Raw genomic sequence first — 43,049 nt, forward strand, 5'->3', positions numbered from 1 at the left:
CCACCACCCACGCCGATAACCCCGCCCCCGGAGCTGAGGGTAACGTCGATCCCTCGACATTCTCAGTACGGAGAATGGGTAGTACTGCCATGGTGATCGTGTAGGTGAAGGGGATAGCCTAGGGGTGCAATAAATCTATCGTCCCAGAGGGAGTGAAAATCCATGAGGAATGAGGGTAGGAAAATAAATCATGTTGAGGTCCCTGTTCCGGGACCTCCTGCAGGGTGGACTCCCCCGCCGGAGCCAACTCCAGAAAAGTTGAGAGAAGATGCACTTGTGCATCTGTCCAGAATTGAGAGTCGGCGTGCAACCGAGAGTCTAATTCGTGATGGCTGGGATGATGAGCGTATTGCTGCGCATCAGGGTGTCCACGTTGGGGGCGTGAAGGCTGTTCGTGAGCGCATGAAGACGGAGGGAACTGCCTGTCCGGTCACCCCGAAGGAACTGGGGTGGCGTCGCGCGGCAGGGCAAATCAGTGACCAAGAGATGATGGAGCGTTTACGCTCGTGGCCTTATACGTTCAGTCGTCTGGTCGTTGATGCCATCGACTATGGTGACTGGGATGATGTGATATGGCTGCGAAATCATTCCTATATCTCCCGTGAGGAGTTCGGTGAACTAAAATCGATCACCGATGCGATGCCGAGGAGAGCCGATGTCTTCTGAGGATCGTCTGAATGCATCGTTGCCGGGTACATCCTCGGACTCAGCGCTGATGACGAGGGTCGGGGAGTCGGTCGAGAGCCTTGTTCAGCAGCTCGCCCGCGACCACACGCTGGCGCGAGTTCAAGAAGAAGGCTCTCTGTGGAGCTACCTCGGGAAATCGATTAGTGATGCCTACATGCGACGTGCGCAGACTGAAGGGGTGCGTGGTGGCAGGGCTATCGTTATGGCGGGCCCCCCGGGTGCGGGAAAAAGCCGTGGAGTAGAGTCCGTTCATGAGGCGCTAGGACCTGAGCGAAGTGTTGAGCTGGGGGTCGACGAATCCAACTTCATCACTGTGGACGCCGATGACATCAAACAGCTCCTTCTGGGGTTCCCGGTTGAAGGAATCGACGTGGATCCTGCATTGCTGGCCGGAGCGAAAGAACACTGGGATCACCTTATCTCTGTCGCTGCCCCGGATGCGCTGGAGGATGGAAGGCAGTTGCAGAGGGGTGAGCTATCCACTCTGGTTCATCCGCTGTCCACCGCACTTGCGGATGAGGTTCGTAGAGACTTGATCGAGACGCAGGTCGACATCAAGGTGGAAGGGACGCTGAGATGGATGGAGAGCCCCACAGTCGGCCAGGGCCCCACGCTGGTTCGCGAACTTGAAGGAGCTGGATACCGGCAGGTCTCCATTGTGGCTGTGGATACCCCGTCTGAGCTATGCCTCGAGGGTGCCAGAATGCGATGGGAGGTTCCTCGTTCTCAGGGTAATGCTGGTGCCCGGTACACTCCGCCGGGCGCGGTGCTGTCCTGCTTCGAAATAGGACCGGACGGTGGCGAGATCTCACAATGCGTGAAGAATGCGGATTCAACTCATCAACTTGCTTGTCAGAGTCAGGGGCTTGAGGAAGTCAATCTGTTCGTTGCTCATCGGAGTCCGCTGAGCCCGACAATCGTCGAGCACATTGATCGCTCGGGACACTCCGAACTTCTCTCCAAGGGAGCTCCGGAGATGCGAGTGGCGCCTGAAACTACTCCTCCAGACCTAGGGGTAACACCCCCCGGAAGTTCCGGACTTGAACGGGTCAACCAGGTTCTCAAAGGTGCGGTAAGTGGGCCTGAGCAGTCAAACCCGACCGTAACGGTGCGAGTCCCTGGCGTGGAGGGAAGTATCACTGTTGAACCCACCGGCGAAGGGGGAGCACTTACTTCTGAGGATATTACCGGCGCCTTGCGCCGTCTTGGTGTGAGGCCAACTCGAAACTCTCAGTCGAGAGGCTCCTCTAGGAAGGCTAAACCTCAGGAGGAAGATGTGTCTCGCACATCGGGGGTGAATCGTCGGAAGGCGAATCCCCGTCCCACTCAGTCTGAGAGCAGAGGTGGCAGAGGTGGCTATGGTCGCTCGCGCTGATGCTGTCAGCTGTCGGTTGATGACTAAGTCGGGGTCCCCTGAAGTGCCCTAGTTTTCTTCCAGGTAGATTTGGCGCTACGCTTGCCGCTGACTGCTTGAAAGGCCCTTCGTTGGACCATCGCGTCCACGCTTCGCCGGGGAAGGACTCTGTATGGACTCTGTTCAGCTCATGATGGCGGCACATCAGGCCGATGCGAACCTGGCTGCCCAGACAACTGACCAGGCGCTGCAGGCTGCGATCGCGCAGAGCCGGCCTGACCTGTGGGAGCCATTGTCAAGGAACCCCGCGGCCTATGCGGACCTGCTCGGATGGCTGGCCAGCACCGGGAACGAGGAGGTCCTCGCCAACCTCCGTGCACGTGGTTATCTCTCTCATGAGGCGGCAGCCGGTGCCTCAGGGGGCGGCGAGCCCACAGCTGTCCAGGAGGCTCCGACTGAGTCGTGGACCGGTAGCGACACGCAGGAACCTGCGGATGCGGCCGACGCTGAACCGACAGGGGAAGATACGCCGATTCCTGATCAGTCACCTGACCAGTCAAGTGAGCCGACACAGGATGATCAGGCGGACACGACCACGGACACGACTGCGGACAAGGTCTCGGAGGAGGTTGAGCCCCAGCAGGACGGCGAGGAACCTGTCGACGACGTCGAGGGCCGGGATCAGGAGGAGCAGTCCACGCAAGACCCCTCAAGCGATGAGTCGACTGGCGAGGAGCCGGCCGACGCCGTCGATGCTGCTGAGTCCGTCGACAACACGGCGTCGGGCAGTGACGTCGAAAGCTGCGAGTCTGAAGTCCCCGAGGCATCAGAGACCGACGTGCAGGACCCGGCCGCGCAGGCACCGTCCGACGCCCCTGAACCGGAGCGCCAGGAAATAGAACCAGACCACATAGCCGGCGAGACCCCGCCGTCGGATGAGGATGCCGGTCACCAGACCGAGGCCGCCGTGCTCCCCGCCGGTGTGCCGCAGCAGCCCCCGACCGACGCCACCGGAGTAACGGCATCGGCCCAGGTGGCTCCCGCCGCCCCTGCGGGCGCACAGACTCAGCCCGTCGCCCAGCCCTCGCTGGTCGCAGGCAGCGGCGCCTGGGCGGAGGCATTATCCTCCGGAGCGCCATCAGCCCAGGCTCCCGCTCCACTCCTGGGAACGGCGCCGGGAGCCTCCAATCTTCAGCCGCCACCACCTCAGAGAACGAAGACCTCCACATCGCGTCGCCCAATTCTGGTGGCGGTGCTGGTCGTCGTCGTCCTCGTTGCTGCAGGCGCGGGCGGAGTGTGGGCCGGCAACTACTTCGCCAACAAGGGCAAGGACGGGGGCTCCTCCGACACCTCCCAGGACAAGGCCGACAGCAACGGCGACAAGGGCGGCAAGCAGAACGGCCAGGCCGACGCCGCAGCAACGTCCACCGCGTCGGCCCTGCCCTCGGGCGCGGTCAAGGCCTGCTCCAGCATGCCAACCTTCACAGTCACCTCGGTGGAGGACGGCCAGGGCGAGCTCAAGGTCCAGGGCACCATGGCGACCTCCTGCGCCGAGGGCGACTTCCTGGCCGGATCGTCCAACCAGGTCCTCGTCTACAGCTCCACCAGTCCCACCGGCGGCGCTGATGTTGACTCCCTTGTCGCCTCGGGAACCTTCGATCTCTCCGGCGACCCGCTCATCATCCCCAAAGGCGGGCGGACGGTGACGCTGCGCTTCGCCGAGCAGCACTACTTCCGCACCGCCAAGGACCTCGACCTCAAGGGCCTGACGGTCAGGCCCTCCTTCGACCGCGGCTCCTCACCGAGCGTCACCTCGAAGAGCTCGACGAACTCCTCGACGACCCTCGCCTCCTCAGCGAGCTCCAACGCCAACCAGGAGGAGCAGGACGAGCAGGCCGCCGGAGACGCCATCCAGTGGCAGGTCAAGCACGACTACCCCACCGTCATGAACAGCATGCGGGGCAAGTGGACCCCGCAGCTGTCCTCCAAGCAGGTCGGCCTGGTGGCCGACGGGCAGACCTGGACCAACCGCTCGATCCTCGCGGAGTTCCTGAAGACTCGGCAGTCCAATCCGAAGGCCGTCATCATCGACACCAGCCAGTGGCCGGTCTACGACGTCGGCGGCTGGTGGGTGACCCTGTCCGGCGAGCTCTACGACGACGCCGACCAGGCCAACAGCTGGTGCGACGCCCAGGGCTACGACTCCGACCACTGCCTGGCCAAGCGCATCGAGTCCAACGGCTCGCCGCAGGGCACCACCAAGACCCGCTGAGGCGTGAGCCGACTCGCCTGAGAACGCGCATCGGCCCTCCTGAGCCGCCGGCTCGGGCGGGCCGATGCGATGCGCTTGCCGATGCTCTTATCGGCGCGCTTCAGGACTGCAGGCTCTTCTTCAGGTTCAGCACCCGCGTGGCCGACTCGTCCACCCGCGCCGCGAAGGCCGGGTCGGACTGGGCGGTGGCGATGAGGGCCTTGACCATGTCCGCGGCCACCGTCGGGTCCGCCGAGGCCAGCACGAGGTCGCATCCGGCCCGGATCGCCCGCACGGCCCGATCGCCCGCGCCCACGTCCTTGACCTGGACGGCGGCGGAGACGTCGTCGGTGATGACCACCCCGGAGAAGCCCATCTCCGTGCGCAGCATGTCGGTGACAATCTTCGAGGAGAAGACCGCCGGCGCCGAGGAGTCAATGAGCGAGTACGTCGCCGAGGAGACCATGATGACCTGCGCACCGGCGGCGATGGCGTTGGCGAAGACGCCGACGGCGGCGTCGGGCAGGCGGCTCGTGGTGGGGTCAACAACGCCCGCGGAGGTGTCCGTGTTGTCCTTCACCCGCCCCAGTCCCGGGAAGTGCTTGTAGGTGGGGATGACCTTCGAGGCCCGCATTCCCTCGGCGAAGGCGCCGGCCTGGGAGGAGACCGTGGCGGCGTCGTGACCGTACTCGCGCCCCCAGCGGCCGATGGGGTCGTTAGAGGTCGGCCGGGAGATGTCGACCAGGTCGACCACCGGGGCCAGGTTCATGTTGACCCCGACCCCGGCCAGCTCCTTGCCCCAGGTGCGCGCCGCCGCCACCAGCTGCTCGCGCGACTGTGCGGACTGCTCCAGCGCCGAGGGGATGTCGGAGAAGCCCGCACCGGACAGGACCTGGACCTCGCCGCCCTCCTGGTCAGTGGCCACGAGCATCGGGGTGGAGTGGGTCGTGCCCGGGCCGACCTTGCCGGTGAAGGAGGAGATGACCTTCTGGGTCGCCTGGCTGCCCGCCGTGGTGCGGCCGGCGATGAAGATGTTGCCGACGTGGTGGGTCTCGACGGCCTGGGCGGAGGACTGCGTGGGGGTGGTGGCGTCCACCCCGACCATCATGAGCTGGCCGACCTTCTCCTCCAGGCTCCAGCCCGCCAGCGCCCCGGCGGTGGCCGTCGCGGTGGCCGACGGCGTCGGGCTCGTGGCCGCGGTGGGCGAGGGAGCGGCGCTCGACGCAGCCGGCTTCGGGGTCGTCGGCCGCACGCTGGGGGAGGAGGAGCCGGCCGACGAGGAGCCGGGGAGCAGCGAGCATCCCGCCAGGGAGCCGGTGCCCAGGAAGGCTGCCAAGAGCACTGGCCGCCGACTCACGTGATGCGGCGAGGACTGGCTGGTGGCGCCAGGGGCGAGGGGCTTGCCGGCGTCGGAAGTGTCAGGCCGATAACGGTCGTTCATGCCGGCCACACTAAGGCAGGTCCCTGGGTGCTTGCGAGGTCATGACCCTGACGGTCTGCTCGCGAACTGTTCGCGGTGCTACTCCCAGCCCAGCTCGTGGAGGCGCTCGTCGGGGATGCCGAAGTGGTGGGCCACCTCGTGGATGACGGTCACGGTGATCTCCTCCTCGAGCTCCTCGCGACTGGAGCACCAGCGCTCCAGGGGCCCGCGGAAGATGAGGATGCGGTCGGGCAGCACCATGGACCAGCCCTCGTCGCGCTCAGTGAGCGGGACGCCGTCGTACAGCCCCAGGAGCGTGGGCAGGCCGGAGTCGTCATAGTCCTCCTCGGTGAGCATCTCCGGGTCGGGCTCGTCCTGGACGAGGACGACGACGTTGTCCATCACCTCGGCCAGGTCGGCGGGGATCCGGTCGAGGGCGTCACCGACGACGTCCTCGAACTCCTGCTGCGACATCCTGACCGGCTGCGTTTCCTGGGTGCGGTCAGGCTCCTGGTGGTGCTCGTGGCTCACGATCTCAGCCTGCCAGACCTCCCGGCTCCGCCCCGGGAGCCCTCGCGGGCCGGAATCCCGCCGAAAACCGAGCGGTGAGGAGGGTCACGCTCCCGGGATTTGCGCTGCGGAAGACTGTCCCCTTAGTGTTCATCCCGGTTCGAGGCGCGACGACGTCGAAGGCCCCTGGCCCCCATCGTCTAGCGGCCTAGGACCCCGCCCTTTCACGGCGGTAGCACGGGTTCGAATCCCGTTGGGGGTACGGATTCGCACAAGTGAATAACACAGTGAATTCACACTGGCCTCGTGGCGCAGTTGGTTAGCGCGCCGCCCTGTCACGGCGGAGGTCGCGGGTTCAAGTCCCGTCGAGGTCGCGGAAAGGTCGGTCCGGTCAGAAATGGTCGGGCCGATTCCATCCCAAGGCTCTGTAGCTCAGTTGGTAGAGCGTTCGACTGAAAATCGAAAGGTCACCGGATCGACGCCGGTCGGAGCCACTGCGAAAGGCCCGGAACCCACAAGGTTCCGGGCCTTCGCTCATGATCGGGTGAGCCCCGCGCCGAGGCGGAGGGACTCACTGACGATCGCGCCGGTAGCTGCGCACGGAGGCGAAGATGGCGAAGGCGACGGCGGCCACCGGCCAGAGGATCCAGGAGATGTCCCAGGCGTCGAAGATGAAGCTCCACAGCAGGTAGATGACCACTGTGGCCGGCCAGTAGATGCTGGCCACGAAGCCGACGAACGGATCCTCGTCCTCCTCACCGTCGGACCTGCGGGAGGAGTACTCGCCGGAGCCGCCGGGGTGGGTGAGAGTCGTGTAGGTGGAGGACGCCCATGTGGCGGGCAGGTAGATGCTCAGGCCCGTCGCGATGATGACCAGCGAGATCGCGACGCCGACACTGGAGAGCTCCGACTGGGGCCCATGATCGGGGGCGAGCATGCTGGTGGCCAGGATCGGCAGCGCGGAGACGATCCACAGGAAGACCGCGATCGTCAGCCGGCGGGTGCGAACCGTCTCATGGTTGAGGCGTTCGCGGACCGCCCAGGCGGTCACCACCGGGTCCGGGGTGAACTTGCCCTCGATGAGGTGATGGACGGAGGAGAAGGCTGCCCGGCGCTGCACCAGCAAGCCCACGCCCAGGCCCACGAGCAGCAGGGCGAAGGCGATGCCGATGAAGGAGGCCGTGTTGTCGCTGATGGCTAGCCGCCCGGCTTCGGTCAGGCTTGTCAGGACGATGAGCACGGTCGGGGCGCAGACGAAGAGGCTGACCGCATGGGCGAGGGTCGAGGCGGTGCTCCGCTTGGCCTGGGCCAGGGCCTGGGCCTCGGGCAGCGTCACCACCGGGTAGGCGGGCCGGCTGAGCCCGGTCGGGGCGCCGGCGGGGGCCGCCTGCGGGGCGCCGCCGGGTTGGATGTCCTGAGCGATGCCCAGGACCGGGGCCAGCTCGTGAAGGTTGCCGAAGTCGGTGATGACCTGCCCGACTGCCTCGTTGTGGGTCTTGCCCTGAGCGATGGCGTCGTTGTAGGCGTCCTCCATCATGGCGCGCAGCTCGGCGCGGGCCTCAGTTAGGCGAGGTGTGGTCGGGTAGGGGGCGAACATGTTGTCGAGGAAGGTCTCGATGGTGTCCATCAGCGGGCTCCTTTCGCGAAGCGGTCGACGAGGGTCTTGGTGTCCTCCCACTCGGCGACCTTGGCGGTCAGGTGGGTGGTGCCTTCGGAGGTGAGGCGGTAGTAGGTGCGGGACTTGCCGGAGTCGGACACTCCCGAGTAGGAGTCCGCCAGGCCGCTGGACTCCAGACGCTTGAGGGCCGTGTAGAGGGTGGTCTGCTTGATGGTGTACTCGCCGTCGGAGACCTCGGTGATGGTCTTGGCCAGGTCGTAGGCGTAGGACGGCTGCCGCTTGAGCAGGGACAGGACGATGAGGTCGATGTAGCCGCGAATGGCATCTGCGCTGATCATGTGAACCCTCCTTCCTTGGTTCGTGATGGCGGGGCCCTGAGGTCCTTGCGTGCATCTAACGTACTACGACACACGTAGTACGTCAAGCGGAAGTTGGGAGGGGTTGTTCCTACTGCCAGCCATACGTCACAGCCCAGGCACAGCGGGGCTGCTTAAGGTGGCGTCATGCTCGTCGCAGCCACCGCCCCTCCCGCGACCCCCAGCGCAGATCCCAGTGCGAGTCCCTCCGCCACCTCCGCTCTCACGCCCACCAGCACTTTCACCGGCATGCCCGAGGTCAACGTGCACCAGACCGTCAAAGTGGTGACCAAGACGACGAACGACCTGGTCACCATCGCCTGGCACGCTGGGCTGGGCGCCGTCATCGGCCTCGTCATCGCTTTCGTGGTGGTGGCGATCCTGACGTTCATGGGCAGGCGCCGCCTCCTGTACCACGAGGTCGTGGAGCTTGGGCGCCGGCCCGTCTTCGCCGTCGGCGCCATGACCGGGGCATTCCTGGGTTCCCAGCTGGCCCTGGCCGGGCTGCGGCTCGACAAGAGCGACTCCACAACGATGGTCGTCGTCGAACGCGGGCTCACCATCGCCCTCATCGGCTCGGTGACTTGGCTCGTCGTCGCCTTCGCCAAGTCCATCGAGTCCACCGTCGTCAAGGGGGCACAGGCCGGCGGGGACCAGGGGCGCGCCAACCGGGTGACCACCCAGAGCCAGGTCCTCCGACGCGTCGCCCAGGTCATCATCGTCATCGCCGGGCTCGTCAGCGCCATCATGACCTTCCCCAGCGTCCAGTTCGCCATGGGATCGCTGCTCGCCTCGGCCGGCCTGGCCTCCGTCATCGCCGGTATGGCTGCCCGCTCCATGCTCGGCAACGTCTTCGCCGGCCTCCAGCTAGCCACCACCGACGCCATCCGCGTGGGCGACATCGTCGTCGTCGACGATCAGCAGGGCACCATCGAGGAGATCACCCTGACCTACGTGGTCATGCGCACCTGGGACGACCGGCGCCTCATCCTGCCCTCGACCCACTTCACCGAGAACCCCTTCGCCAACTGGACGCGCGGAGGCTCCCAGGCCACCGGCTTCTTCACCCTCGACCTGGACTGGCGCGTGCCCATCGCCTCGCTGCGCGCCGAGCTTGCCCGCCTCGTGGCCGCCTCCCCGGCCTGGGACGGGCGCCAGGCCTCCCTCGAGGTCTTCGACGCCGTCGGCGGTCACGTCACCGTGCGCATCGTCCTGACCGGGGACAATCCCGGTGATGTCGGCGCCCTCAAGTCCTACGTGCGCGAGGAGCTGGTCACCTGGCTCCAGCGGGAGGCCCCCTACGCCCTGCCGCGCACGCGAGTGGAGGTCGAGCAGGTCGAGGTCACCCATGACCTCGACCCCGAGAAGGTGGCCCGCGCGGCGGCGGAGATCGTCGCCAAGCAGAAGGACGCTCCCGCCGACACCGCCCCGGACGCCACGGGAAGCGGGGACGATGCCGCCGTGACCACGGAGGCCGAGGGGGAGAGCGCGGCCCACGGTCTGGGAGCCCGGCGGGCCGTCACCCTGGGGCGGGCCATGGGCCGCTCCCTGCTGCACCGCGCCCGGCGCGGAGGACTGGGACCCAGGTGAGCCGGGCCGCCGCTACGCGGCCGACGCCCCAGCGGATGGGTGAGTTTTCGCTGCGTGAACGCATCTCGCCCGGCGCCGTCGGGCGGGTGACGATGAGCCCATGAGTACCAACGCGAGCAGCGAGCCCTCCGTGACATCCGCCTCCGTGCCCTCCGGCCCGACCCTCGACCTGGAGGCCGCCGCGCGCACCGACGCCCAGTGGCGCGCAGCCCTGAGCCCCATGGAGTACCACGTGCTGCGCGAGGCCGGCACCGAGCGCCCCTTCACCGGGGCCCTGCTCGACGAGCACCGCGAGGGTGTCTACCGCTGCCGCGGCTGCGGCGCCGAGCTGTTCCGCTCCACCACCAAGTTCGACTCCCACTGCGGCTGGCCCTCCTTCTACGACCCCTCCGACTCCGAGGCGGTCACCCTGAGCACCGACACCTCCCACGGCATGGTGCGCACCGAGGTCCGCTGCGCCACCTGCCACAGCCACCTGGGACACGTCTTCGACGACGCCCCCCAGACCCCCACCGGCCAGCGCTACTGTATGAACTCCGTGAGCCTGACCTTCGAGGAGGAGCAAGCATGATCCGGGTCCTGAGCCTCAACCTGCAGCACGGTCTGCCCGGCGCGGGGGCCGGGGACGGCAGCGCCTCCACCGGCTCGCTGGCCGGGGCCGACATCTCCGACCCCGCCACCGCCCGCGCCGTCATGCGGGCCACGGCCGAGCAGATTGCCGAGCTGGCCCCCGACATCGTTGCCCTCCAGGAGGTGGACCTGGGCCAGGCACGCTCCGGGCGCCTGGCCCAGGCCGCCTTCCTGGCTGAGGAGCTGGGCATGCCGACCTGCCGCTTCTGCGCCAGCTACGCCGGGCCGGTGGTGGGGCTGCGCCGTCGGCCCCTGCGCACCGCGCTGAGCTCGCCGACCGATGACGTCCTGGGGCTGCTGCGTGCCGCCGTCGGGTCCGGGCCGATCGGTTACGGCAATGCTCTCCTGTCCCGCTTCCCGGTCTCCGGCTGGCACGTCAAGCGTCTGGGGCGCGGGGCCTCCAGCGTGGAGAAGCGCGGTGAGCGGGCTTGGGACCCGCGCTCCTACCACGTGTCCACCGCCTCCCAGCGCATCATGGTGGCCGCCACCCTCGAGGTGCCCGAAGGCGCTGGCGGGCCGATCCGTCAGCTGTCGGTCGCCTCCACCCACCTGGCGACCCGCGAGTCCATGGCGGCGCGCCAGCTCGCCGCCGCCTGGGGGGCGCTCGCCGGCCTGCCCGGGCCGCACCTGCTCGTGGGCGACTACAACCTCTCCGCCGAGCAGGTCGAGGTCCTGGGGCTGGGGCGGACCGTGGGGGAGGGGTTCACCTTCCCGGCAGCCGGCCCCAAGCGGCGCATCGACCACGTGCTGACCGACCTGTGGCCAACCGGCCCCGACGGCCTGCCCCTGACCGATGAGGCGGCCGCGGCAGGCGGGAGCCCGCTGCTGCGCGCCGTGGAGTGGGGAACGACGTCCTTCATCATCTCCGACCACGTCGGCACCTGGGTGGACCTCGAACCGGTCGGCTAAGGCGTACCGCCGCGGCCTCGCCCGCGCGGTCGTAGGGTAGGCCGCGCGTTCGGGGGTTCAGGGTACGAACGCGAGGGCTACCCTACGAACTCGTCACACCGGGGCCTACGAGAGGGGGAGACCATGGCTGATGTGGTGGCGGGACTGGCCGTCTTCGGCGCGGTCATCGCCATCGGCTGGCTACTGGTGCGCACCCGGGCCGTACCCGCTGACGCCGACGGGGTCCTCACCCGCGTCTGCTTCTTCGCCGCCACCCCGGCCCTGCTCGTGACCACGCTGAGCCGCGCCGCCCTGACGGCGGTCCTCTCCCGCTCCACCGCCGTGGCCGTGGCCGCCGAGCTCGCGGCCATCGTCTCGGCCTGGTGCCTTCACCGCCTCGTGCTGCGCCGCCCCACCGCCGAGGCCACCATCGGTGCGCTCGCCTCCGGCTACGTCAACGCCGCGAACCTGGGGATCCCGGTGGCCGTCCTCGTGCTGGGGGATGCGGCCACCATTGCCCCGATCCTCCTGCTCCAGCTTCTCGTGCTCACCCCGGTCACCTTCACCGTGCTCGACGCCGTCACCCGCCGCGGCAACCCGTCTCGCCTGGCGACCTTGACCGTCCCGCTGCGCAACCCGCTCCTGTGGGGTGTTGTGGCCGGGACCGCGGCGAACCTGGGCGGCGTGGACCTCAAGGAATGGGGCGGCGGCTACCCGGCCCAGGGCCTGGAGATGCTCGGGCGCGTCGCGGTGCCGCTCATGATGCTGGCCCTGGGCATGAGCCTGGCCGGGGCGCCCCGTCCCCTGCGCAATCCCGCGCCGGAGGAGGCCGCCCCGCCCCCGCCGGGCTCGCCGGCCCGATCGGTGCAGTCGGTCCAGTCAGCCCGCCAGGGGCAGGATCCCCAGGTGGCGGAGGCAGGATCGGAGGCGCACGCGGCCGACACCACGGGAGGCCGACTGCCCCGGGAAGAGGGGGCGCCGGCGCTCGGGGCGAGGTCGTGGTCTCATCATGGTGCGGGCCGGCGCAGCGGCCTGTGGCTGGCGGTGGGCTGGAAGCTTGCCGTCATGCCGGGGCTGGCCGCCGCCGTCGGACTGGCAGCGGGACTCAGCGGAGCACAGCTGCTCGCCCCGGTCGTCACCGCCACCCTGCCCACGGCGCAGAACGTCTTCATGTACGCCTCGCGCTACGGGGTGGCCAAGGACCTGGCCCGCGACGCCGTCCTGCTGACGACGGCCGGATTCGTGCCCGTAGTCCTGCTGGCCGCCGCAATCCTGCGCTGAGTCCGCGCGATCGTACTGCCCGGCTCCGGCGCCAGCGTTGTCACTGTCGCGGCCCCTTACCGTGCGTTCGTAGGGTAAGCCGCGCGTTCGGGGGTTCAGGGTACGAACGCGAGGGCTACCCTACGAACGCGTCGCGCCGGGCCCCTCAGGGCAGCTCGTCGCGCGTGGGAGGATTGGCCCCGTCCCGTGAGACCGTGATGTCGGCGATGGCCGCGGCGTGGCGCATGATCCGCTCCAGGGTCGCGGCGTCCACGGCGCGCAGCGCCTCGCGCCGGTCCGCGCCCACGAGGTCCTCGCTCCACAGGGCGTCCTCCAGGCCGCCCATGAAGGAGTCGCCAGCGCCCACTGTGTCCGCCACCACGACGCTCGGGTCGGCGGGCACCTCCAGGCGCACCCCCGAGGCGGACAGGGCAAGAGCCCCCATTTTGCCGCGCGTGACGACCACAACGGCCACGCCCTTGTCCAACCAGGAGCGCAGCACCGTCTCCAGGTCCGCGTCCCGGCCGTAGAGCCAGGCGATGTCCTCATCGGAGCACTTGACCAGGTCGGACAGGCCCACGAGGCGCTCGACGATCTGGCGGGCGTCCTCCGGGTCACCCATGAGCTGGGGGCGGGCATTGGGATCATAAGCGATGGTGGAGGTGGCGCGGGTCTCACGCAGCACCTGCTCCACGGTGGCGGCGCCGGGGGCCAGGATCGCTGCGATCGAGCCGGTGTGCACCAGCAGCGGTGCCTTCCCGTCGGGCAGCGTCGGGCGCGGCGGGTTCCAGTCCAGGTCGAAGACGTAGCTGGCGGCGCGGTCCTCCCCGATGGTGGCCTGCGCCGTGGAGGTGCGCGTCGCGCCGTCTGCGCCCGGAGCCAGGCGGACCCCGGAGGCCTCCAGGTGGGAGCGCACGGCCTTGCCGCGCTCGTCGGTGCCGATCCAGCAGTGCAGCTCGACGTCGCGACCCAAACGCGCCAGCCCCAGGGCGACGTTGGCGGGTGCGCCGCCGGGGATGTCCACGGGCTCCTGCCCGGGGTGGATAACGACGTCAACCAGGGCCTCGCCGATGACGAGGGCGGATCCTGGGCGGCCGGGTGCGGTCATGGGTGACTCCTTCGTGCAGGACCGGGGTCCGGTGGCAGTGAACTGAGATGAGACGTGGGAGGGACGTGAAGACGGAACGAGGCGGTGAGAGGACTCGGGCGGATGAGGAACGCGGTGGTGCAACACTGCCCGGCAGTGGCCGGCGCGCTGGTCGATGCGCGGGGCCGAAGGGTGAATGCCCACAGACTACCGATCCGACGCCGCTCTCAGGGCCCGTCTCGCCCAAGAGTGTCCAAATCGGTGACAAAGGGCTTTCGACTCCCAGGCCACATGAACGAAAACCTTGAAATCATGCGGTTGTGTTCCATCCGGATGGGAGGGAGTCGAGCCTTTGTCTCCGATGCTGGACATCTACGGCTCCCCTCGGGCTTCTGCTGTGGTGCCCGGTGGCGCTCGATCAGTGCGCTACCGCCAGCCGGAACCCCGGTCAACTCGGTCAGTTCGCCGCGCAGGCGGGCACAAGCGCAGCTCCCAGGCCAATGGCAACGTCGCCAAGACGGTCGATTCGCTGCGCATGCGGGCACGTGCACGCAGCCTGGAGCCGCTGATCCAGGCGGGTCATACCCAGCCAGCCCCAGAGCGCGTCAGTCCTCAGGGTCCTCCTGCGCGACCGCGGCCAGGCGGGCGCGGGCCTCATCGAGCCAGGTCTGGCAGCGCTGGGCCAGAGCCTCGCCGCGCTCCCACAGCGCCAGGGAGTCCTCCAGGGGGACGGAGCCCGCCTCAAGACGCTGCACGACGGCCACCAGCTCCTCACGGGCCCGCTCATAGCTGAGCGAGGCGACATCCTCGTTGGCGCCGGAGGCCCCGCCGGCGCCAGGAGCTGATGACGCTGAAGACCCTGACGATGCTGAGGACGCCGAGTAGGGGCTGTTGTGGGGCGAGTACTCCTCTGGGTACTGGTCGGAGTACGGGCCGGGGTTCATCTCGGAGCTCACCCCCTGATTCTCGCACGGGCCGGCCCCGGGCAGGGCGGGCCGGACGGTCTGAGACAGCGTCCGCAGGGTAAAAGTGTCCAAGAGGGACGACTTTGACGGTGCCCCGTCTCAGTGGCGTTCGCATCTGTGCTGGTCAGAGCGTTTTAGTGCGGTATCGACTGGTTGTAAAGGCTCTAAAGTCGTCCCATATGGACAAAATCCGGGCCTGAGAGCCTTCCTGACTTTTGCTGGTTCCGGTCGAAGTGCACCGATACGTCAGACCACTTCTATCCTGCTGCGTCGTTGGAGGTCGTTTCACCGAGGTGTGTCAGCACTTCCGCCAAACCTGCCTGCGCCAGTGCCTCGCGGCCGGCCGCCCGGAGCGCGAGGACGCACCGTAAGCCTTGACCACTGCGCCCCAGGGGGCCGCCCGCACGCCCTATAGTGCGTCCTCGGGCCTCCAGCAGGCCGCGAGCGGGCACGGTCCCCGAGGCCTTGGCGGCGCCCAGTTGCTCTTCAGTCGATATCGGCGGGCCGGGGCTTGGTGGCGCCGACAACCTGGGCGACGAGCCGTCCCTGGGCCAGGACGCCCTCGATGAGGTCGCCCTTCTTGACGTCCTCGGCGCTGGTGATGACCTTGCCGCCGGGGGTGCGCAGAATCGTGTAGCCGCGGTCCAGGACCCCCTGCGGCGACAGTGCCGTCAGCCGGGCGTGGTCGGCGCGCAGGTCCGCGGCCGCCAGCGACAGCCGATGCTCCACGGCCCGGCGCATCCTGTCGCGGGCCTGACCCAGCTCGATCACCCGGTCGCGCACGATCGAGGTGGGGTCGGCCATGACCGGCCGGGCCCGCAGCTGGTCCAGTGCCGCCTGCTCGGCGTCCAGCCGCGAGGCGAGCACGCTGCGCAGGCGCTCGCGGGCCGAGTCCAGGCCCACGGTCTCCTGAGCGAGGTCGGGGACGATCCGGCGGGCGGCGTCGGTGGGGGTGGAGGCCCGGTAGTCGGCCACCAGGTCCAGCAGGGGGCAGTCGGTCTCGTGGCCGATCGCGGAGACCAGCGGTGTGCGGCAGACGGCCGCGGCGCGCACGAGGCCCTCGTCGGAGAAGGGCAGCAGGTCCTCGACAGCGCCGCCCCCGCGGGCCACGACGATGACGTCGATCTGCGCATCGGCGTCGAGCTCCTGGATGGCCCGGGTGATCTCGCCGACGGCGCGCGCCCCCTGGACGGCGACCTCCCGCACCTCGAAGGGCAGGCCGGGCCAGCGCAGGCGGGCGTTGACCAGCACGTCGTCCTTGGCCTTGGCCTGGCGCCCGCACACAAGACCCACCTTGCGTGGTAGGAAGGGCAGAGGCCGCTTGCGCTCGGCGTCGAACAGGCCCTCGGCGGCCAGGATGCGGCGCAGCTGCTCGATGCGGGCCAGCAGGTCGCCGACGCCGACGGGCCGGATGTCGTCGGCCTGCAGCTGGAGCGAGCCCCGCTTGGCCCAGAAGGTGGGCTTGGCGCGCACCACCACGCGGGCCCCCTCGCCGAGCTCGGCGCCGGTGCGCGCCAGGACGGCGTCGAGGACCCGGGCGTAGATGGACACCGACATGGAGATGTCGGCATCCGTGTCCCGCAGGGTGAGGAAGGCCATGCCGGCGCCGGGGCGGCGGTTGAGCTGGATGACCTGCCCCTCCACCCACACCTGGCTCATGCGGGCCACGTACTGGTCGATCTTGGAGGACAGCAGCCGCAGCGGCCACGGGTTCTCCGCGGTGGTGAGGTTCGCTCGCGGCGCCAGCTCCCGGGGGCCGCCGGGGTTGCCGGGGCTGGCGCCCGCGTCGGGGCGAGACGCGCGGCCGGCACCGGGGGAGGGCTGCGGGCTGGGTTGGGAGGGGCTCTGGCCTGTCACATGCACCACTGTGCCACGTCCACCACTGGGGACCTGGGTCCCCCTGTGGCACAGTGGTGACCGTGACGACCACCGAGCTCGCTAGTGAGCACACCGACGCCGCGGCCCCCTCTTCCAAAGGCGGCAAGCGGATCCTCATGGCCGCCCCGCGCGGCTACTGCGCCGGCGTGGACCGCGCTGTTGATGCCGTCGAGCAGGCCCTGGCCCACTACGGGGCGCCGATCTACGTGCGCAAGGAGATCGTCCACAACAAGTACGTCGTGGAGGCTCTCTCCAAGCGCGGCGCCATCTTCGTCTCGGAGACCGACGAGGTGCCGGTGGGGGCTCGCGTCGTCTTCTCTGCCCACGGCGTCTCCCCGGCGGTCCACGCCGAGGCCGCCGAGCGCCGGCTGGACACGATTGACGCGACCTGCCCGCTGGTGACCAAGGTGCACAAGCAGGCGGTGCGCTTCGCGGACAAGGACTACGACATCATCCTCGTGGGCCACACCGGCCACGAGGAGGTTGAGGGCACCCAGGGCGAGGCCCCCGACCACATCCAGGTCGTCAACGGCCCCCACGAGGTGGACCAGGTCGAGGTGCGCGACCCCGCCAAGGTGGTGTGGATCAGCCAGACCACCCTGAGCGTCGATGAGACCATGGAGACGGTGCGCCTGCTGCGCGAGCGCTTCCCAGAGATGATCGACCCTCCCGGCGAGGACATCTGCTACGCCACCCAGAACCGTCAGGCCGCGGTCAAGAAGATCGCCCCGAGGGTGGACCTCATGATCGTGGTCGGCTCCGGCAACTCCTCGAACTCGGTGCGCCTCAAGGAGGTGGCCCTCGAGGCCGGTGCGGGCGCCGCCCACCGGGTGGACTTCGCCAGCGAGATCGACCCGTCCTGGTTCGACGGCGTCGAGACGGTCGGCCTGACCTCGGGTGCCTCGGTGCCGGAGATCCTGGTGCGTGAGGTGGTGGAGCGCCTGGCCGAGCTCGGCTTCGACGACGTCGAGGAGGTGCGCACCACTACGGAGAAGATCTCCTTCTCCCTGCCCAAGAACCTGCGCGCCGACCTCATGGCGGCTCAGGGAGCCGCCTCGGCACACAAGCGTCGCGAGCCGGCCGCCGACCACACCTGCTGAGGCTGCGCTGCCCCCGGTTGCGGGGCCGGTCGTGAGCGTCTGCACAGGCCAGGGGCGTGAGACAGGCCGAAGGTGAACGCCGGGTTGCATGCTTGACGATTACCCTCGGTCGGGTGACACACTCCCATGACGAGTCGGCCCCCGGTGGCCCTGCCCCCGCCGCGTCGGGTGGGCGGCCCGCTGCCGGCGGCGCCGACAGTGCTGACAGTGCCGACAGTTCCGACAGTGCTGCCCCTGTGACCTCGCCAGATCCTGTCGGCGCGGTGGTCTCCGGCGTCTCCGGCCAGGTCTCCAACGAGGTCTTGGAGGAGGACGGCGGGCTGCACCGGAGCCTGACCAGCAGGCACATGCAGATGATCGCCATTGGCGGCGCCATCGGCACGGGGCTGTTCGTGGCCTCGGGTGCCACGGTCTCTACGGCCGGACCGGGCGGCGCCCTGGTGGCCTATGCGGCCATTGGCCTCATGGTGCTGCTGCTCATGCAGTCCCTGGGTGAGATGACGGCGCACATGCCGGTGGCCGGCTCCTTCCAGACCTACGCCACCCGGTTCGTCAGCCCCTCCTTCGGCTTCGCCATGGGCTGGAACTACTGGTTCAACTGGGCGATCACGGTGGCGGCCGAGCTGGTGGCCGCCGGAATCGTCATGCGCTACTGGCTGCCGGGGGTGCCCTCGTGGATCTGGGCGGCGCTGTTCCTGACCCTGTTGACGACGCTCAACGCCCTGTCGGCCCGCGCCTTCGGGGAGGGGGAGTTTTGGCTGTCGGCCATCAAGGTGGTGACGGTCATCGTCTTCCTCGTGGCGGGTCTGGCGATGATCGCCGGCATCATCGGTGGGAAGTCCCCGGGCTTCAGTAACTGGGTTGTCAAGGACGCGCCCTTCCACGGCGGGATGCTGGCGATCGTGTCAGTGTTCATGGTGGCCGGGTTCTCCTTCCAGGGCACCGAGCTGGTGGGTGTGGCGGCCGGTGAGGCCCGCAACCCGCGCCGGGACGTGCCCAGGGCGATCCACACGGTGTTCTGGCGGATCATGATCTTCTACATCGGGGCGATCACGGTCGTCGGCTTCCTCATCGCTTTCAACGACAGCCGGCTGTTGCACACTGAGACCGAGGATGTGGCCTACTCGCCCTTCACCCTGGTCTTCGAGCGGGCGGGGATCGGGGTCGCGGCGGCTCTCATGAACGCCGTCATCCTCACCGCGGTGCTCAGCGCCGGTAACTCGGGACTGTACGCCTCGACCCGCATGCTGCACTCGATGGCCTTGCAGGGGCAGGCGCCGGCCTGGTTCTCCTACGTCAACCGCCACGGGGTCCCGGTGCGGGCCCTGGGGGCGACGGCGCTGGTGGGGGCGGCCGGCTTCCTGACCGCGGTGGTGGGGCAGAACACCGCCTACGTCTGGCTGGTCAACGTCTCCGCCCTGTGCGGGTTCATCGTGTGGCTGGGGATCGCCGCGTGCCACTTCCGTTTCCGACGCGCCTACGTGCTCCAGGGTAACGACCCGGCTGACCTGCCCTACCAGGCGCCCTGGTTCCCGCTGGGGCCGATACTGGCCTTCGCCCTGTGCGCCCTGGTGGTTCTGGGCCAGAACTATGAGGCGGTCTTCAAGGGACAGCTGGTGGCGGTGCTCTCCTCCTACATCGGTCTGCCGGTCTTCGGGGCCATCTGGCTGGGGCACCGCCTGGTGACCGGGTCGCACATGGTGCGCCTGGAGGAGGCTGACGTCTCCGGCGCCGTTGTTGGCGAGCGCCGCTGAGTCCTGCTCAGACCAGCTGAGCCCGGCTGAGTTCCGCATTTGCCGGGATCATGTCCTGAACTCCATGACCGGCGTCGGGGCACCGATCATCTGACCGGTGCCCCGACGCCGCGTTCAGGGGGCGTTGCGCTCGCCGCAGAGTATTTTCATCTACTGTGACCCCCGACGCCGCGTTCAGGGGGCGTTGCACTCACTTGCGGCCGGTGACGCTCAGGTAGACGGAGATCGCGACGATGGCGGCGACGAGCGACAGACCCCAGCGAATCCAGTCGATCCCGTCGGTGTGGGCGACGCCGAAGAGACTGGCGACTGCGCCTCCGATGAGTGCGCCCACGGCGCCCAGCACGATGGTCCACAGGACCGAGATGTTCTGCTCGCCCCGCATGACGAGCCGGGCGAGGGCTCCGAGCACGGCGCCGGTGATGATCATTCCGATGAATGACAGCATGGTGTCTTCCTCCGAGAAGGGCCGATGGAGCGGAGATATCCGCCAATCGGATATTGAAACGTTCTGGCAGTGTGTCAACCAGTCATGAGATGGGAGACAGCGCTGCCCGACAGACGCCATGGAGGCGTCGATCGTCATGGGCCGAGAGTATGGCATGCGTTATGTCGTCGTGGAGGTGGGGTGCCCGTCAGCGGTGAGCTCGGGTGCGGTGAAAGTGCGCACCTGGGCGGCGTCGGCACTGATGAGCGTGGGGGAGTCCACCTGCTCCCCGAGGGTTTCCAGGGAGCGGGCGGTCACCAGGAGGCGGTTCTCCATGGAGCCGACCACCTTGTTGTAGACGGTGACGCTGCGCCGCAGTGCCCCGCCCAGTGCGTCAAGGTGACTGGCGACGGTCCCCAACCGCTCGTAGAGGGTGCGGCCGAGCTCCAGCAGCTCGCGGGCGTCGTCGTTGACAGCGGTGCGGGCCCAGGCTGTGGCGCAGGTGCGCAGCAGGGTCAGCAGCGACACGGGTGAGGCCAGGGCGACGCCGCGCCCCAGTGCGTGCTCCAGGAGCGCGGGGTCCGCCTCCAGGGCGGCTGAGAGCACCGCCTCCGCCGGGACGAAGAGGACCACGAGCTCGGGGGAGTCCCCCAGGGCCCGGTCATAGCGGCGCGCGGCGAGCTGGTCGACGTGTCCGCGTAGCGCCCTGGCGTGAGCCTCCAGAAGCTGCCTGCGCCGCTCCTCGTCCTCGTCGCCGGCGCCCTGGACGGCGGTGGCCGCCAGGTAGGAGTCCATGGGCGCCTTGGCGTCCACGGCGAGGTAGCCGTCCCCGGGCAGGTGGACGACGACGTCGGGCCGGGAGCGGCCGGCCGCCCCCTCACCGGCGGCCGAGGCGGTTGAGGCGGTTGAGGCCGCCGCGCCCGGTGAGCCCGGTGGGCCCGCCTGCCCGCGGCGTCGCTGGACCAGCGCCCCGATGGTGCGCTGCTCGGAGAAGTCCACGTGCCGCATCATCCCGGAGGCCTCCAGGACCCGGGCCAGCTCGACCTCACCCCACATGCCGCGCGCCGAGCGTGAGCGCAGCGCCCCCTCCAGACAGGCCGTGGAGCGGGCCAGGTCCTGCTCGCGCAGGGCTGTGGCTCGCAGCTGCTCGGCCAGGGCCGCGTGTTGCTCCGCCCGCTGCTTCTCCAAGGACTCCACCCGGGCCCCTACCTGCTCCAGCTGGCTGCGCACGGGGGCGAGCGCCCGCAGCACGGAGCCGTCCCGCTCGGCGCGCTCCTCGGCCACCTGGGTGCGTGAGGACAGCTCCTCGGCCCGGGCCTGCCACTGTGCGGCCTGCGCCCGCAGCTCGGCCACCTGATCGCCCTCCGACTGGTGCGCGGCGGTGCGCCGGGCGAGCGCGCCGAGGTAGCCGATGACCACCCCGATCACCAGGCCGACGAGGAGCAGCAGGATGGGAAGAAGGACCGCTGAGGAGCTCATGAACCGATGGTGCCCGTGAGGTGCGACATCTATTACGTACCCTTAATCCCCGCGGAGCCATGCCGCCGCAGGTCGCCCCGGCCGGCTGATTCGGCTCGCCCTCCCCACCCCGCCAAGCCGCTCCGCTGATCCGGCCCCACCCGCCTGGCCCGGCGGCGGCCCACCCGCCCTGACCTGGCCCTCCGCTCCGATCCGCCGACCTGGTCTGCTCCGGCGTCGTCGAGCACGTTTCTCTCAGGCACTTACCAAAACTGACCGATCGGACCTGGGGCAACAGTCCTGCGTCCCGCCCGAGGCTCCCTGTGGCGGAGGTGAGGAGACCAAGAGCACTGCCGTTCTGCTACCCCTGGATGATGGGGATTTGAGCAGGTGGTGCCATGCTTATCGGACGTGAGCCTCTTGCGCAGCATCCCGCTGACCAGCCTCCGAACGATCCTGGTCGTGCTGGTCCTCGCCGTTCTGACCACCGTCGTCGCGGCAGTCCTCCTGCCGCGAACTGCTCCGGCCGCCACGGGTGCCTCCAGCGCAGACAGGCCCACCCGACTCGCCCGTCCCGCGCTGCGCTCGGTGCTGCGGGCCGTAGGCCGCTACACGGCGCGCATCGTCATGGTGGGCGTGCCGGTGCTGCTCGTCATTGTGCTGGGCGGCCTGCTCATCAACCGGCCCATGCACTACGTGCGCACCGTCGGCGACCTCGCCAAGGCGGCCGCCCCTCGCGCTCAGGTCTCCTCGCGCATCGAGTCCCCACCGAAGTCCTTCGCTTACGGTGCCGCCCCGGCCTTGGCCTGGAAGGCATCCTTCCACGACGTCGGCGACGGCTCGCAGGAGGCCACCTGGACCGGCCCGGTCAGCGGTATCAAGCTGCCGGTGCGCGTCGTCCTGCCGGCGGGCTACCGGCCTGATGACGGCCGCACCTACAACGTCCTTGTGGGCCTGCACGGCTGGGTCGGCGACCCGCAGTCCCTGGTGACGGGCCTCGCCTCACCCAAGCGGCTCCAGGAGGCGATCGACGCCGGCCGTATCCCGCCGTCGATCCTGGTGTTCCCCTCGCTCAACGCGGACGGCGCCAGTCAGCCCGACTGCGTCAACATCAACGGCCGCCCGGCTGTGGGGACCTGGACCGCGCAGGAGATTCCCCGCATGATCCAGGCGACCTTCCCCAACGTCACCACCCAGCGGGCCGGCTGGATGATCATGGGGATCTCGGCGGGCGCCTACTGCGCGGCACGCACCGCCTATGACGTCCCGCAGCGCTTCGGCTCGGTGGGTGTCATGTCCTCCTACGACCTGCCCGGTGAGGGCTCGCTGGCGCACAGCGGTAGGGAGCTCCAGGCGCAGAACGGGCTGTCCAGCATGCTGGGAAAGCGCAAGCCCGACGGTATGCGCTTCTACGTCCTGGGGGCTCAGGACGACCCGTACAGCACGGCTCGAACCGCCTGGAGCATGGATGAGGCGGTGCGGAAACCGGACTCGGTGACGGTTGATACCCCGGCCAAGGGCGGGCACTCCTGGACCCTGTGGAACAACCACTTCCCGTCGCTGCTGGCGTGGTGGGGCTCGGACCCGGCCGTGTTCGCGGCGGCCGGCCTTCCTGCGCCTCAGAGCGATGCGAAGGCCAAGGCCACCGCTGCTGGCGTGAAGCCCCTGTCGGAGACGTCCAAGGACCAGCGCGCGGCGCGGCCGGCCTCGCCGGTGCGTGCCAAACCGTTCGAGGTCAACGGTCTGGGCACGATGATCGTGGCCGTGGTCGTCTCGCTGGGGGCACTGGGCGTTGTCTTGTTCTGGTCACCCCGCTGGGGCCGACGGCGCGACGGCGGCAAGCGGTCGGTGGCGCGCCTGGGCGGTGCGATCCTGGGGCGCGTCGTGGTGATCCTGGTGGCGGCGGGCCTGGTTACGGTGACGGTGGGGATCGGGGCCAACGCCGGCGGGGGCTTCTACACCTCGTGGAATGATCTGAGGGCCTCGGTCCGGACGAGCGGGAGCTCCGGGAAGTGAGTGGGGCTGCCGACGGCGTGACCCGGCCGGGCGCCGTCGGGGCGCACGGTGTCACAGGGGCCGTCTAAACTCTGCTGCGTGGCACTTACCATCGGAATCGTCGGACTGCCCAACGTCGGCAAGTCCACCCTGTTCAATGCTCTGACCCGCGCGACCGTCCTGGCCGCCAACTACCCGTTCGCGACCATCGAGCCGAACGTGGGGGTTGTGCCTCTGCCGGATGCGCGCCTGGACAAGCTCGCTGGGCTGTTCCACTCCGCGAAGGTGGTGCCGGCGACGGTCTCCTTCGTGGACATCGCCGGGATCGTGCGCGGCGCCAGCGAGGGCGAGGGGCTGGGCAACCAGTTCCTGGCCAACATCCGCGAGGCGGACGCCATCTGCATGGTGACGCGCGCCTTCGAGGACCCGGACGTGGTCCACGTGGATGGGAAGGTGGAGCCGGCCGGGGACATCGAGACGATCAGCACCGAGCTGGTGCTGGCGGACATGCAGACCCTGGAGAAGGCGATCCCGCGCCTGGAGAAGGAGGTGCGGGGCAAGAAGACGGAGCCGGTGGTGCTGGAGACGGCGCAGGCGGCCCTCAAGGTCCTGGAGGAGGGGACGCTGCTGTCCGCCGGGGCGCAGGCCGCCGGGATTGATACGGAGGTGCTCAAGACCTTCCAGCTCATGACCACCAAGCCGTTCATTTACGTGTTCAACATGGACGACGCCGGGATGAACGACGAGGCCCGCCAGGCCGAGCTGCGCGAGCTGGTGGCGCCGGCGGAGGCGATCTTCCTGGACGCCCAGTTCGAGGCCGAGCTCGTGGAGCTGGAGCCGGAGGAGGCGGCGGAGATGCTGCACGACAACGGGCAGGAGGAGTCCGGCTTGGACAAGCTGGCCAGGGTCGGGTTTGACACTCTGGGGCTGCAGACGTACCTGACGGCGGGGGAGAAGGAATCGCGTGCGTGGACGATCCGCAAGGGCGCGACGGCGCCCCAGGCGGCCGGTGTCATCCACACTGATTTTGAGCGAGGCTTTATCAAGGCCGAGATCGTGAGCTACGACGACCTGGTCCAGTACGGCAGCGTTGCCGAAGCCCGCGCTCACGGCCGAGTGCGCATGGAAGGAAAGGACTACGTCATGGCAGATGGGGACGTCGTGGAGTTTAGGTTTAATGTGTGACAGCAGAATGCTAACTGTTGGATTGGATTGAATCGTCCGTGACACCTCATTTCCGGCTTGCCTTTCATAGTGCTGTCTTTAAATATTCTGGGTTTGAGTGTATTGTGGAATAGAAATGCGTAGCAACTGTGTAGATAGTTGCGGCAATACAAATGGGCACGATCAATAGTTGTCGGACCTTCCTTGTGACCGTTGTGAGCATGCGAGTCTCGGGAAGCGGTTCTCTTTTGGGCGGCTCGTGATGCTATTATATTGTGATTCTGTCGGAGGCGGAGCGCCATCAGTGTACAGGCAAGCTGAGGGTGTAGTCGGGCTAGAGGCGATGTGTCGGTGGGTGTGGAGTCCTAAAACTGGACCCCGAAGGGTGTCGGATCGGGAGATGTGACAGCATTTAAGCCGTAGGTTTGTGGTCGAATGAACGCTATCCATATTCTATGGTATGTGGTGTCATCAATTCAAAGCGAATCCGATAAGGTTCCCCAAGCCTCCAAAGGGTGTGTGTCACCTTATGTGATGGTGCTCCAGCAATCTTGAATGTCCATAGTGAGTTGACTCCTAGGAGGCAAGCATGTTTCATTATGATCCGAATCGCGAATTGTACTTGGGTTTCAGGAAGATTGCTGAAAGGATGTCGGCGAGAGAGGTTGGAGATAGGGCGGAGGAGGTATCCTCATCAGGGGAGGTGTCCGCCGAAACTTCTAGAGCTGCACGCCTTATGCGAAACAAGGGACGTCGCACCAAGATTAGAATTGACGGAGCCACCTCAATGAACGTCCGAGACCACGCTCCCAGAGTAATTAAAAAACTAAGCAGAGGCGCGGTGGAACTAAGAGACATGTGTGATCCGCTGGTTGGGAGAATTGCCTCGTACTCTGGTTTTGGAATGATGGGGAGGAGGTGTCGAGAGGGGGATCAGTATAAGGATGATGCACAGGATATTCAGATATGGTATTCATGTTATCCAGATCCTGAGCGCGATGGATACTTTAGATTGCTGTTTTTGCATGGGTCCCGAAAAGGCAACTTCGTGCATAGTAGATCTGATTCTCTCCCGGTGATTCGCTCTGGCTCTGGTACATGTGAAGTGTTCGACTATATTCGATCGTGTAGTGACGGTGTTCTTGCAGACTTTGCTGGTCTTCTTGAAGATCCTTTGATGGTTGATCGAATCTTATGGATTCTTGACTCAAGGCATAGGGATGGTGAAGGATTCTCTGGGGAGGTCGACGAGTACCTTAATTTTGATTCGTTATTTCATATCGAAAGCGTCATCTCTGACAGTCAAGAGCGCGATCTCTTGGCGCCCCAAAATTTACTTTGTTCACCTAAAGATAAACTTCCGTTTCTGAGTAAGGTCGTGGTTGCAACTCCGTATGTTGTTCAGTCGTCTCGTAGAAGCTGGAAAACTAAGCGTCGAGAAATAATGAACATGTTGCGGCGCACTACGCGGCTTCGATGAATCTATAGGACCTGATTGCGTTCCTGAGCATTCTGGTGTTTTTAACGTGCCTCACTCTTGCTGTGTCGGTTAATTGCGAGGCCTGGGGAGGTGTTTATTTGTTGGGTGAGAGGGGGTGGCGCCAACGTGTCACCTGTGTATTGAATGCGAATGTAAATGTCGGTGAACTGAATCGTTGAGGAACTGTGCTGATTCCATGTCGAAAAATGAGTTGAGATTCTGACGTTAATCGGCCTCATCCAATGTTAGGGCATTGTGACGATCCTGTTCGATTCACAGTCCAGTTGAGCTGAATGCCTTCGCCGGCAGGAACTCATTCAGGTAGCCGCGAGTGTTGTTTATCCGGCGAATGGACAGAGCGAGGCGATTTGCAGCATACGTCGAAGGTGCTGTGACCTGCGTGGATGCCAGCGTCGGCTAGTCCTGTGAATTAACCTCAGTGAAACGCCAGAAGTCCACAACCTTTGTATTCGTCCCGGCTGTCACCTCTACGCCCTACAGCGGAATGAGGTTGGGGCTTGGGGTCGTGGGGAGTAGCCGTAGGTGCGTTGGGTCAACAGGGGAGAGTAGTCGCTAAGTCCGCAGGCCTGGGTGCGATGGCGGACAGCGCCGCCTGCTGTGAACAGTTCCGTTCTGTTACAGGTTGGTCGGTAGGGCGGGGGTAGGTGTCGAGTCTGCGTCAACGATACCTACTTGTTCGATCTCGTTCGATTGATTGTAGGAAATTCGATCGAAGTAATTAAAAGATGCATATTTGTGTCTTGGAGTACTGAGGCGTCGCTTGATAATGTCTGTTTCGAAGGAAGCTGGGTTCCCAGCGATCATTATTTTCAGTGAGGCGACATCATGAGCATGGAGATGGCTTCGGTGGCTACGTGGACCTTCTTGGCGGAGGTTCCGATCTCTCAGGACGTCTTGGGCGTTCTTGTTGAAGGGGAGCAGCCCTACGCTGCCTTCAAGACGATGCGCGACTCAGCTGTGTTCACCTCGAAGCGGTTGATCGTCCGCGATGCGCAAGGACTAACTGGCCGGAAAGTGGAGATCTACTCGCTGCCCTATAGCGCCATCAACATGTGGTCCACTGAAAACGCGGGAACATTCGATATGAACTCCGAAGTTGAGCTGTGGACGCGGGCAGGCCACATCAAGATCAAGCTTGGACCCCAGGTTGACGTCCGCAAAATTGATAGGCTCATCTCGGCTTGCGTTCTCATGTCCCACTGAGCGTTGACGCTCGGGAGATGGTGGGCGTGGGCGGTACAGAAGCCCTCCACTCGGTCTTGAAGCTGTAGGTTGGCAGATGCCGAATGGAGCACAAGACGCTACGAGGAGGTCGTCAGGGGGCAGACCGACTCGGTGATCCTCTAGTAGGTTCCCAATGTATTGGACTGCTGGGTGTATTTCGGACAGTGCTTGTTTTCTTGATTCAGGCTGCCTTCGTTAAGTCTAAAAGTTTGCGTTCGGCCTCGTTCGGGGGCGGTACCTCAGGGCTGGGTGAAGGCAAACATGATTGCATCTCAGTTCGATCCAAGAGGCAATATTCTTGATCGCTTTATCCTGGGTTGGGTACACCATCCGATGGGCCCTCTTATTCTTGAGCGTTGCGTTGAACGACTCCGCACAAGCGCCGTCCCAGCACACCCCCGTGCGTCCCACTGAGGGACGAATCCCATAAGCCTCTGAGTCTCAAGATAAGTGGAGGCCTCGACACCAATCGTGGTCCCATTCAGTGTCAGGGCATTGTAAGAATCCCACTTGACTCGCAGTCCGGCTAAGCCTATTGCCCCCGTCGCCAGGAACTCATCAAGGTAGCCGCGAGCATTGTTCATTCGGAGAATGGGTAGAGTGAAGCGCCAGAAGTCCACGACCGTCGCATCTGTTCCGGCCACCACCCTCTCATCTGACAAGGCATGAGTTTGGGGGCTCGGATCGGCGGAGGAGTGGTCATGGAGGCTTATTCACAGGACTAGCCGGCGCCGACATCTGCGCAGGTCACAGCACCTTCGGCGGACGCTGTGAATAAGCCTCATGGGCTCAGTGCCTCGACAGGAAGGCTGACCCGCTGTTACTGCGGGCAGCGAGCTATGGGGCGGAGGGCGTTGGTCGTCGGAAGGAAGTAGCGCCGGCTATACGTGGGGGTGGGAGGGATCCGCCTCCGACCCGTGGCCATGTGTTGCTCATCGCGTAGACTTGGCGCATGGAGACTCTAGATGTCGACCGATTGAGGCTGGACGCGCTGTGCCGTCGCTTCGGGATCGCGCGCCTCGACGTCTTCGGATCCGTCGCTCGTGGAGAGGGCGGCCCAGGAAGTGATGTCGATCTTCTCTACGAACTTGCTCAGGGGCGAGCGCTCGGCTGGGAGATTGAGGACCTATCGCAGGATCTTGCCGACCTATTCGGACGCCCCGTCGACTTAGTGTCACGGAAGGCACTGCACCCGCTGATCCGTGACCAGGTCCTTGCGGACGCGGAGCCATTTTATGTGGCGGCCTGAATATCTTTACCTGAGAGAGATGCGGGATGCGATATCCCGCATCGTCGCCCTCATTGACGGAGTCCAGCTCAGTGCTGACCTCGAGGACGACTGGGTGAAGGCTGATGCTCTGGCTTGGAACTTCACGATCCTTGGAGAGGCGGCGGCGAAGCTGCCGGAGGAATTTCGTACAGGTCACCCGGAAATCATCTGGCGTCGCCCCATCGGTTTGCGCAATCGAGTTGTGCACGGGTATTGGTCAATCGACGTCGATATCCTGGTGACGACGGCACGCAACGATCTTCCTGAACTCGGCCGGCAACTTGACGTCCTGCTATCCGGCATGGAACCGTAACGAAGCGCAAGCCCGGAGTTCAGCTGTCTGCTCCGTCGTCGTCGCCTCGCTCAGGACCAGGTCATTACCGGCTGGCGCTCGCTGGGCTGGACCACCACGAAGCCCGGGCCGTGGAAGGCCAGCTGGAAGGACTCGCCCGAGCCGGGCCCCATGAGGGAACCTAACGTGAGGCCGCTCTTGATCTGCGGATACAGGTTTTCTGGCCAGCAGATCTTCGCCTGCGGGTCAACGAAGGCCACCGCACCCTGCCGCTGAACCTCGAGGCTGAAACCCGCCGGCGAGCGGCCCAGGCGTCTGGGGAACGATCCCAGTCGCCTGAACCGTTGTCCACTCCAACCTTGCTGAACCATACGACTAGCAGCATCGCCACAACTCTCAGTTCGGGCTACCATGGTCGTCATAGTGAACGGAGGAACATGTCGGGCTACAGGATCAACCGTCAACTGACGGAGTTCGGAGAACACGTGCGCGGGTGGCGCATGGTGCTCGGCCTGACCGCGCAGCAGGTCTCCGAGCGAGCGGGCATCACCCGTGACACCCTGCGCAAGATCGAGTCGGGCAACCCCAACGTCAGCTTCAACAGTGTCACCCAGGTGCTGCGCGCCCTGGGCATCCTCGACCAGATTGTCGACGCGGCCGACCCCCTGGCCAGCGACATCGGCCGTCTCCGCGCCGGTCGCCTCACCAGAAAGCGCGCCCGATGACCACTATCGAGATCGTCTCCGATGTCAACAGCTCCCACCGCCTGGTCGGCCAAGCGCACTTCACCCGATCGCGCGGCCAGATCTCCACCACCTTTCTCTACGACCCCACCTACCTCGCCGACGGTGGGATGAACATCGACCCAACCCTGAGCCTCGTACCCGGCGCTCAGTACCAGTCTGGGCTCGTTGGAGCCTTTGCCGACAGCGCGCCTGACCGCTGGGGCCGCAACCTCCTCCGCAAGGCCGAACGATCACGAACCCGCGAAGAGGGACGCGTTCCCCGTCAGCTGGACGACCTCGACTTTCTCCTGAGCGTCAGCGACGACACCCGACAGGGCGCCCTGCGCTTCCGGACCCCCGGGAGCGGCGAGTTCCTGGGAGAGCCCTCGCGTGTCCCGCGGCTCGTCGCTCTGCCTGAGCTTCTGCACGCCAGCGACGAGCTGGCCTCCGACGATGACCCCTCCGACGCCGTCAAACGACTTCTCGACACAGGGACCACGGGCCTCGGCGGCGCGCGGCCCAAGGCCTCGGTCCGGCTCGACGACGGCGGCCTCGCCATTGCGAAGTTCCCTCACTCCAGCGACTCCTGGGACGTCATGGCCTGGGAGGCCACTGCTCTTGACCTGCTTGAGACGGCTGACGTTCGCACACCCCAGCACCAGCTCACCCAAGTGGGCAATCGAAGCATCCTGATCCTGCGGCGATTCGACAGAACCCGTGAGGGCGGACGTATCGGCTATATCAGTGCGATGACGGCCACTGGATCGTCCGACGGCGACCAGAAGGACTACGCCGACCTCGCCGAGGCGATTCGCGATCTCTCACGCTCGCCCGTCCAAGACCTCCATGAGTTCTACGACCGAATCATCGCGAGCATCGCCCTCGGCAACACTGACGATCACCTGCGCAACCACGGGTTCCTCACCGACCGCGGGCTCTGGAGACTCAGCCCCGTCTTCGACGTCAACCCGAATCCCGACCCCAGTCGGCCCCGCGCGACGTCGATCATGGGAGCAGACACGATGCCCGACGAGATCGACGGGCTCCTGGCTATCGCAAACGACTACCGGCTCACTCAATCGGAGGCGCGGGAGCGAATCAGACGCATCACTGCGTCCCTGTCAGGATGGCGGGGCCAGGCGCGGGCGAACCGAGTCCCCGAGCGGGAGATCACCATGATGTCCGAGTCCATCGAGCCTCGCCTGGAAGCCCTCACCCGAGCCGCGCACGCCAAAGATTGAAACGGCGTCTCGTGAGGCGAATCGACTATCCCCAGAGGCGCTGAAGGAAGCGTCTGTAGGCTGTGCCCGGCCTAACCTGGCCTGGACCTGTCGCACACCCGGCCCCAAGCCGGGCTTGACTGCACCCGTCTCCCGGGCCGACCGCAGTCCGCCCGCCACACTCGTCCCAGGAAGGGAACCCGGCAGCCTCATGACCATCGAGATGATCGTCGCCCTCATCGGCGCTTCTGTTGTCGCCTATGCGATCGCCAACAGGTTCCGGCTCATCGCCCCGGTACTTCTCATCGCCGCCGGTGTGGGAGTCGCGCTGCTCCCCGTGGGGGAGGAGATGTCCCTGCCCAGCACGGTGGTCCTCACGGTCTTCCTGCCGATCCTCCTGTACTGGGAGTCACTGTCAGTCTCCCTCAACCGCATGCGGCGAAGCCTGCGCGGCATCATCCTCAGCGCCACGGTGCTCGTCGCCATCACGGCTGCCCTCATCACCCTCATCGGCGTCCTCACGGGGCTGAGCGTGGGAGCCGCTCTCCTCATCGGGGCCTGCCTCGGCCCCACCGACGCCACCGCCGTCTCCAGCCTGGGGCGCGGCATCAACCCCAACAGCCGCACCATTCTTCAGGCCGAGTCGCTTCTCAACGACGGCACCGCCCTGGTCATTTTCGCCATCGCCCTCCAAGCCGCTCAGAACTCCTCCGGCGTCACCTTCGGCCTCGTCACACATCAGCTCCTCCTGTCCTTCGGGGGAGGAATCGGGGCAGGAGTCCTCGTCGGCGCGGCAGTCACGAAGATCGGCATCCGCATCCGCACCATCACCGACGACCCCATGCTGGCGACGATCACCGCCCTGGCCACCCCGTTCCTCACCTTCTTCATCGCCGAGGAGATCGGCGGCTCGGGCGTGCTCGCCGTCGTCACCTGCGGCATCGTCATCTCCCGCTTCGCCGCGCCGCACATGTCCCTGGGCTCGCGAATCCTCGGCATCCCCTTCTGGACGATCCTCACCCACATCCTCAACACCATCCTCTTCGTCATGGTGGGAGTGGCACTCCCCGGCATCGTCGCCGAGCTCTCTCACGCCGACCTCGTGCGCGGCCTCATCCTCATCCCCATCATCTACATCGCCATGGTCGCAGGAAGATTCGCAGGCCATCACCTCATCATCTACTCCATCCGCGCCCTCGACCGCCGCCCCGAGCAGCGCCTGCGCCGCACCAACATCCGCGGCCGCATCGTCTCCACGGTCGCCGGCTTCCGCGGCGCGATCTCGCTGGCGATGGCACTGTCCATCCCGACCTCCTTCGACGGCGCCGCCTACACCGAGCGCAACCTCATCATCCTCGTCGTCGCCGGCGCGACCCTCCTGTCCCTCCTCATCCAGGGTCTCGTCCTGCCTTACGTGGTCCGCTGGGCCAACGCCAGGCCCTCGGCCGGCACACAGACCGCCGAGTCCGTCGAGTCGCAGGAGACCGAGGCCCTCGCCGACATCCTCGCCGACACCATCAACCAGCTCGACGCCATCGCCGAACGCGCGGGCGTCGACGACGACGCAGCCATCGAGGCGGTGCGCGCCGACTACGCACGTCGTCACGACTCCGTGCTCAACTCGGCCACAGAGAGTGAGGCCGACGTCTATAGCCGCCCGGAGAGCGCCCTGCGGCTTGCCGTCATCGAGCACCTGCGCGAGCGCGTACACGGCCTGCGCTTCGCTGGCCGCATCGACGACTCCACCGCCTCACGAGTCAACCGGCGCTTCGACGTCGAGACCCTCCACATCAACGGCCCCATCGACGTCGAGTAGACCGGCTTCCTTGCATCCGGCGCGGCTGCCTCCGACAGGGGTCACGTTCCGATGGCGGCGGTATTCCAAGGATCTGGGCAGGAGTAGTCTTGCGTCGCCCCAACTCTCGAACATCCCAGAACGGAGCCCATGCGATGACGCATGATGAATCCTCCAGCCCGCTCGTGCCTGCCGACGACGCCGTCGAGTCCTCGACCAGCGACGACGAGCCCCTCTCCGACATTGTGTCTGAGCAGGATGAGCAGGCCCAGAAGTTCGCTGCCGAGTTTCTCAAGATGGTCATCCGACTCCGCGGCGTCCAGATCGACCGGGACGACTACCTGCGTCAGGAACTGCGCAAGCTCGGCACTGACGACGACACTATTGCCCTGGCGCTGGAGGCCACCCCGGTCCAGGCCGGCCTCACCCTGGCCCAGCTCGACGATCTTGCGGCCGCCACCATCGCCTTCGAAACCCGTAAATCCGCCGCGATCTCGTTCGCTGCTGGGCTGCCGGGAGGTTTTGCGATGCTCGCGACCATCCCCGCCGACGTCACTCAGTACTACGTCCATGCTTTCCGGATCATGCAGAAACTCGCCTACATATACGGATGGAAGGATCTCCTGGGCGACCTTGACGAGATCGATGACGAAACACTCGGCAAGATGAGTCTCTTCCTTGGGGTCATGCTGGGGGTCGGTGGGGCGTCGTCATCCCTGACAACCTTCGCGAAGCAAGTAGCCCGCCCGGCACTCCAGAAGCAGATCGCCAAACAGACCCTGACCAAGACCTCCTGGTATGAGCCCATGAAGCAAACGCTCAAGCGCATCGGAATTAAGGTCACCAAGGAGTCCTTCGCTAAAGGTGTCACCAAGACGGTGCCCGTGATCGGCGGCGTCATCGCTGGCGGGATGACGCTTGTGGTGCTTAAATCCCAGTCAACTCGCCTACACAAGCACCTGCGTGAGATACCCCCGCCGGGTGTCGATGCCGCTGAATACCTCGCTGAACTTGACGACCTGGGTGCCCAAGCCGGTGAGCCCCGTGTATTTGCCGCCGCCCAGGAGAAGATTAAGGGGGCCAGCGGTGAGGCGGTTGCCCGGGTCAAGGGATCAGGCGGCTTGCTGCTGCGCAAGGTCCAGCGACAGCCTTCTGACCAGTGACATCGATCGCTCCGCGCTGTTCGCTTCGCCAGAGTGTGTCCAACGAGCATTGGCAGTCCTGTCGTCGCCGCCCGAACCGCGCCGGCTCACCTTACCGGAGGTGAGCGTCGGTCACGCATGCACGGTGAAGTATCTGGGCTCCACTGCCGGCGGCTTCGGCAACTCTTGCCACCGCCCGAGGCGAGAGGCCTATACAATCTTCCACTACCGTGTGAAACCAGGGGAGTGGCGGTGAGCGTCAGCGCCGACGAAGCGAGCCGGACGTTGCCAGCGCTCATCGACCGCATCGCCACCAGTCACCATGCCGCCGAGATCGTCTCGAGCAACGGCCGAGCGGTTCTCATGCCTGCCGACGAGTATGCCGCTTGGCAGGAGACTGCTTACCTGTTCCGATCATCTGAGAACGCCCGTCGTCTGCTCGATGCATACGAACGGGCTCTCACGGGCTCTCGCGCTCGAACATGACCGCATTGCGGGGGCGCTGGAGGGTGCAGGTGTCCAAAACGGTGACAAAGGAGCCCCGATGTCGCCACCCCGGGAAACGAAACGTTGGAATCATGCGGTTTCTTCTCGCCCGTTCTGCTCTGTTCCAGGCCTTTGTCACCGATTTGGACACTGTCGGACGCCTCGTTGGCGAGGACGGAGGGCTGCTGGGGTCCTTCAGCAACTCCGGGTCCACCTGGGCTCGATTCTTACCGGCTCACTTCTCCGGAGGTGAGCGTCAGTCACGTATGCCGTCTGCGTTGTCTACGCCACCGGCTGCAGCGGCGCGATGTTGTCGAGTTGCTCGCGCAGCGCCCGGCGCTCAAGCCTGAGTTCGTAGTGGCTCTGCAGGTTCATCCAGAGCTCGGCAGACGTGCCGAAGTACTTGGCCAGTCGTACAGCGGTGTCCGCGGTGATGCCGCGCTTGCCGTGCACGATCTCGTTGATGCGGCGCGGGGGCACGCCGATGGCCGTGGCGAGCTTGTTCTGGGTGATCCCGAACCCCTTGATGAAGTCCTCTATGAGGACCTCGCCCGGGTGAATCGGGTCGACCCGGTCAGCGTCAGTTGTGGTCGACGAGCTCGACATCATCCGCACCTCCTGAGTGCTAGCCCCTCGCAGGAAGTGCCCCGGTGACTGCTCCTGAGGCCCTTGAGGTGCAGTAGGTGGCTGCTCGGACCGTGTGAGGGAGTGAGAGAGCCTACAGTCTATCGTCTCGGATGGTACCGTATCCTGGTACGCCTGAGGGAAGAGGTGCTCTTATGTCTATCAGTGCAAGCGAGGCGCGCAAGACGTTGTACCCGCTCATCGAGCGAGTCAACGCCGATCATGACGCCGTTGAGATTGTTTCACGTAAGGGCAGTGCTGTTCTTATGCCCGCCGACGAGTACGCTGCTTGGCAGGAGACCGCCTACCTGTTCCGATCGCCTGAGAACGCGCGACGCCTTCTTGATGCGTATGGCCAGGCTTGTGCGGGTCAGACGGAGATGCATGACCTTGACCGGGAGGACTGATGCGTCTCGTATGGGTCTCGTCGGCGTGGGAGGACTATAGGTACTGGCAGAAGGCGGACCGCAGGATCCTCAAACGGGTCAACATGCTCATCGATGCGGCCCTTCGCGATCCCTTCGGAGGTATCGGTAAACCCGAGCAGCTCAAGTACGGCGCCTCGGGTGCGTGGTCGCGAAGGATCACTGACGAGCATCGCCTCGTGTACCTCGTTGCTGGTGATGACCTGGTGATTCTCCAAGTTCGCTACCACTACTGATAGTGAAGGCGGTCGTGTCGTCTCGAGTAACGACCGTGCGGTCCTCATGCCTGCCGACGAGTACGCGAGCTGGCAGGAGACTGCTTACCTGTTCCGATCATCTGAGAACGCCCGGCGTCTGCTCGATGCATACGAACGGGCTCTCACGGGCTCTCGCGCTCGAACATGACCGCATTGCGGGGGCGCTGGAGGGTGCAGGTGTCCAAATCGGTGACAAAGGAGCCCCGATGTCGCCACCCCGGGAAACGAAACGTTGGAATCATGCGGTTTCTTCTCGTCGGTTCCGTCCCGTTCTGGGCCTTTGTCACCGATTTGGACACCGTCGGGCGTCTCGTCGGTGAGGACGGAGGGCTGCTGGGGTCCCTCAGCAGCGCAGGGCCCACCTGGGCTCGATCTGCGCCATGTCACCTCGCCGGATGCGAGCAGAGGTCATGCGCGCAGATCTCCCTACCCCGCGGCCTGCCGGCACCCGGTGGCGAGCCTGGTCCACGCGGTCGCGTCTCGCCGCTGAGGCGGCCAGCTCCTCCGAGCAGGACAGCACTGAGGGGTGGGGCGCGCCGGCGTCCCACCCCTCAGTCAGCGCTCCGAGCCGGATAGCCGACTCATCGTGTTCAGTTCTTCGCGCGACGAGCCCGTAGCAGCAGGTAACCGCCGACAACCGCGACACCCGCAAGGCCCAGGCCCAGCAGCGCGTTGGTTCCCGTGCGAGACAGGCTGCTGCCGGCCTTCGCCGCCTGCGTCGGCGTGGCGCTCGGCGTGCTGGCGCCACCGGTCGGCTGCGCCATGGCCCCGTCAGACGGCCGATCGATCTCATCGGGCTCCATGCCCGGCTTAGACGTCGCCGCCGCGCTCCGACTCGGTGCCGGGCTCGCGCTCGACGACGGCTTCCCCGACTGCGTCGGCGCAGCGGTCGCCTTCGGGTTCACCACCGACGGCGCCCGACCCGTGGCGCCCGGCTTGGGCGCCGAGCTCGGCTGCGCACCCGGCTTCTGTGTCGGCGCAGCACTGGGCTGCGCACCCGGCTTCTGCGTCGGCTCAGCGGTCGGAGCAGACGACGTCTCCGGTGCCGGCGCAGCAGTCGGCCCAGCACTCGGCTCGGGCGCGGAGCTCGGCGTCGGGGCTGCCGTGGGCTCCGTGCTCGGAGCGGTCGTGGGCTCCGGAGCCGGGGCGCTGCTCGGCTCCGGTGCAGCACTCGGCTCGGGCGCGGAGGACGGCGCCGGGGCCTGCGTGGGCTTGGCGCTCGGCGCAGCCGACGGGGCCGGCTTCTCCGACGGTGCCGCCGAGGGTGCCGCCGTTGGCGACGGCGTCGGGCTCGGCTCCGGCTGCTTCTGGCCGCACTGCTCGCCGAGCCAGTTCATCGTGAAGTTGCGGTACCAGATGCCGCCGTAGCTAGCGCCGTCATGGGCGTCCTCGCTGAGCAGGCCGATGCTGCCGTCGGACTGCACCGCGATCGTCGTGTAGCCGACGAAGGGCTCGTGGAAGACCTTGCTGGTCGTCCAGGAGGCGCCGTCGTCACAGGACATCGAGATGGTACCGCGGTCGCGCGACCACGGCTTCGGGTTCGGTGAGTGGCTCAGCAGCAGCACCTTGGCGCGCGGGTCGTCCGGGGCGGCGTTCGGGAATGCCCGGATGATCTGGGCGTTGTCCACCGAGTCGGGCAGGTTCTTGTCGGACACCGGCTCGCTCCAGGTCTGCCCGCCGTCGGTGGAGTGGGCCACCTTGCGGAAGCCGGAGCCGTCTGAGGCGCGCGAGTTGAGCATGAGGGAGCCGTCGGAGAGCTCAACGACCTTGTTCTCATCCATGCCGGTCCCGATCGGCGTGCCGGCCTGCCACGTCTTCCCGTGGTCGTCGGAGTAGACCGAGACCGCCTGCACCGCGCCGCCGGCGGTCCTGATCGTGTACTGCTGTACCAGGCGCCCGGCGTGAGGGCCGTGCTGGATCTGGATGCCCTGGCCCGAGGCCGCGAAGCGCGCGGTCCACGGGTTGTTCTTCGTGATGTCCGCGGTGATGGTGCGGTGCGTCCAGGTCCAGCCGTTGTCCGTGGAGGTCGACACCTCGGCCTGGATGACGCCCCGGTTGTCCGGGTCGGTGCCGGCCTGCGAGCCGCCCCAGCCCTGGTCGTAGGACTTGACGTGGAAGTTGAAGATCGTGCCCGTCTGGTGGTCGACGACGTAGCTCGGGTCGGAGTAGCCGACCTTCTTGCCGGTCTCCGTGCCCTGGTGGATGTAGGTGGGCGCCGACCAGGTCTTGCCGCCGTCGGTGGAGCGGCGCTGGACGATGTGGTTCGGGTTGGGGGCGTCGCTGCCGTCGTTGCCGTTGTCCTTCGGGCGCTCGTCGTAGGAGATGAGCAGGTCCCCGTTGGGGGCGGTGGTGATCGCCGGGATGCGGTAGTTGTCGGTGGCCGTGTTGGGGGCCACGTGCTGGGCCTGGCTCATTGAGGCCGGCAGGTCGGTGCTCGCGTCGGGTGCCGGCGCGGGCGTGGCCTGCGGGTGGTCGCCGACGACGTTGATCGGGTTGCCGGTGGCGGTGAGCGTCTGGAGGGCGGCGCCGTCGGTGCCGGTGGCCGTCAGGGTGATCGACGGCGTCCAGCGGCCGGCGTCGACGTCGGCCTGCGTGATCGTGTGGGTGAGCGCCTTGCAGTTGTAGACGGCGCCCTTGCCTGGCTTGAGGCCGGCCCAGTGGCACTGGCGGCCCAGGTCGTCGAAGGAGGAGTCGGTGGCGGCGACGTTGATCGTCTTGTCCGACACCGAGCGCACGCGCACCGTGTAGCTGACGGTGTCGCCCAGCTTGTAGTTCTCCTGGTTTGACGACGGCGTGATCGACTCGACCCGCAGCGTGGCGGCCTTGACCGGGCTCGTCGCGCCGCTGATCGTCTCCGGGGTGCTGAGGGCCTTCCCGGCGTACTCCACTGCCTTGACCTCGTAGGCGATCTGCGGGGTGAAGCCGCCGGCCTTGACGTCCTCGGCGGTCACCGTGTGCGTGGCCAGGCCGGTGCAGTCGGTCTTGGTGGTCCCGGCCGGGACGTTGCGCCACCGGCACTTGGAGACGTTCCCGGACAGGTTCGTCGAGGCAGGGGCGTAGGAGTGGGCCTCGCCGCTGGTGTTGGTCAGGGTGATGTTGAAGGTCATGACGTCGCCGACGGCGTAGAGGCCGTCCGCGGGTGCGTTCACCTGTGTGATGGTGACGTCGGCCAGGCCGTCAGTCGTGGGGATGGCGAGCGCCGGGGGTGCGGCGGCGATCAGGCCGGTGGCGGCCAGTGGCAGGGAGCCCAGGAGGGCGGGCAGGCGCCTCCGGGAAAAAGGACTGTGCGATGTCATAGGTGTTCCGTTCTAGGGAGCCGAGGCGGCCTTGCCTTCAACAGGAGACGTAGACGGCAGATGTCAGACGTCTCACGGTAAGGTAACGGAAGATCTCGATTCTGCAAAGTCGGGCGAGTTGCCGGAGGCCGACCGCTCGGTCCGCGACGGCGCGACCGCTCGGTCCCTGACAGCGCGACCGCTCGGCCCCTGGAGGCGCGGCGCGGCCGCACACTTCGACCAAAACTTCAGAAACGACCCGGAGCCGCGTCGTTTCTGAAGTTTTGGTCGAAGTCTATGCGCCGGGCAGGGGGGTCGGCAAAGTTGGTTTAGGTGGGGGTTTGGGTGAGTAGTTTGATGGCTTGTTTGGGGTGTCGTGACAGGGATCTGGTGGTTGGGGCGATGGAGGTGCTGGCGCTGTGGAAGAGTCGGATGAGGCCGGGTGGCCAGGTTGCGTAGTGCGGCCATGATCTCGGGGCCGTTAGCGGTGCGTAGCTGGTGGCGGTCCTCGTCGAAGATGACGTCTCTGACCGATGTGGAGTCGGTTCTCTATTCCCCAGTGCCCTTGGATTCAGGCGGCGATGGCCTCGGGCTGGGCATCGGTCATGGGTAGGGAGCAGCCCGGGTAGACCACCTCAACATGCTTCCTGCTCTTGATGGTCCTGGTGCGTCGGAGCTGGACCACCTGAGCGGCTGTGGGGAAGTCCACCCAGGCGGGAGCCTCGACGGCCTTGACAGTACGCCGCACCCGCCGCCCATGACTGGTATCGATCCAGGAGGTGGATGGGACGTTCTTCCAGGGCAGGGCCTTGAGCGTCTTGCGAAGGATCTTCTGGTTGCCCAGAGGCGTGAGAAGGTAGTGACCACCCTGATCGCGGATCCACTGGACGGTGCCTGTCTGGGTGTGCATCGCATCGGCGCTCACCACCACCCCTTCCAGGTCCAACGGTTCAAGAAGCTCCCTGAGCGCGGGGATCTCGTTGGACTTGCCTGCCACTCGCTGCTGGGTCAGTACGGCGCCGGTGGCGTGGTCCAAAGCGGCCAGGAGATGAGGCGCCGGGTCCTTGCTGGTGCGGGCCCCGCGCATGGTCTTGCCGTCCACCGCGATGACTGTTCTTCCTTCGATGGTGCCGGTGCGTGTGCACAACCATGACCTCAGGTGGGCATCAACGTCAGCGGGGTCCAGGTTCTGCAGGACTCGGCGGATGGTCGACTCCGAGGGCAGGGCCTGGCCCTCCGCTAGTCCCAGGGCCTCCAGGTCGGCGCCGGTCAGGTCGGTGGCGTGCTCCCATATCGCTGTCAGGCTGCGACAGCCGGCCAGCACTCCGGTCACGGCCAGGGACAGCACCGTAAGCAGGTCATGGCGCACTCCGCGCCTGTCGCGTGGGTCGGTGATGTTCTTGAGAACCTGGACCAGGGGCTGGTGCGACAAGGCGGTCGTGGTGGAAGATGACATCGGCGCGGGCTCCCAGGACGAAGGGATTGATTAGACACCACTCATCGTCCCTGCGGGGCCCGCGCCCCCGTCCTAGCGACACACCACCCCCGTCAAAACGGCTCAGACACCCCCACCCACCAACTTTGCCGACCCCCTGGTGGGTGGCCTTGGTCGGGGCCGTGACATTGTTGTGACCGGCCGGTAGGGTCAAGGGGTTGCTGCTGTGCCGAGGGGGTTGTGCTCGGCCTGATCGTGGAGGTGCTTCCTCATGGCTCGTTCCCTCATCCGCCTGTCTGGTCGTGGTCGTGTCGCTGGCGCTCTGGGTGCGGGGGTGCTGGCTGCCTCGTTGGCGCTGGTGGGGTGCTCGTCGGGCAGTCCTAAGGGTGGTGGGACGGTCCCGCCGCTCAATACGGCGGGTGCTAGTAGTGGTTCCTCGGCGTCGCCGGCGGCGACGTCTGCTGGTCCGGCTGGTGCGAGTGGTGCTGCCAGTGCTGGTGCGGTGACTGCTGAGTCCTTGTCCGACCCCACCCTGGGGTACACGGTGGTCTCCATCCCCAAAGACTTGGACGCCACCCAGACCAAGGTCCTTCAGGACTTCATCGCCTACGACAAAGCCACCTGGCGAATCTGGTTTGGTGGAGGAAAAGACACAACGGGAATCGATAAAGTTGCTACCGGGTTAACGTTGCAGCACGTTATTGACAATGCGGCCAAGATGAAGGCTGATGGCCAGCACGCCCAGCCGCCTGTGCGAGTCTCTGTGTCAGATGTTTATGTCGATGGTGGCGGGGCGGCCGCGCAGGTGGCGCTATGTGTTGATCAAAGAAAAATGTTGATGCTTGACAGTAACGGCAATGACGTGACAACACAAGCGCATAGGATTCAGGTGCCGTTAGCGACAAGGATGGTGCGTTCCGGCAATAACAGCTGGCTAGCCGCTGAAGAACAGCAGGGGCAAGACGGAGAGTGCTCAGTCGATTAGGGGGTAGGCGAAATGAGGAAAACGCGAGCATCAAGAAGGAATTTGCTCGTCGTGTTCGCTGCATTGGGCATTGCCACTGGCGTCCTGCATCCCGTTGGTGCCGAAGCAAAAGAAACTACTACTGCTGGTGGAGGCGCGTCGGCGTCGGGTGATGGTGGTGGTGAGATTACTGCGTCTGTGAGCGTGGAGTATGTCACTGCAGGGGCGGATGGTAGTGGTGGGGGTGTCACGTCCTCGTCGTCGGAGACGGTGACGGTTGACCCTGAGGCTTATTCATGGGGTGTAGGTGAATATGAGTCCGAGGATGGTTGTGATGGTTTCTGGGAAGGTGTCTAGTGGTCTTCTGTAGCCGGTGTGCAGGACTCTTCAGGTCTTGATGTTGGCGATGACTCTCTCGATCTTGTAGCGGATCTGGTTGACGGTTTTGTTGTAGGCCTTGTCATCTGGGTGGAGCGGCAGGTTCGGGGGTTTTCTTTTCGGGGTGATCATGCCCAGTCCGATGTATCCCTTGTCGCCGATATGGCGTGGTGGTGAGACTCCGTCTGGGAGGTCGGTGGCGGGTACGTCGAGCAGGCCGCAGCGGCGCAGGGCCTTGGCGTCGTGCGTGCATCCGTCCTGGGGGTCGGAGACCCAGGCCAGGGTCCCTGAGAGGGTGCAGGCGACCTGGACGTTCAGACCTGTGGTCTTGTGCTTGCCTTAAGTCAAGCTCAGGATGATCAGCCCAGGACCAGCACTCCAGGAGGGTGCCGTCGATGATCAGCTGGGCCGTGGGGCCCAGATCCTCCACCGTAGGCACGTGCTCCTGAAGAACCTGGGCGATCAGGGGCGTGTTGGCGCCGATGACGCGGGAGACGGTGGCCTGCGAGACGCAGTAGGCCTCGGCGAGCAGCTCCTGGGGCAGGTTGTGGCGCAGGTAGGTCAGGGTCAGGCGCACGCACAGGAACAGCCCCAGCGCCCTCGCCCCGAACACCGGCAGGGGACCGGAGGCGTGAATGGTCTCGCACAGGTCCAGGACCTCGCTGCGGGAGATTCTCGTGCTACTATTCGTCATGGCGGTTTGCTTCTTGGTTGGATTGGCTTAGACACCAAAGATTCTCTCAAGAGCAAGCCGCCACCCTACTTAACGACACACATCCCCTTTAAACACCCTAAACGCCCCTATGAATAAGCCTCCCTCTTTGCAGGTATGTTCACTTCATGAGCCCGGCCGAGCTTGCGGCCAGGGGTGGGGCCAAGGCCCGCGGTGTCACCGGAGACACAGGCGGGCTATTGAGCCCTTATATTGTTCAGGGTCTTCCGGACTATGAGAAGCACAAGAACGACAGCGGAGGGAGCTGGTACGTGCGGTCCTGCAAGATGTTGTACCTGGCCCCCGCTCTTGGCGGCTCCTCTGTTTCCGAGGAGGAGAAGGCCGAGGACGCCCAGGAGATCCGTGAGTTCTACGCGAGTAATCCTGACGAGTTCATCTGGGTCGAGCCCGGTGCTGGCCCACCGGCTCCCTGCGTCTCGGCCGGTCGACTCGCCCGGGCCGCGTGGAAGGTGGTGAAGATCCCCGCCCCAACAGTTCAGACGAATCCGAAGGTCGGCTCCCAGGGCGCGACCCTGGTGGGCATGGACACCTGGGTGTGGGCTACTGGTGAGACTCCAACAAGTGTCAAGGCGACCGCAACGGCCGGGAGTACCTCCGTGACTGTCACGGCTGGGTCGTCTGGTTTGCAGCTGTCAGCTCCGGATGGGAAGGCATCCTGCACTGGGTTTGGTGTTGCCTGGCACTCCGGTATGCCTGAGGGGTCGAGTCCGTGCACGATCTCCTTCAACCGTTCCAGTGCTCACCTGGGTGGTAGCACGCCGTTGACGATCAAGGTCGCTTACTCGGCCTCCTATACCGCCACTGACGGAAGCAGTGGCACTCTGCCGGCTATCACCACTACCAGCACCGTCAACCTGCCTGTTGCCGAGGTCCAGACCCTCACCACCAATGGAAAGAATCCCCGACAGAAC

Annotated in this window: 38 protein-coding genes, 3 tRNA genes and 2 pseudogenes; 27 read left to right on the plus strand and 16 right to left on the minus strand. The window is 66.1% G+C overall.

What is annotated here, in order from left to right:
• Positions 1-276 precede the first annotated feature (276 nt).
• From RIV14_RS09905 to RIV14_RS09915, 3 genes are all read left to right on the plus strand, one after another.
• Positions 277-666, plus strand: coding sequence for a hypothetical protein (locus RIV14_RS09905; protein WP_143223347.1), 390 nt, complete (start codon positions 277-279; stop codon positions 664-666).
• Positions 656-2,062 carry a zeta toxin family protein gene (locus RIV14_RS09910; RefSeq protein WP_075373553.1) on the plus strand — a complete coding sequence of 469 codons (1,407 nt, stop codon included), beginning with the start codon at positions 656-658 and terminating at the stop codon, positions 2,060-2,062. Before RIV14_RS09905 ends, RIV14_RS09910 begins: the two co-directional genes overlap by 11 nt.
• A gap of 151 nt (positions 2,063-2,213) precedes the next feature.
• Entirely contained in the window at positions 2,214-4,313 is a 2,100-nt protein-coding gene (locus RIV14_RS09915; protein WP_075373554.1) for a variant leucine-rich repeat-containing protein, read from the plus strand.
• Between the two features lie 100 nt (positions 4,314-4,413).
• Here RIV14_RS09915 and RIV14_RS09920 read toward each other — a convergent pair whose 3' ends face one another.
• Together RIV14_RS09920 and RIV14_RS09925 are read right to left on the minus strand one after the other, a co-directional pair.
• Positions 4,414-5,742, minus strand: a complete 1,329-nt coding sequence (locus RIV14_RS09920) for a glycoside hydrolase family 3 N-terminal domain-containing protein (protein ID WP_075373555.1) — start codon at positions 5,740-5,742, stop codon at positions 4,414-4,416.
• A gap of 69 nt (positions 5,743-5,811) precedes the next feature.
• Positions 5,812-6,243: a metallopeptidase family protein gene (locus RIV14_RS09925; RefSeq protein WP_075370922.1), complete on the minus strand. Its 432-nt coding sequence runs from the start codon at positions 6,241-6,243 to the stop codon at positions 5,812-5,814.
• Between the two features lie 168 nt (positions 6,244-6,411).
• Between RIV14_RS09925 and RIV14_RS09930 the strand changes: the two genes are divergently transcribed.
• The 3 genes from RIV14_RS09930 (at position 6,412) to RIV14_RS09940 (ending at position 6,716) form a co-directional block, all read left to right on the plus strand.
• Positions 6,412-6,484 (plus strand) — tRNA-Glu (locus RIV14_RS09930).
• 38 nt (positions 6,485-6,522) lie between these two features.
• Positions 6,523-6,596, plus strand: a tRNA-Asp gene (locus RIV14_RS09935).
• Between the two features lie 47 nt (positions 6,597-6,643).
• A tRNA-Phe gene (locus tag RIV14_RS09940) sits at positions 6,644-6,716 on the plus strand.
• A 77-nt stretch (positions 6,717-6,793) separates the two neighbouring features.
• Here the strand turns inward: RIV14_RS09940 and RIV14_RS09945 are convergent.
• Both RIV14_RS09945 and RIV14_RS09950 read right to left on the minus strand, forming a co-directional pair.
• Entirely contained in the window at positions 6,794-7,849 is a 1,056-nt protein-coding gene (locus tag RIV14_RS09945; RefSeq protein WP_075373556.1) for a permease prefix domain 1-containing protein, read from the minus strand.
• A complete protein-coding gene (locus RIV14_RS09950) occupies positions 7,849-8,178 on the minus strand; it encodes a PadR family transcriptional regulator (RefSeq protein WP_075370909.1) in 330 nt (109 codons plus the stop codon). The genes RIV14_RS09945 and RIV14_RS09950 overlap by 1 nt, the downstream gene beginning before the upstream one ends.
• A 165-nt stretch (positions 8,179-8,343) precedes the next feature.
• Between RIV14_RS09950 and RIV14_RS09955 the strand changes: the two genes are divergently transcribed.
• The 4 genes from RIV14_RS09955 (at position 8,344) to RIV14_RS09970 (ending at position 12,585) form a co-directional block, all read left to right on the plus strand.
• Positions 8,344-9,786, plus strand: a complete 1,443-nt coding sequence (locus RIV14_RS09955) for a mechanosensitive ion channel family protein (protein ID WP_075373557.1) — start codon at positions 8,344-8,346, stop codon at positions 9,784-9,786.
• A 100-nt stretch (positions 9,787-9,886) separates the two neighbouring features.
• Positions 9,887-10,357 (plus strand): peptide-methionine (R)-S-oxide reductase MsrB, encoded by a 471-nt coding sequence (msrB, locus tag RIV14_RS09960; RefSeq protein ID WP_075373558.1) that lies wholly within the window; start codon positions 9,887-9,889, stop codon positions 10,355-10,357.
• Entirely contained in the window at positions 10,354-11,325 is a 972-nt protein-coding gene (locus RIV14_RS09965; RefSeq protein WP_075373559.1) for an endonuclease/exonuclease/phosphatase family protein, read from the plus strand. The genes msrB and RIV14_RS09965 overlap by 4 nt, the downstream gene beginning before the upstream one ends.
• Before the next feature lie 123 nt (positions 11,326-11,448).
• The gene (locus RIV14_RS09970) at positions 11,449-12,585 is read left to right on the plus strand and encodes an AEC family transporter (protein WP_075373560.1); all 1,137 of its coding nucleotides are present in this window, start codon (positions 11,449-11,451) and stop codon (positions 12,583-12,585) included.
• Between the two features lie 145 nt (positions 12,586-12,730).
• Here RIV14_RS09970 and RIV14_RS09975 read toward each other — a convergent pair whose 3' ends face one another.
• From RIV14_RS09975 to xseA, 3 genes are all read right to left on the minus strand, one after another.
• Positions 12,731-13,672, minus strand: coding sequence for a carbohydrate kinase family protein (locus RIV14_RS09975; protein WP_075373561.1), 942 nt, complete (start codon positions 13,670-13,672; stop codon positions 12,731-12,733).
• Between the two features lie 584 nt (positions 13,673-14,256).
• Complete coding sequence (locus tag RIV14_RS09980; protein WP_371080875.1) at positions 14,257-14,607, minus strand: exodeoxyribonuclease VII small subunit; 351 nt, start codon at positions 14,605-14,607, stop codon at positions 14,257-14,259.
• A 495-nt stretch (positions 14,608-15,102) separates the two neighbouring features.
• Complete coding sequence (gene xseA / locus RIV14_RS09985) at positions 15,103-16,482, minus strand: exodeoxyribonuclease VII large subunit (protein ID WP_075373562.1); 1,380 nt, start codon at positions 16,480-16,482, stop codon at positions 15,103-15,105.
• Positions 16,483-16,535: 53 nt separating this feature from the next.
• Between xseA and RIV14_RS09990 the strand changes: the two genes are divergently transcribed.
• Both RIV14_RS09990 and RIV14_RS09995 read left to right on the plus strand, forming a co-directional pair.
• Entirely contained in the window at positions 16,536-17,594 is a 1,059-nt protein-coding gene (locus RIV14_RS09990) for a 4-hydroxy-3-methylbut-2-enyl diphosphate reductase (protein ID WP_428978878.1), read from the plus strand.
• A 113-nt stretch (positions 17,595-17,707) separates the two neighbouring features.
• Positions 17,708-19,348 carry an amino acid permease gene (locus tag RIV14_RS09995; protein ID WP_143224261.1) on the plus strand — a complete coding sequence of 547 codons (1,641 nt, stop codon included), beginning with the start codon at positions 17,708-17,710 and terminating at the stop codon, positions 19,346-19,348.
• A gap of 190 nt (positions 19,349-19,538) precedes the next feature.
• Here the strand turns inward: RIV14_RS09995 and RIV14_RS10000 are convergent, their stop codons facing one another.
• A complete protein-coding gene (locus RIV14_RS10000) occupies positions 19,539-19,796 on the minus strand; it encodes a GlsB/YeaQ/YmgE family stress response membrane protein (RefSeq protein ID WP_070662979.1) in 258 nt (85 codons plus the stop codon).
• Between the two features lie 159 nt (positions 19,797-19,955).
• Positions 19,956-21,254 (minus strand): DNA recombination protein RmuC, encoded by a 1,299-nt coding sequence (locus RIV14_RS10005; protein WP_075373565.1) that lies wholly within the window; start codon positions 21,252-21,254, stop codon positions 19,956-19,958.
• A gap of 390 nt (positions 21,255-21,644) precedes the next feature.
• Here RIV14_RS10005 and RIV14_RS10010 point away from each other — a divergent pair, with 390 nt between their 5' ends.
• The 3 genes from RIV14_RS10010 (at position 21,645) to RIV14_RS10020 (ending at position 27,096) form a co-directional block, all read left to right on the plus strand.
• Positions 21,645-23,249 carry an alpha/beta hydrolase gene (locus tag RIV14_RS10010; RefSeq protein WP_256699383.1) on the plus strand — a complete coding sequence of 535 codons (1,605 nt, stop codon included), beginning with the start codon at positions 21,645-21,647 and terminating at the stop codon, positions 23,247-23,249.
• Positions 23,250-23,327: 78 nt separating this feature from the next.
• Positions 23,328-24,413, plus strand: a complete 1,086-nt coding sequence (ychF, locus tag RIV14_RS10015) for a redox-regulated ATPase YchF (protein ID WP_075373566.1) — start codon at positions 23,328-23,330, stop codon at positions 24,411-24,413.
• 2,311 nt (positions 24,414-26,724) lie between these two features.
• The gene (locus RIV14_RS10020) at positions 26,725-27,096 is read left to right on the plus strand and encodes a PH domain-containing protein (protein WP_075373572.1); all 372 of its coding nucleotides are present in this window, start codon (positions 26,725-26,727) and stop codon (positions 27,094-27,096) included.
• A gap of 222 nt (positions 27,097-27,318) precedes the next feature.
• Here RIV14_RS10020 and RIV14_RS13785 read toward each other — a convergent pair whose 3' ends face one another.
• A complete protein-coding gene (locus RIV14_RS13785; protein WP_075402725.1) occupies positions 27,319-27,528 on the minus strand; it encodes an integrase core domain-containing protein in 210 nt (69 codons plus the stop codon).
• A gap of 541 nt (positions 27,529-28,069) precedes the next feature.
• Here RIV14_RS13785 and RIV14_RS10025 point away from each other — a divergent pair.
• Together RIV14_RS10025 and RIV14_RS10030 are read left to right on the plus strand one after the other, a co-directional pair.
• A complete protein-coding gene (locus tag RIV14_RS10025; protein ID WP_075373567.1) occupies positions 28,070-28,366 on the plus strand; it encodes a nucleotidyltransferase family protein in 297 nt (98 codons plus the stop codon).
• Between the two features lie 19 nt (positions 28,367-28,385).
• Positions 28,386-28,700 carry a HepT-like ribonuclease domain-containing protein gene (locus tag RIV14_RS10030; RefSeq protein WP_143222968.1) on the plus strand — a complete coding sequence of 105 codons (315 nt, stop codon included), beginning with the start codon at positions 28,386-28,388 and terminating at the stop codon, positions 28,698-28,700.
• Positions 28,701-28,750: 50 nt separating this feature from the next.
• Here the strand turns inward: RIV14_RS10030 and RIV14_RS10035 are convergent, their stop codons facing one another.
• Positions 28,751-29,101: an AIM24 family protein gene (locus tag RIV14_RS10035; protein WP_143224262.1), complete on the minus strand. Its 351-nt coding sequence runs from the start codon at positions 29,099-29,101 to the stop codon at positions 28,751-28,753.
• A 15-nt stretch (positions 29,102-29,116) separates the two neighbouring features.
• Here RIV14_RS10035 and RIV14_RS10040 point away from each other — a divergent pair, with 15 nt between their 5' ends.
• The 5 genes from RIV14_RS10040 (at position 29,117) to RIV14_RS10060 (ending at position 34,047) form a co-directional block, all read left to right on the plus strand.
• Complete coding sequence (locus RIV14_RS10040; protein ID WP_075373569.1) at positions 29,117-29,404, plus strand: helix-turn-helix domain-containing protein; 288 nt, start codon at positions 29,117-29,119, stop codon at positions 29,402-29,404.
• The gene (locus RIV14_RS10045; RefSeq protein ID WP_075373570.1) at positions 29,401-30,645 is read left to right on the plus strand and encodes a type II toxin-antitoxin system HipA family toxin; all 1,245 of its coding nucleotides are present in this window, start codon (positions 29,401-29,403) and stop codon (positions 30,643-30,645) included. The genes RIV14_RS10040 and RIV14_RS10045 overlap by 4 nt, the downstream gene beginning before the upstream one ends.
• Positions 30,646-30,835: 190 nt before the next feature.
• Positions 30,836-32,440, plus strand: a complete 1,605-nt coding sequence (locus RIV14_RS10050) for a Na+/H+ antiporter (protein WP_075373596.1) — start codon at positions 30,836-30,838, stop codon at positions 32,438-32,440.
• A gap of 89 nt (positions 32,441-32,529) precedes the next feature.
• Positions 32,530-33,582: an EcsC family protein gene (locus tag RIV14_RS10055; protein WP_256699387.1), complete on the plus strand. Its 1,053-nt coding sequence runs from the start codon at positions 32,530-32,532 to the stop codon at positions 33,580-33,582.
• Between the two features lie 231 nt (positions 33,583-33,813).
• Positions 33,814-34,047, plus strand: coding sequence for a type II toxin-antitoxin system Phd/YefM family antitoxin (locus RIV14_RS10060; protein ID WP_075373598.1), 234 nt, complete (start codon positions 33,814-33,816; stop codon positions 34,045-34,047).
• Between the two features lie 282 nt (positions 34,048-34,329).
• On the opposite strand, the gene RIV14_RS10065 is transcribed toward RIV14_RS10060, so the two are convergent.
• Entirely contained in the window at positions 34,330-34,653 is a 324-nt protein-coding gene (locus tag RIV14_RS10065; RefSeq protein WP_075373603.1) for a HigA family addiction module antitoxin, read from the minus strand.
• Positions 34,654-34,826: 173 nt separating this feature from the next.
• On the opposite strand from RIV14_RS10065, the gene RIV14_RS10070 reads away from it, so the two are divergent.
• The 3 genes and pseudogenes from RIV14_RS10070 to RIV14_RS10080 form a co-directional block, all read left to right on the plus strand.
• Complete coding sequence (locus RIV14_RS10070) at positions 34,827-35,078, plus strand: type II toxin-antitoxin system Phd/YefM family antitoxin (protein ID WP_075373599.1); 252 nt, start codon at positions 34,827-34,829, stop codon at positions 35,076-35,078.
• Positions 35,078-35,332, plus strand: a complete 255-nt coding sequence (locus RIV14_RS10075) for a Txe/YoeB family addiction module toxin (protein ID WP_075373600.1) — start codon at positions 35,078-35,080, stop codon at positions 35,330-35,332. The genes RIV14_RS10070 and RIV14_RS10075 overlap by 1 nt, the downstream gene beginning before the upstream one ends.
• A gap of 40 nt (positions 35,333-35,372) precedes the next feature.
• Positions 35,373-35,501: pseudogene (locus tag RIV14_RS10080) on the plus strand (type II toxin-antitoxin system Phd/YefM family antitoxin); the annotation flags it as partial.
• Between the two features lie 442 nt (positions 35,502-35,943).
• Here RIV14_RS10080 and RIV14_RS10085 read toward each other — a convergent pair.
• A complete protein-coding gene (locus RIV14_RS10085; protein WP_075373601.1) occupies positions 35,944-38,649 on the minus strand; it encodes a sialidase family protein in 2,706 nt (901 codons plus the stop codon).
• A gap of 550 nt (positions 38,650-39,199) precedes the next feature.
• Complete coding sequence (locus RIV14_RS10090) at positions 39,200-40,084, minus strand: ISAs1 family transposase (RefSeq protein WP_218638404.1); 885 nt, start codon at positions 40,082-40,084, stop codon at positions 39,200-39,202.
• Positions 40,085-40,565: 481 nt separating this feature from the next.
• Between RIV14_RS10090 and RIV14_RS10095 the strand changes: the two genes are divergently transcribed.
• A complete protein-coding gene (locus RIV14_RS10095; protein WP_256699388.1) occupies positions 40,566-41,048 on the plus strand; it encodes a hypothetical protein in 483 nt (160 codons plus the stop codon).
• Between the two features lie 366 nt (positions 41,049-41,414).
• Here RIV14_RS10095 and RIV14_RS10100 read toward each other — a convergent pair whose 3' ends face one another.
• Together RIV14_RS10100 and RIV14_RS10105 are read right to left on the minus strand one after the other, a co-directional pair.
• On the minus strand, positions 41,415-41,723 hold the full coding sequence (locus RIV14_RS10100) for a transposase family protein (RefSeq protein ID WP_309325168.1): 309 nt from the start codon (positions 41,721-41,723) through the stop codon (positions 41,415-41,417).
• A gap of 187 nt (positions 41,724-41,910) precedes the next feature.
• Positions 41,911-42,099: pseudogene (locus tag RIV14_RS10105) on the minus strand (transposase family protein); the annotation flags it as partial.
• 146 nt (positions 42,100-42,245) lie between these two features.
• On the opposite strand from RIV14_RS10105, the gene RIV14_RS10110 reads away from it, so the two are divergent.
• A partial coding sequence (locus RIV14_RS10110; protein WP_309325167.1) for a hypothetical protein occupies positions 42,246-43,049 on the plus strand: 804 nt, incomplete at its 3' end.

Source organism: Actinomyces acetigenes, assembly GCF_031296635.1.
Lineage (GTDB): Bacteria > Actinomycetota > Actinomycetes > Actinomycetales > Actinomycetaceae > Actinomyces > Actinomyces acetigenes.

Bases quoted from the DNA above. Each gene is read 5' to 3' on its own strand.
- RIV14_RS10070 (WP_075373599.1), top strand. From the start codon at position 34,827: ATGTCTATCAGTGCAAGCGAGGCGCGCAAGACGTTGTACCCGCTCATC.
- RIV14_RS10025 (WP_075373567.1), top strand. From the start codon at position 28,070: ATGGAGACTCTAGATGTCGACCGATTGAGGCTGGACGCGCTGTGCCGT.
- RIV14_RS10050 (WP_075373596.1), top strand. From the start codon at position 30,836: ATGACCATCGAGATGATCGTCGCCCTCATCGGCGCTTCTGTTGTCGCC.
- RIV14_RS10075 (WP_075373600.1), top strand. From the start codon at position 35,078: ATGCGTCTCGTATGGGTCTCGTCGGCGTGGGAGGACTATAGGTACTGG.
- RIV14_RS09950 (WP_075370909.1), bottom strand. From the start codon at position 8,178: ATGATCAGCGCAGATGCCATTCGCGGCTACATCGACCTCATCGTCCTG.
- RIV14_RS10040 (WP_075373569.1), top strand. From the start codon at position 29,117: ATGTCGGGCTACAGGATCAACCGTCAACTGACGGAGTTCGGAGAACAC.
- RIV14_RS10090 (WP_218638404.1), bottom strand. From the start codon at position 40,084: ATGTCATCTTCCACCACGACCGCCTTGTCGCACCAGCCCCTGGTCCAG.
- RIV14_RS09915 (WP_075373554.1), top strand. From the start codon at position 2,214: ATGGACTCTGTTCAGCTCATGATGGCGGCACATCAGGCCGATGCGAAC.
- RIV14_RS10035 (WP_143224262.1), bottom strand. From the start codon at position 29,101: ATGACGACCATGGTAGCCCGAACTGAGAGTTGTGGCGATGCTGCTAGT.
- RIV14_RS10030 (WP_143222968.1), top strand. From the start codon at position 28,386: ATGCGGGATGCGATATCCCGCATCGTCGCCCTCATTGACGGAGTCCAG.
- RIV14_RS10045 (WP_075373570.1), top strand. From the start codon at position 29,401: ATGACCACTATCGAGATCGTCTCCGATGTCAACAGCTCCCACCGCCTG.
- RIV14_RS09975 (WP_075373561.1), bottom strand. From the start codon at position 13,672: ATGACCGCACCCGGCCGCCCAGGATCCGCCCTCGTCATCGGCGAGGCC.
- RIV14_RS09955 (WP_075373557.1), top strand. From the start codon at position 8,344: ATGCTCGTCGCAGCCACCGCCCCTCCCGCGACCCCCAGCGCAGATCCC.
- RIV14_RS09970 (WP_075373560.1), top strand. From the start codon at position 11,449: ATGGCTGATGTGGTGGCGGGACTGGCCGTCTTCGGCGCGGTCATCGCC.
- RIV14_RS10005 (WP_075373565.1), bottom strand. From the start codon at position 21,254: ATGAGCTCCTCAGCGGTCCTTCTTCCCATCCTGCTGCTCCTCGTCGGC.
- RIV14_RS10000 (WP_070662979.1), bottom strand. From the start codon at position 19,796: ATGCTGTCATTCATCGGAATGATCATCACCGGCGCCGTGCTCGGAGCC.
- RIV14_RS10020 (WP_075373572.1), top strand. From the start codon at position 26,725: ATGGAGATGGCTTCGGTGGCTACGTGGACCTTCTTGGCGGAGGTTCCG.
- RIV14_RS09965 (WP_075373559.1), top strand. From the start codon at position 10,354: ATGATCCGGGTCCTGAGCCTCAACCTGCAGCACGGTCTGCCCGGCGCG.
- RIV14_RS09945 (WP_075373556.1), bottom strand. From the start codon at position 7,849: ATGGACACCATCGAGACCTTCCTCGACAACATGTTCGCCCCCTACCCG.
- msrB (WP_075373558.1), top strand. From the start codon at position 9,887: ATGAGTACCAACGCGAGCAGCGAGCCCTCCGTGACATCCGCCTCCGTG.
- RIV14_RS10065 (WP_075373603.1), bottom strand. From the start codon at position 34,653: ATGTCGAGCTCGTCGACCACAACTGACGCTGACCGGGTCGACCCGATT.
- RIV14_RS10085 (WP_075373601.1), bottom strand. From the start codon at position 38,649: ATGACATCGCACAGTCCTTTTTCCCGGAGGCGCCTGCCCGCCCTCCTG.
- RIV14_RS09910 (WP_075373553.1), top strand. From the start codon at position 656: ATGTCTTCTGAGGATCGTCTGAATGCATCGTTGCCGGGTACATCCTCG.